Source organism: Paraburkholderia silvatlantica, from assembly GCF_003096715.1.
Classification (GTDB): Bacteria; Pseudomonadota; Gammaproteobacteria; order Burkholderiales; family Burkholderiaceae; genus Paraburkholderia; species Paraburkholderia silvatlantica.
This window is the reverse complement of sequence record NZ_QEOL01000030.1, coordinates 1-54624: the sequence shown is the minus strand read 5'-3', so window position 1 is coordinate 54624 and position 54624 is coordinate 1. Positions and strand designations below refer to the sequence as shown.

General features: G+C 64.0%; 64 protein-coding genes (1 of these 64 only partly in view). 28 read left to right on the top strand and 36 right to left on the bottom strand.

The window, feature by feature from the left end; genetic code table 11:
* The 18 genes from C7411_RS31275 to nifA all read right to left on the bottom strand — a co-directional run.
* Positions 1–308, bottom strand: partial view of a hypothetical protein gene (locus C7411_RS31275; protein WP_221207226.1) — the 5' portion only. It extends 67 nt beyond the left edge of the window; the window shows 308 of its 375 coding nt (coding positions 1–308); the start codon lies at positions 306–308; its stop codon lies off the left edge, out of view.
* A complete protein-coding gene (locus C7411_RS31270) occupies positions 305–1924 on the bottom strand; it encodes a flavin monoamine oxidase family protein (RefSeq protein WP_110387931.1) in 1620 nt (539 codons plus the stop codon). Before C7411_RS31270 ends, C7411_RS31275 begins: the two co-directional genes overlap by 4 nt.
* A gap of 12 nt (positions 1925–1936) precedes the next feature.
* Entirely contained in the window at positions 1937–2233 is a 297-nt protein-coding gene (locus C7411_RS31265; protein WP_110387930.1) for a 2Fe-2S iron-sulfur cluster-binding protein, read from the bottom strand.
* A 45-nt stretch (positions 2234–2278) separates the two neighbouring features.
* A complete protein-coding gene (locus C7411_RS31260; protein WP_110387929.1) occupies positions 2279–3127 on the bottom strand; it encodes an SIR2 family NAD-dependent protein deacylase in 849 nt (282 codons plus the stop codon).
* A 12-nt stretch (positions 3128–3139) separates the two neighbouring features.
* A complete protein-coding gene (locus tag C7411_RS31255) occupies positions 3140–4303 on the bottom strand; it encodes a DegT/DnrJ/EryC1/StrS family aminotransferase (protein ID WP_110387928.1) in 1164 nt (387 codons plus the stop codon).
* The gene (locus C7411_RS31250) at positions 4290–4571 is read right to left on the bottom strand and encodes a hypothetical protein (RefSeq protein ID WP_110387927.1); all 282 of its coding nucleotides are present in this window, start codon (positions 4569–4571) and stop codon (positions 4290–4292) included. The genes C7411_RS31255 and C7411_RS31250 overlap by 14 nt, the downstream gene beginning before the upstream one ends.
* 1 nt (position 4572) lies before the next feature.
* A complete protein-coding gene (nifT, locus tag C7411_RS31245; RefSeq protein WP_042270809.1) occupies positions 4573–4791 on the bottom strand; it encodes a putative nitrogen fixation protein NifT in 219 nt (72 codons plus the stop codon).
* Positions 4792–4818: 27 nt separating this feature from the next.
* A complete protein-coding gene (locus C7411_RS31240; RefSeq protein WP_110387926.1) occupies positions 4819–5967 on the bottom strand; it encodes a cysteine desulfurase family protein in 1149 nt (382 codons plus the stop codon).
* A 22-nt stretch (positions 5968–5989) separates the two neighbouring features.
* Positions 5990–6370: a DUF3024 domain-containing protein gene (locus C7411_RS31235; RefSeq protein ID WP_373682715.1), complete on the bottom strand. Its 381-nt coding sequence runs from the start codon at positions 6368–6370 to the stop codon at positions 5990–5992.
* A gap of 20 nt (positions 6371–6390) precedes the next feature.
* Positions 6391–6666: a nitrogen fixation protein NifZ gene (locus C7411_RS31230; RefSeq protein ID WP_110387924.1), complete on the bottom strand. Its 276-nt coding sequence runs from the start codon at positions 6664–6666 to the stop codon at positions 6391–6393.
* A complete protein-coding gene (locus tag C7411_RS31225) occupies positions 6663–7073 on the bottom strand; it encodes a nitrogen fixation protein NifZ (protein ID WP_110387923.1) in 411 nt (136 codons plus the stop codon). The genes C7411_RS31230 and C7411_RS31225 overlap by 4 nt, the downstream gene beginning before the upstream one ends.
* Complete coding sequence (locus C7411_RS31220) at positions 7066–7902, bottom strand: 4Fe4S-binding leucine-rich repeat protein (protein ID WP_110387922.1); 837 nt, start codon at positions 7900–7902, stop codon at positions 7066–7068. Before C7411_RS31220 ends, C7411_RS31225 begins: the two co-directional genes overlap by 8 nt.
* Positions 7899–8498, bottom strand: coding sequence for a hypothetical protein (locus C7411_RS31215; protein WP_110387921.1), 600 nt, complete (start codon positions 8496–8498; stop codon positions 7899–7901). Before C7411_RS31215 ends, C7411_RS31220 begins: the two co-directional genes overlap by 4 nt.
* A 15-nt stretch (positions 8499–8513) precedes the next feature.
* Positions 8514–8909, bottom strand: coding sequence for a HesB/IscA family protein (locus C7411_RS31210; protein ID WP_110387920.1), 396 nt, complete (start codon positions 8907–8909; stop codon positions 8514–8516).
* A gap of 68 nt (positions 8910–8977) precedes the next feature.
* A complete protein-coding gene (locus tag C7411_RS31205) occupies positions 8978–9172 on the bottom strand; it encodes a 4Fe-4S binding protein (protein WP_084069398.1) in 195 nt (64 codons plus the stop codon).
* Between the two features lie 62 nt (positions 9173–9234).
* Positions 9235–10836 carry a nitrogenase cofactor biosynthesis protein NifB gene (nifB, locus tag C7411_RS31200; protein WP_110387919.1) on the bottom strand — a complete coding sequence of 534 codons (1602 nt, stop codon included), beginning with the start codon at positions 10834–10836 and terminating at the stop codon, positions 9235–9237.
* Positions 10837–10912: 76 nt separating this feature from the next.
* Positions 10913–11170, bottom strand: coding sequence for a hypothetical protein (locus C7411_RS37175; protein WP_133253728.1), 258 nt, complete (start codon positions 11168–11170; stop codon positions 10913–10915).
* Between the two features lie 36 nt (positions 11171–11206).
* Positions 11207–12919 (bottom strand): nif-specific transcriptional activator NifA, encoded by a 1713-nt coding sequence (gene nifA / locus C7411_RS31195; protein WP_110387918.1) that lies wholly within the window; start codon positions 12917–12919, stop codon positions 11207–11209.
* Positions 12920–13202: 283 nt separating this feature from the next.
* Here nifA and C7411_RS31190 point away from each other — a divergent pair, with 283 nt between their 5' ends.
* The 24 genes from C7411_RS31190 to ureG all read left to right on the top strand — a co-directional run bounded on the left by C7411_RS31190 (position 13203) and on the right by ureG (position 33838).
* Positions 13203–14441: an IscS subfamily cysteine desulfurase gene (locus C7411_RS31190; protein WP_110387980.1), complete on the top strand. Its 1239-nt coding sequence runs from the start codon at positions 13203–13205 to the stop codon at positions 14439–14441.
* A gap of 46 nt (positions 14442–14487) precedes the next feature.
* Positions 14488–14931 (top strand): Fe-S cluster assembly scaffold IscU, encoded by a 444-nt coding sequence (iscU, locus tag C7411_RS31185; RefSeq protein ID WP_042270700.1) that lies wholly within the window; start codon positions 14488–14490, stop codon positions 14929–14931.
* Between the two features lie 29 nt (positions 14932–14960).
* The gene (erpA, locus tag C7411_RS31180; RefSeq protein WP_042270698.1) at positions 14961–15335 is read left to right on the top strand and encodes an iron-sulfur cluster insertion protein ErpA; all 375 of its coding nucleotides are present in this window, start codon (positions 14961–14963) and stop codon (positions 15333–15335) included.
* 11 nt (positions 15336–15346) lie between these two features.
* Positions 15347–15670: an iron-sulfur cluster assembly protein IscA gene (gene iscA / locus C7411_RS31175; protein WP_110387917.1), complete on the top strand. Its 324-nt coding sequence runs from the start codon at positions 15347–15349 to the stop codon at positions 15668–15670.
* Positions 15671–15693: 23 nt separating this feature from the next.
* Positions 15694–17568 (top strand): Fe-S protein assembly chaperone HscA, encoded by a 1875-nt coding sequence (hscA, locus tag C7411_RS31170; RefSeq protein WP_110387916.1) that lies wholly within the window; start codon positions 15694–15696, stop codon positions 17566–17568.
* Between the two features lie 15 nt (positions 17569–17583).
* Positions 17584–17919 (top strand): ISC system 2Fe-2S type ferredoxin, encoded by a 336-nt coding sequence (fdx, locus tag C7411_RS31165; protein WP_042270694.1) that lies wholly within the window; start codon positions 17584–17586, stop codon positions 17917–17919.
* A gap of 306 nt (positions 17920–18225) precedes the next feature.
* On the top strand, positions 18226–19362 hold the full coding sequence (gene nifV, locus C7411_RS31160) for a homocitrate synthase (protein WP_110387915.1): 1137 nt from the start codon (positions 18226–18228) through the stop codon (positions 19360–19362).
* A gap of 17 nt (positions 19363–19379) precedes the next feature.
* On the top strand, positions 19380–20165 hold the full coding sequence (gene cysE / locus C7411_RS31155) for a serine O-acetyltransferase (RefSeq protein ID WP_110387979.1): 786 nt from the start codon (positions 19380–19382) through the stop codon (positions 20163–20165).
* 5 nt (positions 20166–20170) lie between these two features.
* Positions 20171–20509 (top strand): nitrogenase stabilizing/protective protein NifW, encoded by a 339-nt coding sequence (nifW, locus tag C7411_RS31150; RefSeq protein ID WP_042270691.1) that lies wholly within the window; start codon positions 20171–20173, stop codon positions 20507–20509.
* Positions 20510–20521: 12 nt separating this feature from the next.
* On the top strand, positions 20522–21370 hold the full coding sequence (locus tag C7411_RS31145; protein ID WP_042270689.1) for an electron transfer flavoprotein subunit beta/FixA family protein: 849 nt from the start codon (positions 20522–20524) through the stop codon (positions 21368–21370).
* On the top strand, positions 21367–22485 hold the full coding sequence (locus C7411_RS31140) for an electron transfer flavoprotein subunit alpha/FixB family protein (protein ID WP_110387914.1): 1119 nt from the start codon (positions 21367–21369) through the stop codon (positions 22483–22485). The genes C7411_RS31145 and C7411_RS31140 overlap by 4 nt, the downstream gene beginning before the upstream one ends.
* A 10-nt stretch (positions 22486–22495) precedes the next feature.
* Entirely contained in the window at positions 22496–23806 is a 1311-nt protein-coding gene (locus C7411_RS31135) for an FAD-dependent monooxygenase (RefSeq protein WP_110387913.1), read from the top strand.
* Entirely contained in the window at positions 23803–24102 is a 300-nt protein-coding gene (locus C7411_RS31130; RefSeq protein WP_042270682.1) for a ferredoxin family protein, read from the top strand. The genes C7411_RS31135 and C7411_RS31130 overlap by 4 nt, the downstream gene beginning before the upstream one ends.
* Before the next feature lie 10 nt (positions 24103–24112).
* Positions 24113–24439 carry a (2Fe-2S) ferredoxin domain-containing protein gene (locus C7411_RS31125; protein ID WP_042270679.1) on the top strand — a complete coding sequence of 109 codons (327 nt, stop codon included), beginning with the start codon at positions 24113–24115 and terminating at the stop codon, positions 24437–24439.
* Complete coding sequence (locus C7411_RS31120) at positions 24436–24921, top strand: hypothetical protein (RefSeq protein WP_110387978.1); 486 nt, start codon at positions 24436–24438, stop codon at positions 24919–24921. Before C7411_RS31125 ends, C7411_RS31120 begins: the two co-directional genes overlap by 4 nt.
* Positions 24922–24968: 47 nt before the next feature.
* Complete coding sequence (locus C7411_RS31115) at positions 24969–25730, top strand: IclR family transcriptional regulator (RefSeq protein WP_110387912.1); 762 nt, start codon at positions 24969–24971, stop codon at positions 25728–25730.
* 365 nt (positions 25731–26095) lie between these two features.
* On the top strand, positions 26096–27664 hold the full coding sequence (locus C7411_RS31110) for a glycoside hydrolase family 68 protein (RefSeq protein WP_165822928.1): 1569 nt from the start codon (positions 26096–26098) through the stop codon (positions 27662–27664).
* A gap of 599 nt (positions 27665–28263) precedes the next feature.
* A complete protein-coding gene (locus C7411_RS31105) occupies positions 28264–29169 on the top strand; it encodes an urease accessory protein UreD (RefSeq protein WP_110387977.1) in 906 nt (301 codons plus the stop codon).
* Positions 29170–29410: 241 nt separating this feature from the next.
* Positions 29411–29713: an urease subunit gamma gene (ureA, locus tag C7411_RS31100; protein ID WP_017773123.1), complete on the top strand. Its 303-nt coding sequence runs from the start codon at positions 29411–29413 to the stop codon at positions 29711–29713.
* Between the two features lie 17 nt (positions 29714–29730).
* Positions 29731–30036: an urease subunit beta gene (locus C7411_RS31095; protein ID WP_042268725.1), complete on the top strand. Its 306-nt coding sequence runs from the start codon at positions 29731–29733 to the stop codon at positions 30034–30036.
* Positions 30037–30077: 41 nt separating this feature from the next.
* Entirely contained in the window at positions 30078–31796 is a 1719-nt protein-coding gene (gene ureC / locus C7411_RS31090; RefSeq protein WP_110387910.1) for an urease subunit alpha, read from the top strand.
* Between the two features lie 9 nt (positions 31797–31805).
* Positions 31806–32495 carry an urease accessory protein UreE gene (gene ureE, locus C7411_RS31085; protein WP_110387909.1) on the top strand — a complete coding sequence of 230 codons (690 nt, stop codon included), beginning with the start codon at positions 31806–31808 and terminating at the stop codon, positions 32493–32495.
* Entirely contained in the window at positions 32482–33162 is a 681-nt protein-coding gene (locus C7411_RS31080) for an urease accessory protein UreF (RefSeq protein WP_110387908.1), read from the top strand. Before ureE ends, C7411_RS31080 begins: the two co-directional genes overlap by 14 nt.
* Before the next feature lie 16 nt (positions 33163–33178).
* Positions 33179–33838, top strand: coding sequence for an urease accessory protein UreG (gene ureG / locus C7411_RS31075; RefSeq protein WP_110387907.1), 660 nt, complete (start codon positions 33179–33181; stop codon positions 33836–33838).
* Positions 33839–33845: 7 nt separating this feature from the next.
* On the opposite strand, the gene C7411_RS31070 is transcribed toward ureG, so the two are convergent.
* The 17 genes from C7411_RS31070 to C7411_RS30990 form a co-directional block, all read right to left on the bottom strand.
* Positions 33846–34406, bottom strand: coding sequence for a CgeB family protein (locus C7411_RS31070; protein WP_110387906.1), 561 nt, complete (start codon positions 34404–34406; stop codon positions 33846–33848).
* A 548-nt stretch (positions 34407–34954) separates the two neighbouring features.
* Complete coding sequence (waaA, locus tag C7411_RS31065; RefSeq protein WP_110387905.1) at positions 34955–36262, bottom strand: lipid IV(A) 3-deoxy-D-manno-octulosonic acid transferase; 1308 nt, start codon at positions 36260–36262, stop codon at positions 34955–34957.
* Positions 36263–36383: 121 nt separating this feature from the next.
* Positions 36384–37268: a Kdo hydroxylase KdoO gene (kdoO, locus tag C7411_RS31060; RefSeq protein WP_110387904.1), complete on the bottom strand. Its 885-nt coding sequence runs from the start codon at positions 37266–37268 to the stop codon at positions 36384–36386.
* A 192-nt stretch (positions 37269–37460) separates the two neighbouring features.
* Positions 37461–38462, bottom strand: a complete 1002-nt coding sequence (gene waaC, locus C7411_RS31055; RefSeq protein ID WP_110387903.1) for a lipopolysaccharide heptosyltransferase I — start codon at positions 38460–38462, stop codon at positions 37461–37463.
* Positions 38463–38647: 185 nt separating this feature from the next.
* A complete protein-coding gene (locus C7411_RS31050) occupies positions 38648–39730 on the bottom strand; it encodes a pilus assembly protein TadG-related protein (RefSeq protein ID WP_243413412.1) in 1083 nt (360 codons plus the stop codon).
* Between the two features lie 47 nt (positions 39731–39777).
* Positions 39778–40155, bottom strand: coding sequence for a TadE family protein (locus C7411_RS31045; protein ID WP_243413411.1), 378 nt, complete (start codon positions 40153–40155; stop codon positions 39778–39780).
* A gap of 183 nt (positions 40156–40338) precedes the next feature.
* A complete protein-coding gene (locus C7411_RS31040) occupies positions 40339–41307 on the bottom strand; it encodes a type II secretion system F family protein (RefSeq protein WP_110387900.1) in 969 nt (322 codons plus the stop codon).
* 45 nt (positions 41308–41352) lie between these two features.
* Positions 41353–42330 (bottom strand): type II secretion system F family protein, encoded by a 978-nt coding sequence (locus C7411_RS31035; RefSeq protein WP_110387899.1) that lies wholly within the window; start codon positions 42328–42330, stop codon positions 41353–41355.
* Positions 42331–42361: 31 nt separating this feature from the next.
* Positions 42362–43753 (bottom strand): TadA family conjugal transfer-associated ATPase, encoded by a 1392-nt coding sequence (locus tag C7411_RS31030; RefSeq protein ID WP_110387898.1) that lies wholly within the window; start codon positions 43751–43753, stop codon positions 42362–42364.
* 12 nt (positions 43754–43765) lie between these two features.
* A complete protein-coding gene (locus tag C7411_RS31025; protein ID WP_110387897.1) occupies positions 43766–44974 on the bottom strand; it encodes a CpaE/TadZ family protein in 1209 nt (402 codons plus the stop codon).
* A gap of 64 nt (positions 44975–45038) precedes the next feature.
* The gene (locus C7411_RS31020) at positions 45039–45335 is read right to left on the bottom strand and encodes a hypothetical protein (RefSeq protein ID WP_110387896.1); all 297 of its coding nucleotides are present in this window, start codon (positions 45333–45335) and stop codon (positions 45039–45041) included.
* Positions 45336–45356: 21 nt separating this feature from the next.
* Positions 45357–47228 carry a type II and III secretion system protein family protein gene (locus C7411_RS31015; RefSeq protein ID WP_110387895.1) on the bottom strand — a complete coding sequence of 624 codons (1872 nt, stop codon included), beginning with the start codon at positions 47226–47228 and terminating at the stop codon, positions 45357–45359.
* A 105-nt stretch (positions 47229–47333) separates the two neighbouring features.
* Positions 47334–48170: a Flp pilus assembly protein CpaB gene (cpaB, locus tag C7411_RS31010; RefSeq protein WP_110387894.1), complete on the bottom strand. Its 837-nt coding sequence runs from the start codon at positions 48168–48170 to the stop codon at positions 47334–47336.
* An 83-nt stretch (positions 48171–48253) separates the two neighbouring features.
* On the bottom strand, positions 48254–48796 hold the full coding sequence (locus C7411_RS31005) for an A24 family peptidase (RefSeq protein ID WP_110387976.1): 543 nt from the start codon (positions 48794–48796) through the stop codon (positions 48254–48256).
* 71 nt (positions 48797–48867) lie between these two features.
* The gene (locus tag C7411_RS31000) at positions 48868–49038 is read right to left on the bottom strand and encodes a Flp family type IVb pilin (RefSeq protein ID WP_110387893.1); all 171 of its coding nucleotides are present in this window, start codon (positions 49036–49038) and stop codon (positions 48868–48870) included.
* Between the two features lie 75 nt (positions 49039–49113).
* On the bottom strand, positions 49114–49284 hold the full coding sequence (locus C7411_RS30995) for a Flp family type IVb pilin (RefSeq protein WP_110387892.1): 171 nt from the start codon (positions 49282–49284) through the stop codon (positions 49114–49116).
* A 99-nt stretch (positions 49285–49383) separates the two neighbouring features.
* The gene (locus tag C7411_RS30990) at positions 49384–49554 is read right to left on the bottom strand and encodes a Flp family type IVb pilin (protein ID WP_110387975.1); all 171 of its coding nucleotides are present in this window, start codon (positions 49552–49554) and stop codon (positions 49384–49386) included.
* Between the two features lie 788 nt (positions 49555–50342).
* Between C7411_RS30990 and C7411_RS30985 the strand changes: the two genes are divergently transcribed.
* From C7411_RS30985 to C7411_RS39070, 4 genes are read left to right on the top strand one after another with little or no spacing between them, the layout of a single operon-like run.
* On the top strand, positions 50343–51548 hold the full coding sequence (locus C7411_RS30985) for a glycosyltransferase family 87 protein (protein ID WP_165822927.1): 1206 nt from the start codon (positions 50343–50345) through the stop codon (positions 51546–51548).
* A 15-nt stretch (positions 51549–51563) separates the two neighbouring features.
* Positions 51564–52835, top strand: a complete 1272-nt coding sequence (locus C7411_RS30980) for a glycosyltransferase family 87 protein (RefSeq protein ID WP_110387890.1) — start codon at positions 51564–51566, stop codon at positions 52833–52835.
* Positions 52836–52883: 48 nt separating this feature from the next.
* Complete coding sequence (locus C7411_RS30975; protein ID WP_110387974.1) at positions 52884–53942, top strand: glycosyltransferase family 2 protein; 1059 nt, start codon at positions 52884–52886, stop codon at positions 53940–53942.
* Positions 53943–53996: 54 nt separating this feature from the next.
* A complete protein-coding gene (locus tag C7411_RS39070; RefSeq protein ID WP_373682712.1) occupies positions 53997–54308 on the top strand; it encodes a superinfection immunity protein in 312 nt (103 codons plus the stop codon).
* A gap of 10 nt (positions 54309–54318) precedes the next feature.
* Here the strand turns inward: C7411_RS39070 and C7411_RS37685 are convergent, their stop codons facing one another.
* Complete coding sequence (locus C7411_RS37685) at positions 54319–54495, bottom strand: hypothetical protein (protein WP_165822926.1); 177 nt, start codon at positions 54493–54495, stop codon at positions 54319–54321.
* Positions 54496–54624 lie beyond the last annotated feature (129 nt).

The window sequence follows — 54624 nt, the reverse complement described above, 5'->3', positions numbered from 1 at the left end:
GGCACGAGCGACTCGCAGGCAAACCAAAGCGCGTCGTCCATTGCTGTGCCAGCCTGCGACTTCAGTTGCGCACGCATCCATCTCCAGCCGTCCCAGTCAATTTCTGGCATCGCGGCGCGAATCCGGAAACTCAACCCATCAGCCCCGTCGGCCAGCCGCGTCAGTTGCCGATGCACCTCCTGGCGTGTAAGCCGCGAACGCAGCAGCTCGGCGCGTGCCAGTCCTTCGATCAGCGTGACCACTACAATCCCCGACTGCTCGACGATCGCAAGGCGCGCGCTGTCTTCAATCGCACTGACACCGCTCATGCCGACTCCTGCATGAAACCCGTATGTGTCGCTGCATCGACAAGACGCTCGTTCAACGTCAGTGCGAACTCGCGCCAGGCGGCCGCCAGATCCAGTGCGATCACGCGCCGCAGTTCGGCGTCGGGCTGATGCTCTTCCGGAAAATTCGACAATGCGCACGACGTTGCGTTGAATTCCAGCGCCCCGTCCAGCAGTTCGCGGTTCCAGCCCTGGAACGCAGCGAGCAGCTTCGGCGTCAATCCATGCCGGCCGAGATGCGCCGGTCCGGCATCGCCCGAGTTGAGCACCGGCATCAGAGCGTCGATCGCTGCCAGCGCTTCGCTGTAGATCTGCTCGACCGTAGCCAGTAGGGCATGCTGGGTCAGTTGCCCGGTAGACTGGCTCGACATCAGGCGCGTGACGTGCTGCCGGTAATGCGCCGGTGCCGATTTGCGGCAACCGGACACCGTGGCGACGAAACTTGCCACGGCTTCTTGCATCGTGACCGGCATGCCTGCCGTCGCGCGCTGACCGCCAGGCGGAACCAGCGCCCGCGCGATGCGCGCCGCAGCGTCCAGCGCGCCCTCCATGTGGCCCGCTCCGTGGCCCGCCGTCTCGCTGCCCCCGAGGTACAACCGGCCGCCCAGCCAGCCGCCACGCAGCGCCGGGTCGGCCTGCGGCCAGGCAGGCAGGCTTTCCCGATCCGCATCGCTGCAGGTCCAGGCTTCGCCGGCCCAGTCGAATCGATACGCCTGACCGCCCTGCGCCTCTACCCCGTACAATTGGGCCAGCTGGCTTTCGATCAGCAGCGGCAGGCCGCGCTCGAAATTCCTGCGCTGCGATGCGGTGAGCGCAAGAAAGCCGCCTAGCGCACCCGCATCGGTGGCCCCATCGCTCGCATCAAACACCTCGCCCAGCGTCGCCTGAAGATGCCGCACGAACGCGCTGCCCGAGTGGCCTGCGCTCCGCCAGAACGGCCGGTCATACGTCGTCAGCGACTTCGCGGCCGCCGCCATCCAGGTGGGCGTCGCCGCGAGCAGATCGGCCAGCGGCGTCGGCAATGGTGGATCGAACGCGACACGCTCGTGAACAAGGCGCGGCGGCAGCGCGAGCACGACCCGCCGGGTGCGCAACGTGGAAGCGCGATCGCCGTGCATCACCTGCAATTCAAACCACGCGCCGCGATCGCGGACCATGCGAAGCGCGTGGCCCGTCAGGATGTGCTCCCGCGGCACTGCGGCCGCCAACGCCTCGACCAGACGCACGGCGCCGCCCACGATGCGGCGGGCGCCTGCATGGATACCGCCGGGCTCGTCACGCCGCTCAGGCTCGCGGTTCGGGTCCGTCAGCCAGAGCGCATCTCCAGGGTCGTATTGCGGCACGCTCTCCAGCCCCAGCTCCGCAAGCAACGCCGCAATTCGCGGCTCGATGTCGGGCCAGAACCAGGTCGGGCCGAGGTCCAGCGTCTGGCCCGTTACCTCGCAACGCCGCGTCAACACCCGGCCGCCCATGCGCTCGCGCGCCTCGACGAGCACGAACGGCAAGCCCTGGCCATGCAGCGTGCGCGCCAGCGCGAGGCCGCACAGCCCTGCGCCGACGATAACGACCTCGAGCACCGGGACTTCGTTGGCGGCCATGATGCCTCCGAGTCAGACGAAACCGAGCAGCTCGACGGTAACGGGCTCCTCGCCGAGGACTGCCTGGCACGCCAGGCGCGACTTCGAGCCCACCCCGACGATGGTGTCGAGCTTCTCGTTTTCCAAACGCTGAATCTTCGAAAGGGTCTTGCGCCCTTCCTGGACGAACAGATGACACGACCCGCAGTCGGCCTTGCCGTCGCATTTGTGGGCGATGGCCTCTCCTGCTTCGAGCAGAGCTTTCAGCAGGCTGGTGCCTGCCGCTACGTCATAGGTTTTGCCCGAGGGCAGTACGGTGAGTGTCGTCATGATGGTTCTTGCGCAGTGTCGTAGTGGGTCAAATCGGGAACTGGCTCAGGCGGCCAGGGCGGGTTGCAGCGCGCTCACGAGTTCGTCGGCGAAGGCCGCAAGCGGCGTGGCAATGCGGGTGATCCGCTGTTCGTCCAGAAAACGCGCCTCCATGCGGGTGGGCTCGTCGGGCAGCACTGCCCAGTGGGTGTCGGAGGAGCGTTTCATGATCTGGCGCGCGAAGCTGCGCGCGAGCTGGTCATCGAAGCGGCAGCCGAGAAAAAGGAAGCTGCGTCCCGTTCGCCACGCCTGCACGGCAGCCGGAATCGGTGTCTGGATATCAATTTCGGTCAGCACTTCTACATAATCGCTGTCCGACACAAGATAGTTGGCGGCAGGGGCGCGGGCGCCAATCGGTCTGTAGAGCAGCGCCCCTGCCGCAGGTATATCGGCGAGTGGCGCGCCGCTCGCGTCGTAAGCGCCGAACCATTGTCCGAAGTGCTCGGACTGCGACAGCCCCTGCACCTGCACCCAGCCATGCGGACGCGCATCAGCCAGCGCCGTCGCGAACGTGTCGTCGTACCAGCAGTCGACGTACAGTCCCGCGCCACTCGCGGCCAGGGCCCGGTGCAGTGCAGACGGTGTGGGTGCCGACGCGAACGCCTCGTTCATGATGCTCACCACCGACTTGCGGTGCTTGAAGTTCTCGATAAACTGCGCGGCCTGCGTGAGCCGGTTGCGGATCTTGTGCGGCACGGAAACCCGAGCCGTCATGATCTGCGCAAGCGCATCCGGTGTCGCCGGCACACGTGCATCCGGACAAAGCGCGAGCATACCCGGGCCGAGGTACGGGATCACGCTGCCTGCCCCGATCTGGCTGGCGATGGTGTCGACGGAAACAGGACAAAGGCTCATGGGTCGTATACCTCAGAGATAGATGGCGGCGCCCGCGCCGACATTCGTCGCCGTGTCTTTCAACGTCTTGACGATGTACTTCACCTGGTCGGCATCGAGCTGGCTGTGCAGCGGCAGCGCGAGCGCGCGGTCGCCAATGCGCTCGGTGTCGGGCAGCACACCGCGCTTGCGTCCGATCGCGTCGCCTGCGCTCATGTAATGGAACTGCTCGTGCAGCGGTTGGCTGTAAGCAGCCGTCTCGATACCGCACGACTTCATATCGTCGATCATCTGCGCACGAGCGCTCTGCGTGAAACGCTTGCCAAGATGCACGACGTAGAGCATCCAGTGCACCTCCTCGACGTCTTCAGCCAGATACGGCGGCTTGATGCCCTCGAAGCTCTGCATCTGCTCGTGATACCAGGCCTCCACCTGCTTGCGCCGAGCAAGACGCTCGTCGAGCCCCGCCAGTTGCGCGAGCCCGAGCGCCGCGGTCAGCTCGCTCATGCCCGCCTGCAACGGCACCCGGGATCCGACCGAAACCGATTCGCGGTCCGCAACCCGCCGTTGACGCAGGTAGCGCAACTCGTGCGCGAGGCCTTCGTCATCCGTGACAAGCATCCCACCTTCGCCAGCACATAAAGCCGAAGGCGTCGAGAAGTCGAATAGCGACACATCGCCGAACGTGCCGACACTATGCCCCCTGTAGCGCGAACCGAGCGCCTCGGTGCTGTCCTCGATCAGCCGCAGGCCGTGTTCCCCGGCCAGCTCGCGCAGCGGCCCCCAGGCGGCCGGATGCCCGTTAGTGTTGCCAGCGAGGATCGCGCGCGTGCGCGCACTGATCTTCTGACGGACCTTCTCGACGTTCAGGCACCCGCTCCAGTAGTCGATGTCGGCGAATACCGGCGTGGCGCCCGCCAGCGTGATCGCCTGTGCGACCTGATGCCATGTATGCGATGCGCAGATCACCTCGTCGGTCTCACCGATACCCAGCCCGCGCAGCGCGATCCACGCCCCGAGGGTGCCGCTCGCGACCGCGATCGCGTGCGCCCGCCCACTCCAGCCGGCGAACGCGGTCTCGAACGATTCGAGCATCGGCCCGCTGCTCCAGCGCGACGATTGCAGCACGGCATTCACGAGTTCGATCTCGCGCGCCCCACACTCTGGCTCGCTCAACGCAATTTCATCGGTCTCCATCATTGGCCCCGCCTTCCGTGAAGATCAGCATTTCAGCCTCATCCGCCTGCCCTGTGACCGACACGCACATCCCGTCCAGCCTCGCGTAATAGACACGGCGCTCGCCAAACTGCAATGCGGGCGTCTCGTCTTGCATCTCGGATGCACTGATGCGCATGGTCCGCACGCCGGGAAAACGCTCCCGCCAACGTGCCGCCGCGTCCAGCAATGTGGGAGCCGTGCGAATCGCGTCGGCGATGGCTCGTACCTGTTCCTCGCTCAGACTCATGTCACTCCTCCGCGGCGGCAATCCGCCGCGCCTCCACGGTGATGGGCAGCGCGGTGTCGTCCGCCATCTCGGGCAATTCAAGCTGCCAGCCATTTCCAAGGGTCACGAGACCGCCCCACATACGGGGCGACGCCATCGCAACGATAGGTTCCTCCAGGTCCTTCTTCGGTACATAAGCGCTCAGCACGCCCTTGCTATCCTTACGGATCATGACTTTCACGACGGACACTCCAGGGTTCGTGGGGGGTTATGCTGCGTGAGCGGCGCAAGTTCCGAGCAGCGGCGCAAGCAACGGCGGCAGTGCGGCCATCAGGTAGTCGATGTCGCGCGCTGTGGTGGTTTCGCCGAGCGACAGCCGCACGGCTGCCAGCGCCTCGTCGCGCGGCACGCCCATCGCGGCGAGCACGTGCGAAGGCTCGCTGCCGCCCGAAGAGCAAGCCGCGCCGGACGACGCCGACACGCCCAGTTGTTCCATGCGCTGCAAGACCACGTCTGCGGGCAGAAGGCCAAATCTCAGATAGCTGGTGCCCGCGACACGCGGCGCGCATGCGGAGAACACATGCATGTCCGGCAACGCGCGTTGCAGTTCGCGTTCGAGGGTGTCGCGCAACTCTGCAACCCGGCTAGCCTCAGTTTCGATGTCGCCAAGCCGGTCAAGCGCTGCCGCAAACCCCACAATCGCAGGCAGGTTTTCCGTGCCGCCGCGCCGTCGCCGCTCCTGGCTGCCCTGCATTTGCGGCACCAGCGTGCTCCCCTGGCGCAGCAACAACGCGCCGATGCCCTTGGGCCCTCGAAGCTTGTGTGCGGAGAGCGAAACTGCGTCGGCACCGAACCGTGCGAAATCGAACGGCACCTTGCCGATGAACTGGGTCGCATCGACATGCAACCGGGCGCCGGCAGCATGCGCGAGTGCACGCACTTCGTCGACCGGCATGCGCACGCCCGTCTCGTTGTTCACTGCCATCAGCGACACGAGTGCGACGTCCGTGCCGATCAGCCGGGCCGCACTGTCCAGATCGAGTGTGCCGTCCGGGTTCACGCCGATGAAGTCCACTGGAACGCCTTGCGTCTCAAGCGCCCTCGCGAGTGCGAGATGGCCCGCATGCTCGACCGCGCTGAACACAATCCGCCTGCGTTCGCAGCCAGCGGCCGCATGCAGGCCGAGCACGGCCAGATGATTCGCTTCGGTAGCGCCGCTCGTGAAAATCACCTCGGCGGGCTTGCAGCCAAGTCGGCGAGACACCGTTGCGCGCGCGGCCGCGAGCGCCCGCTTCGCCTGCTGTCCACGCGGATGCTGCGAGGAAGCATTGCCCCAGACATCGGTCAGCACCGACAGCATGGCCTGCACAACACCCGGTGCGGGCGGCGTCGTTGCGTTGTGGTCGAGATAGATCATTGCAGACTCCAGGATTCGCCCTTCAAGGCCAGAACACGCGCGCGGCATCCACGCACAGGAGATCCAGCAGCATCGGCAGGTCCAGACTCGCGCACTGCTCCACCCAGCGACCCGCCACATGGTCGCGTGCATGCAGACGCCACATGTCATTCATGTCCCGCGCGAGCCACGCGATATCGATGACCCCACCGCGCGGCTCGACGTTGCGCGAGCAACACGGGCTCTCGACGCGATAACCATCCGGCTCGCGCACCACACGCGGCTGCACATAGCGATAGCGCAGCCGGCTGCGCAGCGCGCGCTCGATCTGGTGCAGCATGAAATCGGCTACCGGCGTCCCTGTGGCGCATCCTCCACCCGGCACGGACGCCTCTTTCCGGTTGCCCGGTTCACCGATGCTCACGGTCCGGTCCGGCCACATCGTCACGCACCCACCCCGTCTTCCGGCAGCAGACCGGCCGGCGCAGGCGCGATCTCGTCCTCGGTGCAACCGACCACCTGCCGGCCGAATTCCACCAGGTACACCGGCTCGCCGGTCTCCACCACCTGCCCCACATTGACGATTTCGCCCAACGCGCCTGCCGTCACGAGGCACTCGCCATCCTTGCGGCCGGGATAGCTGCCGTCGTTGGACAGATCGTCCAGCGCAACGACGCGCAACCCCCACGAATAAGCTGGCTGGAGCGGCTCGATGTTCATTGCGCACGACCCTCCGTTTCTTTGCCTGCCGATGTGCTGCTGGCGGCATCGCCTTCGTTCGCGGCTTCACCGGTGCCGATCGCACGCAGCCTGACGGCACGCTCGCCAAGCCGCGCCAGCACGTCGTCGGGCAGGTTGTCGAGCGTGCACAGTTCCTTCGCCCGCATGCCGACCCGGTGACCGGTCACGACGAAATCAACCGCATAGATATAGAACTGCTGAAGGAAGGTGTTGATACTGGTGACGTAACCGATATCGCCCTTGTTCACCAGCACCTCGCCGATATCCTTGCCGTTATACGTGCCGTCGTTGCGGATCACCGAGCGCGCGATCACCCGCTCGCCGAAGCTGAAGCGAGGGGGAAACGCAATCTCGATCGCGTCGTCATCGCGGTTGATGTCACCCATGTCCGGCTCCTTCGAACGGTCGGGCCGTGTCGTCCGGCGACGATACGGGTCTGGACGGCCACAGCCGCTCGCGCGCCATCGCACGAACTTCCGCGTCGGCATCGTCGAGCAAAGTTCTCAACACCCGTGGATCCGCGCGGCATGCCACCTCCCACCGCACGCGCCAGTCCGGGTCGTCGATCAACTGCACCAGCAACGACGCCGGCAGGCGCGCTGCAGCGACGCGGCGCACCTCGGCTTCCCCGTCGCCCGCTAGGCGCAACAAGGCGGGCATGTCGATGCGCTCGGCCACGCGGACTCTCACCACCCAGTCCGGATCACTCGCCATCAGCGGCAGCAGCGCGGCCGGCAAACGCCGGGCAACCCACTCGCGCACGCCGTAGTCCGGGTCCGTACGCAGGGTCGCGAGCGTGGCCGGGGCGAGCCGTTGCGCGACGCGAATCCGCACTTCGCGGTGCCGGTCATCTGCGAGTCTCACGAGGTGCGCTTGTGGTAATCGCAGCGCCAATTGCAGGCGCACGGTCTCGTCCGGATCGTCAATCATCGCGGGAAGCCTGAATACGTCCGCATGGCGCGCCGCGATCGCCCGCACTTCGAAGTACGGATGTTCAAGATGTGCATTGCCCAACTCCGGATGCCAGCGGAAGAAGCGGTCGATGCGGCGCGCGTATGCGTCCTGCACGCACGCATGGCCTGGCTCGCACCCGGCGGCGCCCGGCAGCGCGCGTAGCGCCGCATGCGCACACACAGAGCAGTCGACCTGACCACCCTGCCAGTGGAGAGAAGGAATGTCGCCCGCGGGCGCGCGAACGTGGTTCAGGGTGCTCATAACGGCAACCCCGCCCAGCCGCGCGCAGGATGCGCAGACGAGGAGAACGCGTCGTCCGCCTCGTCGTCGCCCTCGTGTCGGGCCAGCACGTGAGCGAGCAACGCACCGCCCAGCACGTCGTCGGGATCGAGCCAGCGCAGTTCGGCCAACCGGGCGCGGGCCGCCTGTCGCTCGCCGAGTCGCAGTTGCAGGTAGGCGAGACCCTTGAGCGTGAAGAGATAAAAGCGCACGGCCGCGTCGTAACGTACGGCATCCCCTGTCGGCGGGATGGCGCCAAAACCTGCCCCGAGCGCGCGACGCGCAACCGCCAGTGCTTCCTCTCCCGCACTGCACGCCTGCGCGAGCCGATGTCCGTAAAAATGAAAGCGGTACAGCGCGATCAGTGGCGCCGGGTGCCCAGGCGCGTCAGCACGCGCGCGCTCAAGCAGCGCCACCGCCTCGTCCGGGCGATCACGCAACTGGCCCGCGGCGTCGATCAGCGCGGCAGCCTGGGCTGGCAGACCACCGCCCAGGGTGCACCGGGCAAACGTCGCCAACGCGTCCGCAATATCGCCGGCACCACCATCGGGCGTCACACCCTGCTCGCGAACATCCATGCTGTCGCTCCGGCTTCAGGAAACAAGCGGCCGTCCGCCGCGACCTATCGCGCCGACGTCGATGCGTGCCACACCCGGCTCACTCGCCCCGGCACTGCTGCACGCGCACGGTGCCTGGTTCGGATTCGCAAACGTCAGCCCCGATTGTGTCGGCGTGTCAACGAAGTCGATCGTGACACCCTCGAGCAACAGGCGGCTCTCGGCCGGCAGGAACAGGCGCAGGCCGTTGACCTCCACCGCCTGCTCGCCTGGCTGCGGTTGCGCCTGTGCACTGAACTCGGCGTTGTAGCCCGAACAACCGCCCGGGCTCACGAGGAGGCGGACGCCGGCGCCAGCCGGCAACCCCGAGAAACGTACGATACGGCGCATGAACTTCTCGGCTGCGGGAGTAAGAATGAGATTGGGCAGCATGATGCGGTTTTTCTCCAGTTGGGTGAACGCGCCTTCCTGCGCTGCGCGGTATGCGCAGCGAGGCCCGCTCAGGCCTGGACGATGCAGCCGTCCACCGGGCACACGGCCACGCATTGCGGCGCGTCGAAGTGTCCTTCGCATTCCGTACATTTTTTTGGGTCGATCACGAAGATGCCACCCTTCTCGCTGATGGCAACGTTCGGACACTCCGGCTCGCACGCCGAGCAGCCGGTACAGGTCGAGGCAATGATTTTCAGGGCCATGGGGACACTCCTTGTAATGATGATCTTGTGACTCGCGCCGGGCGCGACGCCCGGCTTACCGCTCAGGCAGCCGCCCCCGCGGCAGCGCCTGTGAACGCGCCCTGCCGGATCGCTGCGTCACCGCGGTCCTCGTGCACGATCGAGCCACTCGCAATGCGGCCGCGATAGTCGTTGAACCACGCGAGTGCCGCCTTCTCGATGAACTCGCCGACGTATTGGTCCACCGGCTCAATGCCGGCCTGAGAAAGCTCATCGCGCGGACACGCGCCGATCTTCGCAACGAGCACCGCATGACAGTCGTTGATCGCGCGCACAACCGACGGCAACTGCTCGTCGTCGCCGTAGCCGCCCTGGCAGTACAGATCCACGCGGCGATGACCGACAAAAAGCGCCTGCCCCGCGCTCACCTCGAAAATCTGGAACTCGGTGACATGGCCGAAGTGCTCGTTGACACGCCCGCCGCCCTTCGTTGCGACCGCCACCAGTACCTTCAGGTCGTCGGCCACGTCGATCGCCCGGGCAGCGGCGAGCGCTTCCTGCTTCGCCGCATGCTGCGCTTCGCGTTCGGCCTCCACGCGATCCTGATATTCGCGGCGCCGGTCGAGGTCGTAGACCACTTCCATCTGCTCGATCCTGTCGAGCGTGAACTCTTCGCTGCGATCCTCACCGAGCAGGCCGACCGCGTCGGCACGACACTGGCGGCAGTGACGCATCAGGTTTGCGCCGCCCATGCAGGCATCCTGCACGGCCTTGAGTTCCTGCGCGCTTGGGCCACGCTGGCCGTTTAGCCCGAAGTACGTTCCGTGCTCTGCCTCGGAAATGAGCGGCATGATGTTGTGCAGGAAAGCGCCGCGCTTCTTTACTTCGCGATTGACCTCGATCAGATGTTCGTCGTTGATACCAGGAATCAGCACCGAATTGATCTTGGTGAGCACGCCTCGGGCAGTGAGCATCTCGAGTCCCTTCATCTGCCGCTCGTGCAGGATTCGGGCGGCCTCGTAGCCGGTCACGCGTTTGTGTTCCCAAAAGATCCACGGATAGATCTTCTCGCCGACCGCGGGATCGACCATGTTGATCGTGATCGTCACGTGGTCGATGTTGTATTTGCAGATCTCGTCGACCAGATCGGGCAACGCAAGCCCATTGGTCGACAGACATAGCTTGATGTCGGGCGCCTGCTCCTGGAGCATGCGGAACGTGTCGAAAGTTTTTTTCGGGTTCGCCAGTGAGTCGCCCGGACCCGCAACGCCCAGAACGGTCATTTGCGGAATCTCGCTTGCCACTGCGACTACCTTTTTCACGGCCTGCTCAGGGGTAAGCTTCTGTGAAACCACACCCGGACGCGACTCGTTCGAGCAGTCGTACTTACGATTGCAGTAGTTGCACTGAATATTGCAGGCGGGCGCGACGGCCACATGCATACGCGCGTAGTGGTGATGCGCCTCTTCCGAATAGCACGGGTGGTTCTTGACCTTCTCCCACACGTCAGGCGGCATGTCGTCGGGACCACCCGACGAGCCACAGCTCGCCTTGCCGTCGCCGCCGTGAGTACCGCAGCCGCCACCGGCTGCGGGTCCTTCGATCGTCGCGCCAAGGGGCTTGATCTGCCCGATGCCGACATAGGCGGCAGCGGGCAGCAGGCTTGCGTTCGCGCTATCTTGCATGGAACTCTCCTCGCAACCGACAGTGGCCACGTGCAAGGCTTAAAGCCAGATCCATGCCAAACGGAAAGTGTCCGCCTCAACAGCGGTTTGACGGCCTTCCTGTATATTTTGTCGGCGATGCACAGGGTTCAAATCCAACAAGAACCGCTTCGTCTGTCGCTGTTCCGACAAAGCTCACATCGAGCATCGCTGCGGTGGTCAGCGTGCCGTCGCCAGCAAGCTTCGCAGGTTGCGACAACTCGCGCGCACGCTGCGCGGAACCTGTCGTCGAAAAGGAATCGGTGCACCGGGTGAAGCATGTCAGATTACCGGTGCCTTCGATCTCATCGCGCAAGAGCGCCCGGCATCCATGCCTCGGGCGGTAAGCCGGCTAGAAGCGGCGAACCTCGATGCCGTACTTGTGCAGTGCGTAGCCGATCTGCCGAGGCGTGATCCGCAGCAGCCGCGCCGCCTTCGCCTGGACCCAGCCGCAGCGCTCCATCGCCCAGATGAGCCGCTCGCGCTCGCCTTCTGGCTTGTGCTCCCCGTCGTCGGCCAGCGGATTGCCGTCTGAGGCGCCATCCGAAAGTTCGTCATCGGCCGGCTCGCCGGGCATCGAGAACGGCGTGACACTTTCATCGGAAGCCGGGTGGTTGTGCCCGCCATGCGATGCAGGAATCTCGCGGATCGGAATGTCGGAAAGACGTACGGGATGAACCGCGTCCTCACGTTCGAGGTGATGCAGCACGCGAGTCAGACACCGGTCCTCCTGGCACAGAAAGGCAAGGCGGTCGATGACCTCGTGATGTGTCATCGTCGCGGTACGCTCAACGCAGTTTTCCAGTTCCCGAACGTTGCCGGGCCAGTAACAACCGGTCAGCACGCGCATCGCATCGGGACTGAAGCGCAGCGCGCGGCCATTGTCGCGATTGAACCGATCCAGGAAATACTGCGCCATTGCCGGAATGTCCTCGCGCCGCTCACGCAACGGCGGCAACTGGATGCTGACCACGTTGATCCGGTAATACAGGTCGGCCCGGAACTCTCCCTCCTTCACCATCCGCTCGAGGTTTCGATTGGTCGCGAGAATCAGTCGTACGTCGACCTTCACGGGCGTTGCGCCGCCCACCCGCTCGAATTCCCGCTCCTGCAACACGCGCAGCAGCTTCGCCTGAAACGACGGCGAAATGTCCCCGATCTCGTCAAGGAACAGCGTGCCGCCGTGCGCCAGTTCGAACCGGCCTTTGCGCTGCCCCTGGGCGCCTGTGAAGGCACCCTTTTCATGTCCGAAGAGTTCGCTCTCGAGCAGCGATTCTGTTAGCGCCGCGCAATTCACCGAGACGAACGCGTGCTCGCTGCGCGGCGAGTGCCGATGAATCGATCGGGCAATCACTTCCTTGCCTGTGCCGCTTTCGCCTCGCAGCAGCACCGTGGTTCGCGCCGGGGCCACCTGGTGAACCTGAGCGAAGATCTCCTGCATGGGCTCGGACACCCCCACTACCTGATCAAGCGCCTGAAACGGCTTGATCGTCTTCTGCATGCGACGCGCCTCTTCCTGCATCCGGTCGTGCGCGGCGCTCACGCTGCGATGAAGCTGCAGCGCCTGGCCCATCAACGTCGACACGATCTTCATCAGGTGCAGGTCGCCAGCAAACCTGCGCATGCCGCCCGGATTGTCGCAAAACACGGCAAGAACCCCGAGCGTGTTCCGTTCCTGCCGGATTGGCGTTGCGAGCAGCGCGACGTGAGCGTTGGCGTCGCCCCCGGCGCTGCCGGTCCGGTCGAGAAATGCGGGTTCGTCGCGCACATCCGGCACGATCACGGGCATGCCGCTCCTGTAGACGCGCCCGACGATCCCCTCTCCCGGCAGAAACTGGACCCGCCGGTGCTCGTCGCCCGACAGGCCGGCGCTGCAAAGTCCATGCAGTTGCCCGTCGGACTGCGCCAGTACGACAAACGCACGCGTCCAGTCGAGAGCGTGCAACAGATATTGCAACGACATCCGGAACGTCTGTGCGACATCCAGCGACGAAACGAGTGTCTTGCTGACTTCGTAGACCGCGTCGAGCTCACGACGGGCCTCGCTCGCACCTGACTTCTGCATGAATCCCTCCGCTCGTGCGATGGCCCGATCGCGGCACCACTGCGCAACAACAGCATGAAAGACGATAAAGCAAGAATCAGCCCACGCCGGACAAACATTCGTCTGAGTTTGCGCTCGTGGCGACAAAGCCTACAAACGCAACAAGTCCGCTCCGCCGTGCAGCACAGGTTACGTACAAAAAAAACAACTGTCGCCCGAAAGGAACGATACAGCCGAAAAAAAAGCCATGGCACAGATGTTGCAAATTGTCGGCCGTCTCTCATGCGTCGCCGAGGAGCCCGCCATGCCGGATGTCGCACGCGATCAGGAACGCCGTATCCAGCCCGTCTACCTGGACTACGCCGCCACCACGCCGGTGGACCCGCGCGTCGCGCGGCGCATGCTGCCCTATATGACCCAGATCTTCGGTAACGCGGCAAGCCGCTCGCACGCTTACGGCTGGGCCGCTGAGGAAGCCGTGGAACTGGCGCGCGAGCAGGTGGCGAGCCTCGTGAACGCCGACCCTCGCGAAATCGTCTGGACTTCAGGCGCCACCGAATCGAACAATCTCGCGCTCAAGGGTGCCGCGCGCTTCTACCGCTCGCGCGGCAACCGCCTGGTGACGGTCGCGACCGAGCACAAGGCCGTGCTCGACACGATGCGCGAACTCGAGCGTGATGGCTTCGAGGTCGTCGTGCTGCCGGTACAACCGGACGGCCTTGTCGATCCGGCCGTGTTCGAGGCTGCGCTGACGCCAGGCACCGTGCTCGCATCGGTGATGCTCGTGAACAACGAAACCGGTGTCGTGCAGGACATCGCGGCGCTCGGGGCGCTGTGCCGCGAGCGCGGCGTGCTGTTACACGTCGATGCCGCCCAGGCGGCCGGCAAGGTGCCGATCGACCTCGACGCGCTGCCGGTCGACCTGATGTCGTTCTCGGCACACAAGCTCTACGGACCGAAGGGCATCGGCGCTCTCTACGTACGGCGCCGGCCTCGCGTGCGGATCGAGGCGCAGATGCATGGGGGCGGTCACGAGCGCGGCATGCGCCCGGGCACGCTGCCGACACACCAGATCGTCGGCATGGGTGAGGCGTTCTGGCTTGCGCGCGAGTGCATGCATGCGGACAACAAACGGATCCGCTCGCTGCGCGAGCGCCTATGGACCGGACTCCAGACCATCGAGGCCGTCACCCTGAACGGCGACCTCGCCCGGGGCGCGCCACACTACCTGAATGTGAGCTTCCAGTATGTCGAAGGCGAATCGCTGCTGATGGGCATGAAGGACGTCGCCGTGTCGTCTGGTTCCGCCTGCACGTCTGCCAGCCTTGAACCAAGCTACGTGCTGCGCGCGATGGGCCGCGACGATGCGCTCGCACACGGGTCGCTGCGTTTCTCCCTCGGTCGTTTCACAACCGGGGAGGAAATCGACCTCACGATTGCCCAGGTGACCCAGGTAGTCAACCGGCTGCGCAACATGAGCCCGCTGTGGGACATGGCGCAGGCCGGCATCCATCTTCATTCCATCCAGTGGGCCGAGCACTAACACCCCGGCCTTTTCATTTCACTCTGGTAGTCCAGCGGAGCATGTCATGGCTTACAGCGACAAGGTTCTCGACCACTACGAAAATCCCCGCAATGTCGGCTCATTCGGGAAAGACGACGATGCGGTCGGCACCGGGATGGTCGGGGCTCCGGCGTGCGGTGACGTCATGAAGCTCCAGATCCGCGTGAACCGGGACGGTGTAATCGAGGACGCGAAGTTCAAGACGTACGGTTGCGGTTCGGCCATCGCATCGAGTTCGCTCGTGACCGAATGGGTCAAGGGCAAGACGCTCGATGAAGCGATGTCGATCAGGAATACCCAGATTGCAGAGGAACTCGCGTTACCGCCCGTGAAGATCCATTGCTCGATCCTCGCAGAGGACGCCATCAAGGCCGCGGTCGCGGACTTCCGATCGCGCCAGCGCGCAGCGGATTCGCACGACGCCGACCTCACCACGGAACAGCCGGCCTGCGCGTCCGGCGCAAACTGAACGCGCTCACCCGAACGAGGATAAGCACGATGGAATCGCTTCAACATACGGGCGTCGCCGCCCAGAATCCGGCGCCGGCATTTCTGGAGTTCACCCCAGGGGCCGCCGCCAAGGTCGCATCGCTGATCGAGGAAGAAGGCAACCCGCTGCTCAAGCTCAGGCTCTATGTCTCGGGCGGCGGGTGCTCCGGCTTCCAGTACGGTTTCTCGTTCGACGACCAGATTGCCGAAGACGACATGCAAATCGTCACCGACGGCGTCACGCTGCTGGTCGATGCGATGAGCCAGCAGTACCTGCTCGGCGCGCGAGTCGACTACGAAGACGGCCTCGAAGGCTCGCGCTTCGTCATCCAGAACCCCAACGCCCAGAGTACCTGCGGCTGCGGCAGCTCGTTTTCCGTGTGAGGCGGCAGATCATGACCATCTTACTCACCCCCGCTGCGGCTCGGCACGTCGAGAAGTCCCTGCAAAAGCGCGGCAGCGGCGTCGGACTCCGCGTCGCCGTCAAGACAAGCGGGTGCTCTGGCTTCGCCTATGCGCTCGAGTTCGTCGATGCGCCCGCCGCGGAGGACCAATGCTTCGAAGCCCATGGCGTGATGATCGTTGTGGATCCGCGCAGTCTGCCTATGCTCGACGGCACCGAACTCGACTTTGTACGCGAAGGACTCAACGAGGGATTCAAATTTCACAACCCGAACGCGACCGCCAGCTGTGGATGCGGGGAAAGTTTCGCTGTCTGAACCACCAACCGGACATCCTGATCATGGCCCTGCTACAGATCGCGGAACCCGGCCGCGCCGCCGCCCCCCACCAGCACCGGCTCGCGGCCGGAATCGACCTTGGCACGACCAACTCGCTCGTGGCCACCGTACAGAGCGCTGCGGCCCGGGTGCTGGTGGATGCCGTGGGCGAAACCCTGTTGCCGTCCGTCGTGCGTTACCTTGCGTCGGGCGAAGTACAAGCGGGGCGCGACGCGCAGATACACCAGGCCGACGATCCTGCAAACACGATCGTATCGGTAAAACGCTTCATGGGGCGACGCCTTGCAGATCTGCCCAATGCCGACACCCTGCCGTACCGGTTTATCGATCATCCCGGCATGGTGAGCCTTGAGACCGCTGCGGGTGAGCGCTCCCCAGTGGAAGTGTCGGCAGAAATCCTGCGCACCCTGCGTGTTCGGGCCGAAGCCTCACTCGGTGGGGAACTCGCGGGCGTGGTCATTACCGTACCGGCATACTTCGACGATGCGCAACGCCAGGCGACAAAGGACGCCGCAAGGCTATCCGGACTGACAGTGCTGCGGTTGATGAACGAGCCAACCGCGGCGGCGGTGGCCTACGGCCTGGACCGCGCGGCCGAGGGCACTTTCGCGGTCTACGACCTGGGAGGTGGCACCTTCGACATTTCGGTCCTGCGCCTCTCGAAGGGTGTGTTTGAAGTCCTCGCAACGGGCGGCGATTCAGCTCTCGGGGGCGACGACTTTGATCAGGCGATCGCGCAATGGCTATGTGAGGCACACGGTGTCGCCAGTCTCGCATCGCTCGCGCCGCATGAACAACGCAGCCTGCTGATGGCCGCACGCGCTGCGAAAGAGGCGCTTTCGCAATCGGAAACGGTCGGTGTCGCAATGACACTGGCGGATGGCACGGTCTGGCAACGCACCCTGTCCCGCGCGGCATTCGCTGCACTCTGCCAACCGCTGATCGATCGCACGATTGCCGCGACCCGTCGTGCGCTACGCGATGCGAAACTGCGGACGACCGATATTGCCGGTGTGGTCCTCGTCGGCGGATCGACCCGCATGCCGCTCGCACGCGAAGCGGTGCGCGAATTCTTCGGGCGAGATCCACTCGCCGACATCGATCCCGACCAGGTCGTCGCGCTTGGCGCGGCCAAACAGGCCGACGTGCTGGTCGGCAACGGCAACGGCGAAGGATGGCTGCTGCTCGACGTGTGCCCGCTATCGCTCGGCCTCGAAACCATGGGCGGCCTCGTCGAGAAGATCATTGCGCGCAACTCCACGTTACCCGTGGCGCGAGCACAGGAATTCACGACGTTCAAGGACGGACAGACCGCGATGTCGATTCATGTCGTGCAGGGTGAACGTGAAGCCGTGTCGGGCTGCCGCTCCCTCGCGCGGTTCGAATTGCGCGGCATTCCGCCCGCGGTCGCCGGTGCCGCACGTATTCGCGTCACGTTCCAGATCGATGCCGACGGGCTGCTTGCCGTTACCGCCCGCGAGCAGACGACGGGGATTCAAGCGCAGGTCGAAGTCAAACCGTCGTACGGTCTCACCGACGCGCAGGTGGCTGACATGCTGAAAGAGGCGATTGAAACTTCGCTCGATGACATGCAACTGCGTACATTGCGCGAAGCGCAGGTCGACGCACGGCGTCTGCTGGATGCGACCGGAGCCGCACTCGCGAGCGATGCTGCACTGCTATCGGCCGAAGAACTGGCCACCGTCCGGCAGGCCACCTTCCGTGTTGCCGATGCACTCGAAACCGGGGCACCCCTCGAGCCGCTCAAAATGGCGGCCGCCGACCTGTCCCGGGCCACTGAGGAATTTGCTGCGCGCCGCATGAACGCATCGATCCGAAACGCGCTAGCTGGCCGTGAACTCGACAGCCTTGCCTGAAGGACGAACAACACCATGCCTCGTGTACAGGTACTTCCCCACCCCGAACTGTGCCCCGATGGACAGGTCGTCGAAGCCAGGCGCGGCACGTCGCTGTGCGAAAACCTGCTGCGCTCGGGTATCGCGCTCGAACATGCCTGTGAAATGGTGGCGGCCTGCGCGACCTGCCACGTGTACATACGCGAAGGCGGCACATCGCTCGCGCCGCCGGAGGACGACGAAAGCGACCAGCTCGACCATGCATGGGGACTCCAGGCGCAGTCGCGCCTTGCCTGCTGTGTGAAATTGCGAGACATCGATCTGGTCATCGAACTGCCAAGACATACGCGCAACCTCGCGCGCGAGCACTGACGTTTCCGGCTCGCGAGCATTCATCCTGCAGCGGTCATCCGGTATCCACCGATATCGGGCTCCCCTGGCCTCTCCCTCTCTGTCCATGACCGTCAGTTACGCGCGGCAGACCCAGCGCTGCCCGTAACAGCCGAACACTACCGCGCATGTTCGAAACAGGACATTTACGACACGGACAACGGGCAGCCCACCCCTTCGGAAACGACACGCGCCGCCGGAAATCATACGGTTAAAGCTGGTTTTCGCCGTGATATTGCCTGGCACAGCCCTTGCAATCCAAGTCTGCAACAACCAGAGAGGTCACCGATGTCCAACCCGATCATCAATGACACCACGCTGCGCGACGGCGAGCAGACAGCCGGCGTCGCATTCACGATTGCAGAGAAGTGCGCAATCGCCACAGCGCTATCACGCGCGGGAGTACCCGAACTCGAAATCGGCATCCCTGCCATGGGCGAAGATGAAATCGCCTGCATCAAGGCAATTGTCGACCTGAACCTTCATGCGGGCATGATGGTCTGGGGACGGCTCACCGACAACGACCTTGCCGCCGCCCTGCGCTGCAATCCGGACATCGTCCATCTGTCGATTCCGGTTTCGGACATTCACCTTCAGCACAAGCTGCGGCAACCGCGCAGCTGGGTGCTCGGGCAGGTCACGCGCGTGATCACCGACGCGGCGAAAAGCGGCCGCAAGGTCTCGCTCGGGATGGAAGACGCCTCCCGTGCCGATCCGGCATTCCTGGCTGTGGTCGCACAGCATGCCCAGCAATGTGGCGCGCAACGGATTCGCTTTGCCGACACGCTGGGCGTGCTGGACCCGTTCTCCACCTACGAAGCTATCGCACGGCTGCGCGGTGTGGTCGATCTCGAGATCGAGATACATGCGCACGACGATCTCGGACTGGCCACGGCCAACACACTTGCCGCCCTGCGCGCGGGTGCCACGCACGCCAATACGACCGTCAACGGCCTCGGTGAGCGGGCTGGCAATGCCGCCCTCGAAGAAGTCGTCATGGGCACGCGTCACCTGCTCGGCCGCGACACCGGAGTCGACACCACGGCGCTGCTGGGCATCTCACGCCTGGTTGAACAGGCATCTGGCCGCACCGTCTCACTCAACAAGAGCATCGTTGGTGGAGGTGTTTTCACACACGAATCGGGCATTCACGCCGACGGTATCGCCAAGCACCCGACGACCTACGAAGGATTCGATCCCGCCGAACTCGGCCGGCAGCGCTCAGTAGTACTCGGCAAGCACTCCGGTTCCCAGAGTGTGCGCCAGGCCTACGATGCGCTCGGCCTGCGCATCGCCGAGCGGCTCGTCCCAATGCTGCTCAACCGCATCCGCCATTTCGCGATCCAGTACAAGCAAGCGCCGAGCGAGAGCGATCTGTACCGATTCCTGGCCGAAGCAAACGGCGCGCTGGAGAAAGTGTCATGAGCGATCTTCGAAGCGCCATGCCTGACGCGGCATCGTCCGCACCGCAGTCTGCACTGGACGCATCGAAGCGTTCGTGGTGGACGCTGCTGCGGGGGGATCTTCGCTGCGTGCACGAACGTGATCCCGCTGCACGAAGCCAACTGGAAGTATGGACGATCTATCCGGGCATACACGCGATCACGGCGTACCGTATCGGCCACGCGCTGTGGCGTCGCGGCTGGCGCTATGCGCCGCGCTGGCTTTCGTATGTCGCGCGCATGTTCACTCACATCGACATTCATCCGGGTGCGGTGATCGGCGAGCGTTTCTTCATCGATCACGGCGCGGGCGTCGTAATCGGTGAAACCGCAGAAATCGGCAACGATGTCACGCTCTATCACGGGGTCACGCTCGGCGGCACGAGCTGGCATCCGGGCAAGCGGCATCCGACGCTCGGGGACCACGTCGTCGTCGGCGCGGGAGCGAAGATACTTGGTCCCATTGTGGTCGGGCACCACGCCCGCATCGCAGCCAACTCCGTCGTCATCGACCCGGTGCCCGAGGGTGTCACCGTGGTCGGCATACCAGGGCGCATCGTCGCACGAGCCGCGAGGCCTGCTCCCTATGGTTTCGACCTGAACCACCATCTGATACCCGACCCGGTCGGCAAGGCGCTCGCCTGTCTGCTCGAGCGCGTGGCACATCTTGAGCAGACAGCGCATACCGGCCCGGGCGCGGCAGCCAGCCAGTGCGGATGCTGCGACGAGTCCTGTGCGCAGACCACGCGCTTTCCGTCATCGTCCGCTTCGTACATTGGGGAGTAGCCAACATGCAAGGATTCATCAAGCAGTTGGAGAGCCTCTCGTCCGCCGAGGATTTTCTCCAGTTTTTCCGCATTAGCTTCGACCAGAAAGTGGTGAACGTGAGCCGCCTGCACATTCTCAAGCGCTTCTTCCAGTACATCCGTCAACAGGATGCGCTGCCGCAGGACAACGAGGCGGCGGTGTTTGCGCTCTATCACGGCCTGCTGTTAAAGGCGTACAACGATTTCGTCATCTCCACGCCGGCCGAGGAAAAAGTGTTCAAGGTCTTTCAGGACGTGAACGGAAGGCAGCACGTCTCCCTCGACAACCTGCGCGCGTCGTTACCGGCCCGCGACGCCGCCTGATCTGGAGCCGCCATGCACATCGTCGTCTGCATCAAGCAGGTTCCGGATTCAGCGCAAATCCGCGTTCATCCTGTCACCAACACCATCATGCGCCAGGGCGTGCCGGCAATCGTCAACCCGTACGACCTGTTCTCGCTGGAGGAAGCGCTGCGGCTGAAGGACTGCTTCGGCGGCAAGGTCACGATGCTCTGCATGGGACCGCCGCAGGCCGAAGATGCGCTGCGCAAGTGCATCAGTTACGGCGCTGACGACGCGGTGCTCGTCACCGACCGCGCGTTCGCCGGCGCCGACACACTCGCGACCTCCTACGCGCTTGCCGCCGCGATCCGGCAGATCGCAAAAGAGCAGGCCGTGGACATCGTGTTCACCGGCAAGCAGACCATCGACGGCGACACTGCGCAGGTCGGTCCCGGCATCGCGAAACGCATGGGGCTGCAACTGCTCACCTACGTGTCGCGGATCGTCGAGCCTGATTTTGATGCGCGCACGATCGTCGTCGAGCGCCGCGCTGAAGGCGGTGTGCAGGTGCTGAAAACCGCACTGCCGTGCCTTGTAACGATGCTCGAGAACACCAACGAGCTGCGTTTCGCATCACTGCCCTCAATGATCCATGCAGCGGGTTTTCCGGTGCGCAAATGGAACCGCGAACAGGCCGGCATCGAGGACATCAGCAAGATCGGGCTGAAAGGCTCGCCGACCGTGGTCAGCAAGGTATTCGGCCCGACGCCTCGCAGCGAGAAAGCCGAAATGCTCGAACTCGATACCTCAAGCCTGCGCGACGTGTCGCTGAATCTGCTGCAAAAGATCTTTACCCGCCATCCGACGCTGGAAGCAGATCTGTTGATGAAGGAAACCCCATGAACTCGCCCGCCGTCCCCAACAACAAACAACCGGCTGCACCCGCCAAGCGCGCCGGCGGCCGCAACCTCGAACTGCCCGAACACCTGAAATCCTACAAAGGTGTCTGGGTCTTCCTGGAGCACGATCGCGGCCACGTGCACAGCGTATCGTGGGAACTGCTCGGTGAGGCGCGCAAGCTCGCCGACAAGCTTGGCGGCAACGTGGCGGTCGCCGTGCTGGGCGGCCCCGACGAGCCGCTTGAGCGGTTCGCTGCCGAGGCGTTCGGCTTCGGTGCCGACAAGGCCTACGTGATGCACGACCCGGCACTGTTCGGCTATCGCAACGAGCCGTTCACGAAGGGGCTCACCGATCTCGTGAACAGGTATCAGCCCGAGATCCTGCTGCTCGGCGCAACCTCGATGGGGCGCGACCTCGCGGGCTCGGTCGCCACGACGCTCGCCACCGGCCTCACTGCAGACTGCACAGAGCTGAACATCGACCCGGCATCACGCGCGCTCGCAGCCACGCGGCCGACCTTCGGAGGCTCGCTGCTGTGCACGATCATGACGCTCGCCTATCGACCGCAGATGGCCACGGTACGTCCACGTGTGATGGCAATGCCGATCGCGCAGGCCGATCGCAGCGGCGAAATCGTGCAGGAGACGCTCGGCATGGTCGAAACGGATATCGTCACGAAGCTGCTCGACTTCATCGCGGACGCTAACAGCAACCGGATCAACCTGCCCTACGCCGATGTAATCGTCAGCGGCGGCAAGGGCTTGAAGAATCCGGAGAACTTTCGTCTGGTGTTCGAGCTAGCTCGCGTGCTGGGCGGCGAAGTTGGCGCTACGCGTCCATGCGTGCAGGCGGGCTGGGTCGATGCCGAGCGCCAGGTCGGCCAGACTGGCAAGACCGTTCGGCCGAAGCTCTACATTGCGGCCGGCATATCCGGCGCAATCCAGCACCGCGTCGGCATGGAAAGCTCGGACGTGATCGTCGCGATCAACACTGATGCGAACGCGCCGATCTTCGATTTTGCGCACTACGGCATCGTCGGCAATGCGCTACAGGTGCTGCCGGCGCTCACGCAGGCGTTCGCGGATCACCTGGCGCTGCGCGGCAAACAGGCCGCGTGAGGAGAACATGATGAAGAAACCCTCGCAGTTCGATGCAATCGTCGTCGGCGCCGGGCCGTCCGGTAACGCCGCAGCTTACGTGATGGCCAGGGCTGGCCTGAAAGTGCTCCAGATTGAACGCGGCGAGTATCCAGGCAGCAAGAACGTGCAAGGTGCGATCCTTTACGCGAAAGCGCTTGAAGAAATCATTCCCGACTTTCGGGACGATGCTCCGCTCGAGCGCCACATCATCGAGCAGCGCATGTGGATGCTCGATGACACGTCGTTCGTGGGCACACACATTCGTAGCGATGACTACAACAAGCCGCCATACAACCGCTACACGATCATCCGTGCCCAGTTCGACAAGTGGTTCTCGGCCAAGGTACGTGAAGCCGGCGCACTACTGATCTGCGAGACGACGGTCAACCATCTGATCATGGACGGCGACCAGGTGGTCGGCGTGCAATGCGATCGCGAGCAGGGCGACGTCTACGCAGACGTGGTGATCCTCGCAGACGGCGTGAACTCCACGCTTGCACGCAAGGCCGGATTCCACGGCGAAATCCAGGCCCACAACGTCGCGCTGGCCGTGAAGGAGATTCTCTTCATGCCCGAAGAGACGATCCGCCAGCGTTTCAATATTGGAGAAGAAGAAGGCGTCGTGATCGAAATGGTCGGCCGGATCACCGACGGGATGATGGGAACGGGATTCCTCTACACGAACAAGGAGTCGCTGACCATCGGCGTCGGCTGCATGCTGAGCGACTTCAAGAGGAATCCGAACCGGACGAGTCCCTACGTACTGCTCGAACAGATGAAACGCCACCCTTGCATCGCACCGCTGATTGCCGGCGGGGAAATGAAAGAGTATTGCGCGCATCTGATACCCGAGGGCGGCTTCCATGCCATCCCGCAGGTATACGGCAACGGCTGGATGATCGTGGGCGACTCGGGCGGCTTCGTCAACGCCGCACATCGCGAGGGCTCCAATCTCGCGATGACGACCGGGCGACTCGCCGCCGAAACGGTGATCGACGCGAAAGCGGCCGGACGAGGCTACCGTGCAAACGCACTTTCGCCGTACAAGGCCGCGCTGGATGACAGCTTCGTGATGAAGGATCTGCACAAGTACCGCGACATGCCTGGCATTCTGCACCGCAATCCGCAGTTCTTCACAACCTACCCGGACCTCGTGGCGAACGCCGCCCGGACAATGATCACCGTCGACGGCGTCGACAAAACGACCAAGAAGCAGGAGGTCATCGCGAGCTTTCGCAAAGGTCGCTCGCTCACCGGCCTCATGGGCGACGCATACAAACTTTGGAGGGCATTTCGATGAGCACCGTCGCTGTCAACGTCGAGGAAAAACTGTTCCAGAACCGCTACCGTGTGGACGCGGGGCGGCCGCATATCCGCATCAGGAACGCGGATGTCTGTACCAGCGAGTGCGGCGCGAAAAGCTGCACCTTTGTGTGCCCGGCATCGTGCTACAAGGCTGAAGGCAACGGCTCTGTCACGCTGATCACGGATGGGTGCCTCGAATGCGGCAGTTGCCGCATCCTGTGCGCGGAGCACAACAACATCGAATGGGAATACCCGCGCGGCGGGCACGGCATCCTGTTCAAATTTGGCTAAGGGAACGGCAATGAGCAAACCGCAACGACATGTCTTCGTTTGCACCCAGAACCGGCCTGCACAGCATCCACGCGGCTCCTGTGGAGGTGGCAAGGGCTCGGTCGCCCTTATTCAGGCTTTCTGGGCCGAGCAGCAAAAGCGCAACGCGTACGAAACGGTCGCGATCACGTATTCCGGTTGCCTCGGCCCCTGCGACCAGGGGGCCAACGTGGTCGTCTATCCGGAAGCGGTGCTCTATCGCAGCGTGACACCCGACGACGTGGCGGAGATCTTCACGTCGCATCTCGAAGGCGGCACGCCAGTCGCACGTCTCATCGCACCGGAGGCTGTGTGGTGAACCTGTTCACTGGTGTCGAGTCCACTGAACTGTTCGGTGGCGAAGTCCCGCCTGCCGTGCAACGTCTCGTTGACGAGGCGCGCGGCATGGCACCCGAGCGAGCGGGCGCCGCGCTATGGACGGCAGTGCTCACGTTTCCGAATTGCCTGCCTCCGTACTATCTGCTCTACAAGTTCCACGCGAGCCGGGGCGAACTGGAACCAGCGAACGAGGTCGCCCGAAAAGGCCTCGCCGTCGCTGCGGCGCAGGCGTCAATCGATCGTGACTGGCGCGCGGTTCAGCCCGCAGACGCCGATTTCTCCATGCCTGGGCCAGCCCGCTTCTGGCTCTTTACGCTCAAGGCGCTGGCGTTCATCAGCGTGCGACGCGACGAGCGCGAGGAGGCCCGCCAACTGGTCGAGAAGCTCCGGGTACTCGATCCGGCCGACCGGCTCGGGTTCGGCGTCGTGGAGGGATTGCTCACACAATCCGGGTCCCGGTAACCGCGTAGCTTTCCGCTCGTCGTGCCCCCCAACGCAACCCGGCCACCATGCAAGCCATCAGCCATCCGCCAACGTCCGGCGTCGCCGCTGTCGATCGGGCGCTATGCGTGCTGTCCGCACTGGCAAACGGTAACGGCAGCCTGTCGCTCAAAGAGATCGCGAACAACACAGGCCTGCATAAGAGCACGATACTGCGTCTGATCGCCTCTCTCATCCACGCGCACGCCGTAGCGCAGCAACCCGATGGGCGTTACGTCCTGGGGCCTGCGGTTGCAAGGTTCCATGCAGCTTATATGCGGTCGTTTTCCCTTTCACACTGGACCGTCGCCGCGCTGCACGAACTGGTCAGAACAACCGGGGAGAGCGCCGCGTTTTACGTCCGCCAGGGTGAATTCAGGCTATGTCTTCATCGAATCGCCTCGCCGCACGCGGTCAGGGACAGCATTGAAACGGGAGACCTGCTCCCCCTGGACCGGGGCGCGGCAGGCCGGGTATTGCAGGCCTACATGCACACTGGCGACCCCGCGCTCGGAGAGCAGATCCGGAATGAACAGGTGCTTCTGCTCGCCGGGGACCGCTCACCCGAACTCGCGGGCATCGCAGCACCGGTATTTGGTCCCCTTGAAGACGTGCTGGGCGCAATTACCCTGATCGTTCCGTTACAGCGGGTACAACGCTCATGGATAGCGCCTGTGCGGGAAAGCGCCCGGGCGCTAAGCCGGCAGTTGGGCGGACAGTTCCCACTGGCGGGGTCGCCGAACACCGACGAAAGCACGGCAGCTCCACTCTCATCGTTCGATCCGGATTAGAACCTGCCGGCGATCCCCGGTCGGGTGCCGGTACCCCTCGGGAGCCCGCGCGGGCAGTGCCTGACGAAGGCATGCAGCTTCGTGTGAACAAGCCGGATTTTCCGCAACTGCGTCGACGAATCGACTCATCTGTCACGCACGTGCCGCAGTCTTCGCTCCGGGTGCCCTGCTCCATGGCCTTTCTCGCCGCACTGCGTTCAAGTAGTTAATCGTGTTGATAGTTCGGTTGCCTTGAAAACCCCGACAAACCCAATGCCACGCGCGCCCCTCACGAACGGCAATTGACTCGCTGCGAAGATGTGCTATCCCATCAGGACGCATCGCAACAATTGCGGTGTGCAGCTGTCGTCTTCAGGAGAATGGTGATGAAGAATTTCTCTCCGCAATCCTGCCCGTCCCGTTCCGAATACCTGACAGGGACCATTTCGGCTGCCCTGCTCGTGCTCGCACTGGCGCCTCATTGCACACAGGCTGCCGTCTTTCCGCAACCGACACCTCATACGCAACAGGCATACGATCCGGCCGCGGATTTCACATCCCGGTGGACACGCGCGGACGCGCGACAAATCGCCGCCCAGTCGCTGCCCGAACTTGTCGTCGGCCAGAACACGCTTCCGCCTCAACTCACGATGCCGACCATTCCGGCGAATTTCCCCGACACGAACGCCAATGTGTGGGTCTGGGACACGTGGCCGCTTGCCGATGTCCGGGCGGTACAGCTGAGCTACAAGGGCTGGGACGTCATCTTCTGCCTGACTGCGGATCGAAACGGCGGTTATTCTTTTGACGACCGGCACGTGCACGCCCGCATCGGCTTCTTCTACCGCAAGACCGGCATACCGGCGTCGCAACGCCCCGCGAACGGCGGATGGATCTATGGTGGCCACCTGTTCCCTGATGGGGCCAGTATCAAGGTTTTCCCACCGTCGACCCCGATCACGGAGAATGCCGAATGGTCCGGTTCGGCGCGGCTCACCAGCGGCAGCAACGTCAGCCTCTACTATACGGCGATGGCGTTCGACAAGACGTCGCCCAATGGGTCGGACATCACGCCACCGGTGGCCATCATCACGCGCGCCGACGGCCACATCCACGCCGACGCGACACACGTCTGGTTCGACGGATTCACGGACCACGAGGCACTGTTGCAGCCCGACGGAGTCTTTTATCAGAACGGCCAGCAGAACAACTTCTATAACTTCCGCGATCCGTTCGTGTTTGTCGATCCCGCCCACCCGGGCAGCACCTACATGGTGTTCGAAGGCAATACTGCCGGTCCGCGCGGCGCACCCACCTGTACCGCAGCCGACCTCGGTTACGTCAGCGGAGACCCGGCAGCCGAATCGGTAAGCAGCGTCAATGCGTCGGGCGCGGTATTCCAGAAGGCGAACGTTGGCCTCGCGATTGCGACCAATCCCCAGCTTACGCAATGGAAGTTCCTGCCGCCGATCCTCTCCGCCAACTGCGTGAACGACCAGACCGAGCGGCCGCAAATCTACCTTGCCAACGGGAAGTACTACCTGTTCACGATCAGTCATCGCTCGACCTATGCCGTTGGCGTGGACGGACCCGACGGCGTGTACGGGTTTGTCGGCAATGGCATCCGCAGTGACTTCCTCCCACTGAACGGTGGCAGTGGCCTTGCGCTCGGAAATCCCACTGACCTGGACCAGCCGGTCGGCGCACCGTTTGCCCTCGCGCCAACCCAGAACCCCAACACGTTCCAGTCATACTCGCACTATGTGATGCCCGGCGGCCTTGTCGAGTCGTTCATCGACGCGATCGGCACGCGTCGGGGCGGATCACTGGCGCCCACCGTGAGGATCAACATTGGGGCAACGTCGACAGCGATTGATCTGACATACGGCACGGGCGGTCTCGGCGGCTACGGCGACATCTCGGCCAATCAGCCGGCGCTCGGCGCTGGTCATTGATCATGGCCGCACGGACCATCGGGCGCGCAGGACGGCAGCATGCGGGCAGCAGTCTGCACGTGGTGTTGCCGTCGTGCGGCGGCACGGTACAACTCCGCACGGGCTGCGCGGGCAACGCAACGATGATCAGCCGCATTGCGCAACGGATCACGAATTGCGGGCCTGCGTATCTCGCAGTGGCGGACGGTATCGAACGGGCTATCATCGAGGCTTTTTCAAGGCGGGAAGCCGCTCCTGCCTCAGCGGATCCTCGCCGGTTTTCTCGCAATGCATGTGAATTTGACGTGCATGAAGCAGGATGCGCAGTCCGCCTGAACCAGCCTTGAACATGACAAACAACAAACCAGACGCAACGCCTGGAAGCCGCCAGAGCGACCCCGGCCGCGTCGCGATGCTCGAGGACACCGTTTGACAGTGCGACCCGCTTGTGGGCCCTCGCGATCACGGAGTACCAGCGGGGCGGGTTCAAGCCGCATCGCGCGACGGCCGGCATGGCGCGCAATCGGCCTTGGCGCGCGCAGGCTCCCCGGCGCTTGATCAGCGCCGGCAAGCACGCATGCTATCCTCCAAGCCATTCCCCGCTTTTCCGCTCGCCACGCATGTCGCTCCACGTCGATCACGCCGCACTCGCCAATACCACGTTTCGCAGCACCGCTCACCAGGAATGGGCCGCGAAACTCGAGCTCGGCTTCGAGCGCCAGGGCGCGCGCACCGCGCTCACGCATCGCCTGCACGTGGGGCCGTTGCGCGTGCAACGGCCGCTCTACCCCGAAGGCGACGCGATCTGTCACGCGGTGATCGTCCATCCGCCAGCAGGCATCGCAGGCGGCGACCGGCTCGACATCGACGTGAACGTGGGCGACGGTGCTCACGCCGTGCTCACCACACCGGGCGCGACCAAGTGGTACAAGTCGAACGGCCGCGTGGCGCGCCAGCGCATCAACGTGCGCGTGGGCGCGGGCGCGAAGCTCGACTGGCTGCCGCAGAACAACCTCGTGTTCGACCACGCCCACGCCGAACTCGAATTCGCGCTCACGCTCGGCGCGGGGGCCACCGCCATCGGCTGGGACGCCGCGCAACTGGGCCGCCAGGCCGCGGGCGAGCGCTGGTCGGCGGGCATGGTGCGAGCGCTCACGCGCGTGACGCGGGCTGCGTCCGAGGGCGAAGGCGACGATCAACTGCTCTGGCTCGAGCGCGCCCTCATCGACGCCAACGACCCGCTGCGCGATGCGCCGCAAGGCCTTGCGGGCTACCCCGCTTTCGGCGTGCTGTGGGCGATCGGCCCCGCGTGCAACGAGGCGCTCGCGCAGGACCTCGCCGCCATCCTGCCTTTCGACGACGCGCTGCGCTCCGGCGCGACCTGCATCGCGCCAGGCGTGGTGCTCGTGCGCGTGGTCGGGCGTTCGATGGAACCGCTGCAGAATACGCTCACGCAATGCTGGACGGCGCTACGGCCGTTCGTGCATGGTGTGAAGGCCGCGCCGCTGCGCTTGTGGACGACCTGAAGGTACATTGCACGCACCGTATCGGTGCGATACGCACCCTTCTCGCACGATAACGAAACAAAGAAACACCAATGAGATGCGCTAATGCATCGGTATTGGTGCATCCACGCTGTCCCCTTCATTGGCACATACCTTGCTCGGAGCTTGCATCGATTCGTGCGCGCCGCGCGCGAGGCCGCAAGCTGCCCGTAACCTCGCTCCCTTAAGCTGGGTCGACAACTTGCCCCAACCGACCAGAACGATGAAGCTCACGCCACGCGAGAAAGACAAGCTCCTGATCTTCACCGCCGCGCTGCTCGCCGAAAGGCGCCGCGCCCGCGGCCTCAAGCTCAACTACCCGGAGGCGGTCGCCTTCATCAGCGCGGCGCTGATGGAAGCGGCCCGCGACGGCAAGACCGTCGCCGAGGTCATGCATTACGGCACGACGCTCCTCACACGCGACGACGTGATGGAAGGCGTGCCCGAGATGATCCCCGACATCCAGGTCGAAGCGACCTTCCCCGACGGCACCAAGCTCGTCACCGTTCACCATCCGATCCCCTGAGTCGGGAGGAACCAGCCATGATCCCCGGCGAAATGCTGATCGACGACGGCGAAATCGAACTCAACGCGGGCCGCGAGACCGTCACCGTGACGGTAGCGAACACGGGCGACCGCCCCGTGCAGATCGGCTCGCACTTCCACTTCTACGAGGTCAACGCCGCGCTCTCGTTCGACCGCGAAGCCGCACGCGGCTTTCGCCTGAACATTGCCGCGGGCACGGCCGTGCGCTTCGAGCCAGGACAGGAGCGTACCGTGGAGCTCGTGGCGCTCGCGGGAGACCGCGCCGTATACGGATTCAACGGCCGCGTAATGGGCCCGCTCTGAGCGCGGCCGGCGAATTCAGGCGATTTCATCAGGAATCCGACATGACATTGAAGATCGGCCGCCGCGCCTACGCGGAGATGTTCGGCCCCACCACCGGCGACCGCGTGCGTCTCGCCGATACCGAACTCATCATCGAGATCGAGCGCGACTACACCGTCTACGGCGACGAAGTGAAGTTCGGCGGCGGCAAGGTAATCCGCGACGGCATGGGCCAATCGCAGCGAGCGCACGCGCAGGTCGCGGACACCGTCGTCACGAACGCCGTGATCGTCGATCACTGGGGCATCGTGAAGGCCGACATCGGGATCAAGGACGGCCGCATCTGGAAGATCGGCAAGGCCGGCAACCCTGACGTGCAGCCGGGCGTGACGATTCCCATCGGAGCCGCGACCGAGGTGATCGCGGGCGAAGGCCAGATCGTCACGGCGGGCGGCATCGACACACATATCCACTTCATCAGCCCGCAACAGATCGACGAAGCGCTCGCCTCGGGCGTGACGACCATGCTGGGCGGCGGCACGGGCCCGGCCACGGGCACCAACGCCACCACCTGCACGCCGGGCCCGTGGCACATGGAGCGCATGCTGCAGGCCGCGGACGGCTGGCCGATCAACCTCGGCTTTCTCGGCAAGGGCAACGTGAGCCTGCCGAAGCCCGCCGAAGAACAGATCGCCGCGGGCGCGATCGGCCTGAAGCTGCACGAGGACTGGGGCTCGACGCCTGCCGCCATCGACAACTGCCTGAGCGTGGCGGACGCGACCGACACGCAGGTGGCCATTCACACCGACACGCTCAACGAATCGGGCTTCGTGGAAGCGACGGTGGCCGCCTTCAAGGGCCGCACGATCCACACGTACCACACCGAAGGCGCGGGCGGCGGCCATGCGCCCGACATCATCAAGGTGTGCGGCGAAGCGAACGTCCTGCCCTCCTCGACGAACCCCACGCGCCCGTACACGATCAACACGCTCGACGAGCATCTCGACATGCTGATGGTGTGCCATCACCTCGACCCGTCGATTGCCGAGGACATTGCGTTTGCCGAGTCGCGCATCCGCCGCGAGACCATCGCCGCCGAGGACATCCTCCATGATCTCGGCGCACTGTCGATGCTCTCTTCGGATTCCCAGGCGATGGGCCGTGTGGGCGAAGTGATCATCCGCACCTGGCAGACCGCGCACAAGATGAAGGTGCAGCGCGGCGCCCTGCCCGAGGACGGGGGTGCCAACAGCGCGCGCCACGACAACTTCCGCGTGAAGCGCTATGTGGCGAAGTACACGATCAACCCGGCGCTCACGCATGGCATCGCGCACGAAGTGGGTTCGCTCGAGCCGGGCAAGTGGGCCGATCTCGTGTTCTGGGAGCCGGCGTTCTTCGGCATCAAGCCGTCGCTGATTCTCAAGGGCGGCATGATTGCGCTCGCCCAGATGGGCGACCCGAACGCCTCGATTCCCACGCCGCAGCCCGTGCATTACCGCGAGATGTTCGCCACGCGCGGGCGGGCGCTCGCACAAACGTCGCTGACCTTCGTGTCGCAGCTCTCGCTCGACAAGCGCGTGCCCGAGCGTTTCGGCCTGCAAAAGCGCGTGGTGGCGGTACGCAACTGCCGCAGCGTGACGAAGGCCGACATGATTCACAATGCGTGGCAGCCCACCATCAGCGTCGATCCCGAAACGTACCAGGTCGTCGCCGACGGCCAGTTGCTCACCTGCGAGCCCGCCACGGTGCTGCCGATGGCACAGCGTTACTTCCTGTTCTAAAGTTTAGCCATGCGCACGATCGACAAACGACTCACTGCGAAGCTCGCGCCGGTGCTCATGCAGCGCGCGCCCACGCTCACGCTGCCCTACGACGCGCGCTGCAGGAGTCGCCTGGCGGCCACGCTCGACACGGGCGAGGAAGTGGGCGTGGTGCTGCCGCGCGGCACGGTGCTGCGCGACGGCGACATGCTCGTGGCCGACGACGGCGGCCTCGTGCGCGTGATCGCGGCGCCCGAGAGCGTGCTGCGTGTGCGCGCGCCCGACCGCCTCACGCTCACGCGCGCCGCGTACCACCTCGGCAATCGCCATACGCCGGTGGAAGTGGGCGCGGACGAACTCAGGCTCGAAGCGGACCCCGTGCTCGAAGACATGCTCAAGCGGCTGGGCGCGCAGGTTGAGCGCGTGCAGTTGCCGTTCCAGCCGGAATCGGGCGCTTACAGTGGTCAAGGCGGCGGTGGTCACCGCCACGGCCACGACGAAACGTTTGCCGACGACTACGCGCTCGCGCAACGCGTGTACGAGGAGCACCACGGTCACGCGCATGCGCATGACCATTCGCACGACCAATCGCACGAACACGCGCACGGTCATTCGCACAATCACGCTCACGGCGAAGTTCACGCGCACGACCACGACTGCGGACACGACCACGGTCATTGCGACGGCCACGCGCACGACCACAGCCATGAACATCGCTGAACTCACGGCCCTGCTGCATCTCGCGTCGCCGGCGCTGCCCATCGGCGCGTTCAGCTACTCGCAGGGACTCGAAGCCGCAATCGATGCGCAACTCGTCACGAACGCCGACGACGCCGCTCACTGGATAGCAGGCGGCCTCGCGAACGTGCTCGCTTGCGGCGAGCTGCCTTTTGTGGCGCACCAGATGGACCGCTGGCGCACGCACGACGCACGCGCGCTGATCGTTGCGAACGAGGAATTCGTCGCGAGCCGCGAGTCGGCGGAATTGCGGCGCGAAACCGCGCAGATGGGCTGGTCGCTGCGCCAGCTCTGCGCGCAGCTCGAATGGGGCGACGCGCAGCGGCGCGCCACGCTGGAGCGCATGACGCCCGTTGCGCAACCCACGGCCTTCGCATTCGCCGCGTGGTGCCACGAGGCTGCGCCGGGCGCCGCGCTCGCCGCCTACGCGTTCAGCTGGATCGAGAACCAGACGGCCGCCGCGCTCAAGGCGGTGCCACTCGGCCAGCTTGCAGGCCAGCGCATCATCGTCGCATTGCGGCCGGCAATCGAAAAAGCCGTCGCGCGCGCGCTCGCGACGGCCCCCGAGGCGCTCAACACCTTCGCGCCGCAGCTAGGCGTGCTCTCCGCGCGCCACGAATCGCAGTACTCGCGGCTCTTCCGCTCCTGAAACACACACACGAACCATGAATTCGCACGCACCCAGCAAACGAACGAAGAAACTGCCGCCGCTGCGCGTAGGCGTGGGCGGACCCGTTGGCTCCGGCAAGACCACCCTGCTCGAAATGCTCTGCAAGGCCATGCGCGAGCGCTACGACCTCGTCGCCATTACCAACGACATCTACACAAAGGAAGACCAGCGCCTGCTGACCGTTGCTGGCGCCCTGCCCGCCGAGCGCATCATGGGCGTGGAAACGGGCGGCTGCCCGCACACGGCGATCCGCGAAGACGCTTCGATCAACCTCGAAGCCGTCGACCAGATGCTCACGCGCTTTCCCGATGCGGACATCGTCTTCATCGAATCGGGTGGCGACAATCTCGCGGCGACTTTCAGCCCCGAGCTTTCGGACCTCACGATCTACGTGATCGACGTGGCGGGCGGCGAGAAGATTCCGCGCAAGGGCGGTCCCGGCATCACGAAGTCGGACCTGCTCGTCATCAACAAGACCGACCTCGCGCCGCTCGTGGGCGCGAACCTCGACGTCATGGCCTCCGACGCGAAGAAAATGCGCGGCGAGCGGCCCTTCGTGATGTGCAACCTGAAGGCGCTCGAGGGTCTCGGCGAGGTGATCGCGTTCATTGAAAAGCGCGGGCTACTCGTCACGGACAACGCGTCGACGCATTGACGCCCTGTCAACGCACTGCGCCGAACGCCGCGAGCAACGACTGGACACGATGATCGCAGGTATGGTGCTGTAAAACTTCGCGGAAACCATTTGCGCCGATTCGCAGACGCTCGTCCTCGTTGTCGAGAAGCCATCGCAGCTTTTTCTGCATGTCCTCGAGATCCTGATAGACGCACAAATGCTCGTTGTCGGTGAAATAGTTGTGAAGATCCTCGGCGTTATCCGTCAACAGGCATGATCTGCTGGCGAGCACCTCGAAATACCTCATGTTCAGGCCGAGCCTGACCGTCCGGTCTGCATTGAGGACCACGCGTGCCTTGTTGTGAAGCGCATTCAGAGGCGCACCAAGGATTCGATCGCCTTTGTGGATACGGCGCAGCATATCGCGTGGCAGCCGGCTTTTCCTGATCCACGAATGTCCGTATAACGCGATATCCTGAGTCACCTCGAATGCGCTGGCAATGACCTGATCGCGCCACGGACTCCAGGCGCCGAGAAATACCAGGTCGATCTCTTTCGCACTGCCGGCAATCGGATAATGCTGACGAATATTGGCGCCGTGAGGCAAATAGTGAGCCTCACGGCCGTGCGACTGAATCGCTTCGACGACAGCGGGTGCGAACGCAAAGTAGCAGTCAAAGTCGCGCGTGGCCGCTTCCAGCTCGGACCAGTTGTCGTTTTGCTCGACCCACCAGCCTGCCTTCGTGACTGTTGATTCCCGCAGCTGGAAGATTTCGGCTCTTTTGCCATGAATGCAAAACGCGACATCGGGCTTATAGGCTGCGCTTCTTCGCTGGGCCGTGTCGCCAGATGGTCTACCTCGCCCAGGCGGTGCTTGCGGAACAAATCCGTCCCTCTTGGGACAAGGCGAAGCGTACGGGCGAGCTTGTTGATCCTGCGAAAGACATAGCGGTAGGCCCAGTGGACATGATCCTCGATGATGAAGGTCTTCGCCTGCACACCAGCCTTCCCGAAAGCATCGGCGTAGTCGTCAGCCAACGGCGGAAAGCGGGGATGTGCGATGAGGATTCGCGAGATCGTCTTCATCATAGGCGCTTGTCCAGCAATGTCCATGTTGTCGTTGTGCGACTCGCGCATGCGCTGCCGCGCGCGAATTTATACATCCGGGACGAGCGCCTGCACAACGTCCACGGTGCGCGCCGTCGCGCCGCGGTGGCGCGAAGCAAACGCCGCAGCGGCTGCACCCATGGCGACGCGGCGCGGCCTGTCGCTGAAGAGTTCGCGCAAGGCGCGCGCGAGATCGGCGGGGTCCTGAACCTGGAGGGCCGCGCCCGCGGCAGTGGCGTCGGCGGTGGCCTGGGTGAAATTGAACACGTGCGGCCCGATCAGCACCGGCACGCCCACGGCACACGCTTCGATCAGGTTCTGCCCGCCGAGCGGCAGGAGACTGCCGCCAATGAACGCGAGATCGGCGGCAGCGTAGTAAGCGCCCATCTCCCCCATCGAGTCGCCGAGCAGGACGCTTACGTCCTGCGGTAACACGCGCACGCCCGCATGCGCCGAGGCCGCGGCAGCCGCGGCCGGCGCCCAGCGCGAGCGCCGCCCGAGCCTGAAGTTCTTGCGCTCCACGAGCGCGGCCACTTCGTCGAAACGCTGGGGGTGGCGCGGCACGAGGATCAGCAGCGCGTCCGGTACGTTGAGTGCGGCGAAGGCCTGCAGCACGAGTTCCTCTTCGCCTTCACGCGTGCTCGCCGCCACCCACACCGGCCGCTCGCCGATCGCACGCCGCCACTCGCGGCCACGCGCGATCAGCGCCGGCGGGCTCGCCATGTCGAACTTGAGGTTGCCGAGCACCGCCACGTTGCGCGCGCCGAGCGCGGTGAGGCGCTCCGCGTCCGATGGACTTTGCGCGAGTACGCGCGTAAAGCCGCCGAACACCTCGCGCGCGCGCGCGCCGAACTTCGCCGCACGCCTGAACGAGCGCGCCGACATACGCGCGTTGGTCAGCACGAGCGGCATGTCGGCGCGCTTGCATTCGTCGACGAGCGTCGGCCAGACCTCGGTTTCCATCACGAGACCAAGCGATGGACGCCATGCGTGCAGGAAGCGCCGCACCGCGTGCGGCATGTCGTACGGCAGGTAGCAGCGCAGCACGCGATCACCGAAGAGCTGCTCGCCGGCAGCGCGGCCGCCTGGCGTCATGTGCGTGAGCAGAATGCGTGCGTCGGGGCGCGCCGCCATCAACGCGTCGACAAGCGGCTGCGCCGCGCGGGTCTCGCCCACGGAGACGGCATGCACCCAGATGAGCGGCGCGTCGTCCTCGGGCAAGCGCCCTGCCGCATAGCCGAAACGCTCGCCAATATGTTCGCGATAGCCGCGCTCGCGGCGCGAGCGGATGAATAGCCGCAACACCGCGAGCGGTGCAATGAGCCACCAGGCCGTGCGATAGATCGCTCTCAGCATCGGACCTCCGCGACGGCCGGGGTCATGCGAAACGCCAAGGCCGCGCGGCTGAAGGCGTCGGTTGGTGCGTCGATTGGCACATGGATTGGCACGTTGATCGGCAGGCTCATCGCGCGTGGATTCAAACCAGTTCCTTGCCCTTGAGGCGTTCAAGAATGCCGAGCGGCGCCCATTCGGGATGCACCATCCCCTTCACCGGCAGGAAGAAGGTCTGCTCCATCATGAACTGACCGGACATGACGGCATGCGACGTGTGATCGGAGAAGCACACCCATACGCTGCCCGGCGGAAAGCCGATGGTCTCCTGCGGGCTCGACTTCTGATACCCGAGATCGGCCTTCATGCCGTCGTGCAGATTGAGCATCAGATGGTCGTACTCGCTGCGCCGCGACTTCGTGATGTGCAGCAGATCCTGCAGCCATGCCGAGCCCGGAAACTGCGGCTTGATGTTGGGCAGGAAGCGCTTTGCCATGTCCTCGAACGGCTCGCCCACGCGCCACACGCGCGGCACGCCGTTCGGGTTGACGTTGGTGAACACGCGCAGGATGCGCTCGCCGTAGTTCGGACGCGAGGGGAAGGCATCCACGTGCAGGCGCGAATCGTCCTTGCGCCACGAGGTCTGGCGCGTTTCCACCTGGTGCAGGCGCAGACTCGTGGGCGCCACACGCAGCTTGCCGGTGTACTCGGGAAAGAGGCCGTCCACCAGCGTGCGGGCGCACGTCTGGTAGCGCGCGATCAATGCGCGCACCGCCGAGTGCGTGACGCTGTCGCCAAGCACGCCGTGCAGTGCGCCGCCGTTCGGGTCGAGGCTGATGTTCTTGCGCTTGGGGTCGGCGATCGCGGGATCGAGCAGCGCGCGCTCGCCGCCTTCGATCGCAAAGGCCAGGTTCGGAAAATACAGCACCTTGCCCTGCTCGACGGCGGCGAGCAGCGTCTCGCGCGGTTGCGAAAGCTGCTGGCCGTGCCAGTCGGCGGAAGTGATTTCGATGATCTGGGATTCGTTCATTGGGTCGCCCCTGGAAGCGATGGATCGGATTGCCTGCCGGTGTGGGCCCATGCCGGCCAGGCCCTGGCGCCCGCTTGTGCACGTTTGTGCACCCTCGTGAGCGCCGATTCTTATACCCGCAGCCTCCGGGGTGCGCCTTGACGCGCCGCAGCCCCTCAGTTTGTCAGGCGGCCGAGCCGCGGCCGCGCGCCGCTACAGCAGCCCGAAGCCCGCCAGCGCGCCTTTCACCTGCGCAAGCGTTGGCGGCTGGCCTGCCGTGCCCAGATTGACGACGTTCGGCGACCAGTAGCCGCCCGTGCGCCAGGCGGTCGCAAAATTGTACAACTCGACGCTCGGGCGCTTCAGCGCCGCCGCGATGTGCACGAGCCCCGTGTCCACGCCCACCGTGGCCGCTGCGCCGTCGATCAGGCCGACCACGGCAGGCAGCGAGAGCCTGGGCGGCACGATCGCCGCTTCGCCGAATTCGCGCGCGAGGCGCTCGCTGGTGGCACGCTCGGCCTCGCTGCCCCAGGGCAGCACGAGCGACGCGCCGCGCCGCACGAGCGCCTGGCCCAGTTCGATCCAGTGCTGGTCGGGCCACTGCTTGTCGGCGCGCGACGTGGCGTGCACGAACACCACGTAGGGCACCGGCAGATTCAGCCCGACTTCCGCGAGCGCCTGGGCGGCGCGGTAGGTGTCGAGACCGAAGTCGATTTCGTCGGTGGGCGACGGCGGCGCGAGATCGAGCGCGCCCGCAACCAGTTGGCGCGTGCGCTCGACCACGTGGGTGCGCGGCTCGATGCGGATCGAGCGGTCGTAGAAGAAGCGCACGGGCCATTCGTAGCCCGCGCCATCGGTGCGGTTGCCAAGGCCGACGAGCGGTCCGCGCGCCCAGCTCGCGACCCAGGCCGTCTTGATGAGCCCCTGGCAGTCGATCACGAGGTCGTACTTCTCGGCCGCGAGCGCGCGCCGGAAAGCGCCGATCTCGCGCCAGTTGGCGCTCGACAAGAGCCCCTTGCGCCAGCGGCGCAGCGAGAACGGAATCGCACGGCGCACACCCTCCACGAGCTCGACGAGCGACTGGAAGCTCTCTTCGACGAGCCAGTCGATCTGCGCGTCGGGGTACCGCCGCCGGATATCGGCAATGGCGGGCATGTTGTGGACGACGTCGCCAAGCGACGACACGCGCACGATGAGGATCTTTTGCACGCTCAAGGCTCTTTGTGCGGACGAATTAAAAAGGTCCGCAATTTTAGCGCGCCGGGCGAAGTCAAGCGAAATAATGGGGGGAAAGGGTGAGCGTGGGTGCGGAAATCGGCACCCGAAAGACATTGAAGAGGGTCAAAGCGCCGGCACGTACAATGGCGCGGCGCCGGCACTGCGGCAAGCTGTCCTTGTCCTTACTGGACCAGTCTCGGAGGCGTGTAAGCCCCGTAACTCGGCCCAACCCCTCCCGAATTGGCAGTCTCACAGTGGCTCATGTCGTTGGACATCTGCACGAGCACATAGGGCGTGGAACCGTTACTGGCATCGAGAATGTGCAGGCAGGCGAATGCCTGGACCGGCTGAAACCCGCTCGTCGACGGATCGTTCACCACGACCACCGTCGCCCATGCGCATTTCCCGTTGCCCGCAGCGCTACAGTCGGCAGCATTCTTGAAGACCGAGTTTTCCTCGCCTGTCTGGATCCACGTCCCCGGCGAAGCTCCGACCGAGAACGTGGTGCTGTTGCCGCTGGTCAACAGGCCACTGGCATAACTGGCACTGTTGTTACTGGAATTGAACGTCGTCCACTGGCCGGATTGACAGGTGCCGTACTGATAGCTGGATCCGATCTGGAAGATGTACGGCTGCCCCGCAACCTGAGGTGTCGAGAAGCCGGACACGGTGCCGCTGGTGGGCGAGAGCTTGGGCGAGTTGGTCGACGAATTCCAGTAATTGTTGTACAGGCACTGCGACATCGCCAATGGAAACAGCCCGCCTGGTCCTACATTGCCAGGCGAAGACAGGACGGCTGTTGCCACGGCGCTGGCTTTGAGGACGTTGACGCCGAACACGCTGCTCAGAAAGCCTCCCACCGATCCGTTCGCGTTCGAGCCGTCTTTGCGGATCGTCACCTGCACCGCAGCCAGGTCGTTCGCTCCCGGTGTGAACGGCAACGCCTCGAGGCCGTATGGCGTTCCCGTAGCGTTCCAGTAGCCGGTCGCGACCGTACTCGTCTGCACATAGGCACCCTGGACCCGGTTGGTCGAGGTCGACGTCGAGAACGTCGACGCCGTCGCGGAGGCCGTCGTGAAATCCGGCTGGGTAGCGGTGCTGTTGCTGCACTCGGTGCGCGGCTTCAGACAGCCTGCACCCGCCAGCGCGGCCGCGTCAGCCGCGTTCTGGAGTTCGTTTCGAGCGACCATCAGATTGCCGATGTCGATGGCCAGCGCCGCGGTCCCCAGCAGAAAGATCATGAACACTGCGACCGTGATGGCCACCGCCCCTCTCTGCTTGCGTCTTCTCCCCGTGCGCATGATTGCCCCCCTTATTCGTTGTTCATGACGGTCGTGGCGGACAGCGTAATGGCGCCCGTGATGGGCGCCACCATCCGTCCCAGAGCCAATCCGTTGTACTGATAGGAGACGGTCACCGAAAGCGGTTGACCGAAATTGCCGCCCGCACCAGTCGTCACGACCACCGGCGTATTCTGCGCACCGAAGGTCAGCAGGTAGCTCGACGTGTAGTTCGTCACGACCGTCTGGACGTCGCTTGCGGTGGGCTTCGGGCTCTTCAGCACGACTCCGGCGCGGGCGCCTTCCCGGGCGGCATTGGTAATCACGGCCTTGTCGTAAAGGAACAAGCCCATTTCGATGATGCCGAAGAGCAAGATCAGCAACACCGGCAGCACGAGGGCAAACTCCACCGCAGCCACGCCGCGCTGCGCGTGCCTGCTGCGTCCACGCCGCGGGCTCCCTGCGCGCCCTGTTCCCCGTCCCGCACGTAACGGAAGCGACGCCGCGCCGGTCTTTGCTGTTTTCATAACTCCCCCCGATTGAATCACCCGTACAGGGCCTGGTCTGTTTCTGCCAAACGCTCCGGCCGCCTGCTAGCCGCCGTTCATGGTCGGCAGCATCGTCCGATAGATATGCAGCATCGCCGGCCCCATCAGCACCACCATCAGCGCCGGAAAAATGCAGAACATCAGCGGAAACAGCAGCTTGAGCGCGATTTTCGCGGCCTTTTCCTCCGCAAGCATGCGCCGGCGCGTGCGCAGCGTATCCGAGAGCACGCGCAGCGAATCGCCGATGCTCGTGCCGAATCGCTCCGCCTGGATGAGCATCGTGCTGAAGGAGTCGACGTCTTCAACACCCGTGCGCATGGCGAGGTTGCGCAACGCCTTTTCCTTCGTGTAGCCCGAGCGCATTTCGAGGAGCGTGAGATCCAGCTCGTCGGCGACCACCGCGCTGCGCAATCTGATTTCCTCCGCCACGCGCATCAGCGCTGCATCGAGACCGAGGCCCGCCTCGACGCACACCGTCAGCAGATCGATGGCGTCGGGGAAGTCCTCGAAGATCGCGCGCTTGCGCTGCGCGACGAAGCGCGCGAGCACCAGACCCGGCAGGTAGTAGCCAACCACCACGAGCGACACGAGGACCACCGCAAAACGCGTAACCGAACTCGCCGCCCCGCCGCCGCTAATCAGCCACATGGCCGCAAGCGTAGGCAGCAACAGTGCCAGCACGGTGCGAGTGCCGAAGAAGATCGCCACGGCACCCGGGGAGCGCCAGCCCGCATTCATCAGCCGTACGCGCAGCGCCGAGACTTCCCAGCCTTCCTTGGGCGTCGAGAGCCGGGAAAGCGGCTCGGAGATCTGCACGAGCTTTTCGTACCAGGCCTCGCTGGTGGCATCCGGCTGCGCACCTCGAACAGGCGCGCCGCGACCGCCGCCCACCTGTTCGATGCGCCGCCGCATGGTCCTGGGTGCAAGGACATACATGCCGGCCAACGACAGGCCGAACACGCAGGCAAAGAGACAAACCAGCAACAGCAACCGCGTCGAATCGAGCGCTAACATGGCTCCCCCCCTGGAATTTTGTCGATGGTGCGAGACGTGACGTCGTCAGACGCGAATCCGCACGATGCGCCGTCCCCAGATCATGCCGGCCACCAGTAGCGCACTACCGGCTTCAAGCATCATCACGCCTGCGGGGTCGCGCCATAGCACTTCGAGAAAGCCTGGATTCACGAGGGAGATGGCCCCGCCCGTGACCACCGGCAGCAGACCCAGCACCCGCGCCGAGAGAACCCCTTCCGCGGCGAGCACGCGCACCTTGTCGAACAGTTTGAAGCGCGCGCGCACGAGGCTCGCAATGCCGTCCAGCAACTCGGCCAGGTTGCCGCCCGTCTCGCGCTGGATCAGCACGGCAATGACGAGGTAGCGCAGGTCCCCCACCGGCACGCGCTGCGCGAGCGCCGTCAACGCCTCGTTGAGCGACACGCCATAGTTGATCTCGTCGAACGTGGTGCGGAACTCGGCGCCCATCGGGTCGGCGAACTCGGTGCCGACCAGGTCGATCGCGCCCGAGAACGCATGGCCCGAGCGCAACGCGCGCGCAAGCATGTCGCAGGCATCGGGCAACTGCTTCTGGAAGCGCCGCATCCGCTTCGTGCGCCGATAGCGCACGTACATCAGCGGCATCAGCGTCGACGACGCGGCAGCGGACGCCAGCATGGCGAGCGGCACGCGGATGAATATCCCCGCGACGATCACCACGACCGGCATGAGCGCGCACATCGCAATGACGCGTGAAGCCGTCCAGCTGATGCCCGACTGCTGCACCCACGCCTCGAACGAGCGGATGCCCGGCACGAGCAGCAGCATGCGCTGGCCGAACGTCGACCCGTCGAGCTTGCGCGCCTTGAGGATGGACATCGCCTCCTTGCGCCCCACGCCACCCGTCGCCACGGCCTCGATGCGCGATTCGAGGCGGCGCGCGACGGCGCCGTGCCGGCTGTTCCACCATTCCCACGCGCCCTGGCTGGCAAGCACGACCGCCACAAAAAGCAGCAGGATTGCCAGAATGAAGGTTGTACTCATGCCACGCTCCCCCGGATGAACGTCGTGAATATCAGACCGTGTCGTAACGGCGGCCCGGATCGAAAATCTGCTCCGGCAGATTCACGCCGAACGCCGCGAAGCGCTCGCAGAATTTCGGCCGCACCCCCGTCGCACAGAAGTGGCCACGCACGTTGCCATTCGAGTCCATGCCCGTGCGCTTGAACGTAAAGATCTCCTGCATGTTGATGATGTCGCCCTCCATGCCGGTCAGCTCCGAAATGCTCACGATCTTGCGGCGGCCGTCGGTCAGGCGCGCGGCCTGCACGACCACCGAGATCGCGGACGAGATCTGATGGCGCATCGTGCGCGGCGGCAAGGCCAGGCCGCCCAGGCTGATCATGTTCTCGAGGCGCGTGAGCGCATCGCGCGGCGTGTTGGCGTGGATCGTCGCGAGCGAGCCTTCGTGGCCGGTGTTCATCGCGTTGAGCATGTCGAGTGCTTCCGCGCCGCGCACTTCGCCGAGGATGATGCGGTCGGGGCGCATACGCAGCGCGTTGCGCACGAGCGCGCGCTGGGTGATCTCGCCTTTGCCTTCGATGTTCGGCGGGCGAGTCTCCAGGCGCAGCACGTGGTCCTGGCGCAGTTGAAGTTCGGCTGCGTCCTCGATCGTCACGATGCGTTCGTCGTTTGGAATGAAGCCCGAGAGCACGTTGAGCATGGTCGTCTTGCCGCTGCCGGTGCCGCCGGAGACGAGAATATTGACCTTGGCGCGCGCGAGGCCCTCGAGCACCTGGGCCATGGGCGGCGTGAGCGTTTGCAGCTCGATCAGATCGGAGACCAGCAGCGGCTTGACCGCGAAACGCCGGATCGATACGAGCGGACCGTCCACGGCCGAAGGCGGAATGATGGCGTTTACGCGCGAGCCGTCGGGCAGGCGCGCGTCCACCATCGGGCTAGATTCATCGATGCGCCGCCCCACCCGCGAGACGATCTTTTCGATCACCTTCATGAGATGGGCGTCGTCGTAGAAGTTGACATCGGTGAGTTCGAGCTTGCCGCGGCGTTCCACATAAGTCTGGCACCACGTGTTCACGAGAATGTCCGAGACCGTAGGGTCGCGCAGCAACGGCTCGAGCGGACCGAAACCGAACATCTCGTCGTACACGTCGATGGCCAGCTGCTTGCGTTCGAGGTCGTTCGCAAGCGCCTTCTGCTCTTCGAGGATGCGGCCCACAAGCGCGTTGATTTCGCTGCGGATCTGCTCCTGGGGCATGCGTGAGAGACGCTCGAGTTCCACCCGCTCGAGCACCGCATGATGCGTGTCGTATTTCAGCTTCTGGTACGCCTCGGTCTTCACCCGGGACGGCGTCGCCGGGGCCACAGCGGCGCCGCCGCCCGTATCGGTGCGCTCGACGATTGTCGGCTCAAGGCGCTGCGCAAAGATCTGCTCGCGAAGAGACATGACTTTTCTCCTTTACATCAATCCGAGTTTGGCCGGCGTCTGGCGGCCGAGCATGCGCGCGAACAGGGAATCGCCCTTGCCCCGCGCAGTCGCACCGGTCGCGTTGGGGAGCGCGACGCTCGACGCCAACGTGCGCAGGCAACGCGTCACCGCGCTGCAGGGGGCCGCCGCGGCAATCGGCACACCCTGATTGACGGCTTCGGCAACGGCACGCGCGTCGTCGGGAATAACGAGGAACGGCTTCATGCCGAGCACGGTGTCGGCGGCCTCGCGCACGCGCTCGCCGTGACGCGTCTGGCGGTTCAGAAGCAGGCGCATGCGCTCCGGCCCGTAGCCAAGCGACTGCAAAATCTCCTGCAGGCGGCGTCCCGCCTGAAGATGCGGCATGCTCGCCTGCAGGACGATGTGGATCTCGTCGCTGCGATCGAGCGCGAGCATGGAAAGCGGATTGATCGTCTGGCCGAGATCGAGGATCACACAGTCGTAACGGGGCGCGGCGACGCCGAGCACCCATTCGAGCCTGTCCTGTCGCATCTCGCTCGCCTTGATCGGGTCGCCCGCGCCCGCCAGGATGTCGAAGTTCCCTGCGGCGTGCATCACACTCGCCTCGAAGAGCGCCACGTCCATGCGGTCGACTTCTGCGCACAGTTGCGGAAGCGTCGAGGGCGGCGTCTGAGCTGTCACGAGGAACGCCGCGTCCGCGTAGAGCTGGTTCAGGTCGATCAGCAGCACACGCCGGTCCTGCGTCTGCGAGACGATATGCGCGACGTTCGCCGCGATAAAGCTCGTCCCTACGCCGCCCTTGCACGACATGAACGACACGATGCGCGACGCGCGCGTGCTCCCATGCGCGCGCTGGCCAATTGCTCGCTGCAGCGCCTCGCCGATCGTGCGGCCGTCCGGCGGCCCCGTGACCACGTCGCGAAAGCCCGCGCGCATTGCCGCGATGAGTTCCTCGGGCGAAGCCTCCGGAATCAGCAGAATGCACGTGAGCCGTTCGCAGCGACGGCACAGCTCGCTTACGGAAGGCAACTGTGCCTCCTGCAACCCTCGTGCGTCGACGATCAGGACATCGAACGCGTCGAGCGTGTCGCCGCGCTCGACAAGATCGAACGGTGTGCCCACGCTACGCGTCGTGCGGTACGGGCCGCATCCCGCAATTGTGCGCATGATCTGCGCAAGCCGCTCTGCGTCTGTCGAGGTGATGAGTATGTCGATCATGATCGTATGTCCCCGCTGTTGTTTCCTTCTCCGGCCGGTTGCGCGCGTGTGTACTTGACACCGCTCACTGGCTACCGCTGCTCACACCAATCGTGTAGGGATTCGCCGATGTCACCGGATGCTGGAACGACTTGTCATAGTTATCCATCGCCGATGCCGCCGACTTGCCGTCCACGCCCGGCTGCGAGGCGCCGTGTCTGCCTGCGTCCGGATCGATGATTTGCGCCTGCATCGAGTAGCGCACGGCTTGCCCGAAGTGCGCATCCCAGATCGGCGTGCTGGTCATGCAGCCGCCGAGCGCCGCGCCAAGCGGCGCAATCAATAGGAACCGGCGAACGAATACAAAGTTTTCGAGTTTCATTTTGGCCTCCTGATCGCCTGGTCAATGAGCGGGGGTTTCGTTCGACGCGATCCGTGCCGCCTCGCGCTCGATTCGCTGCGCGCGCGCCGCGCTGTCCTCGCCTGGCGGTGGCATAAGGGCCTGCGCATTCACCTGCTGCGTAGGTACCGGCTGCGCGAGCGCTTCAGCGGGCGGCGGACCTTTCGGTGCCGGCGACTCTTCGCGGCGCGAAGAGACCTGCGGTGCGGGCAGCGCGGCCGGCGTCTGCGGTGCAGCGGGCGCGGCCGGCATCGGTGCCGGTGCAGCCGGTGCTGCCGGTGCGGTCTGCGTGCCGACGGGCTCGGGTGCAGGAGGCGCAAACCGTCCCTGGTTGCGATTGGCGCGTCCTTCCATGTTGCCCGTTGCGTACACGTCGGCTTCATGGACCTGCGAGAAGCTGTCCGTGGGCATCTGCAGCTGCGCGACATCCGCCACCGGCTTCACGAGATGCGGCGTGACGATGAAGATCAGTTCCGATCGGTCCTGCTGGAACGAGGTGCTTCTGAGCAATGCGCCCAGCACCGGGACCTCACCGAGGCCCGGCACTGCCTTGAGCGAGCCCGTAATGTTGTTGCTGATGAGCCCGCCGATCGCGAACGACTCGCCGTCGTGCATCTGCACCGTCGTCGAAGCACGCCGCGTCGTGATGAGCGGCAGAATGCTCACGCCACTCACGTTCGACGCGCTCAGCGTGACGCCCGTGGGCGAGAGCTCGGAGACTTCCGGCGCCACCTTCAGGTTGATGCGCCCTCCGTTGAGCACCGTCGGCGTGAACTTGAGCCCCACGCCGAACTCTTCTTCCTGCAGCGTGATCGCCGTGGCGGACGTGCCGCCGCCGCTTTGCGGCACGGGGATGAAGATCTTGCCGCCGGCAAGGAAGGTGGCTTCCTGACCGCTGATGGTGACAAGATTAGGCTCGGCCAGGATCTTCACGAGGTTGTCGGTCTTCTGCGCGTCGATGGCGAACTTGAGCGGGTTGTTGTTCGCCTTCGAGAAACCGAATGCGCTCGACACGCCTGCGAGCAGATTGCTCACCAGCGCCCCCGTCCAGGACCCAAATCCGCCCTGGATATTGACGGCCGAGCCGAGCTGGTCGATCAGCGTCTTGTCGACTTCGGCGACCTTCACTTCGAGCATGACCTGCTGCGGCGAATCCACGCTTAGCATGTTGATCACTCCGCCCGTGTGCGCACCGTTATTGCCCTGGCCGCTCACGCCGAAAACCTGGGCAATTTCCGCGGCCTGCTGGGCGGCCTGCGCGCTCGACACATGGCCGGCGAGCACAATGTTGTCGGCCGCCGTCGAAACGCGGATATCACGCTCTTGCGGCAGGAGCTGCGCAAGCGCCGCCTGAAGACCGCCGGAGTCGGCGCTCACGATCACATCGATCACCTGGCATGCGCCGCTCTTGCCCTGGACGATCATGTTGGTCGTCCCGACCGCCTGGCCAACGATGTAGAGTGTTTGCGGCGAAACCATGGTCGCCTGGGCGATCTCCGGATTGCCGAGCGTACGGTTGCGCACCGGTTCGTCGATCGGCACGAGCATCGACTTGCCAAGCGGCACGACCACGTTGCTTTCGTTGCGGATGGCCCCCACGCAGTTCGGTCCTCGCAGCGGTCCCGCCACGGCTTTGGGCGGCGCGCTGCTGCCTTGCGGCGGTCCCATGCTGATGGTCATCTGCATGGGACCCTTGCCCATGGGAACCGCAGCGCTTGCGGCGGGCTTCTCCTGCGCTGCGTTCGCGCTCGATTGCTGTGCCCAGCCCGGAGTCGAAGTCATCAACCCGGCACAAACCCAGGCAAGCGTTGCGACACGCCACGGACGAACGCCGTTGCGGGCCCCCGTGGACCCCGCATTTACTTTGGTATCCATATCGTTATACCCCGTACTTACCTGCGTTTTAATGGCGGCTTTACCGCTCACTCGCCCTCTTCCCGGATGGTCATCGCCGGGCTCAGGCAGCCGTTCTGCCTTGTTTCAGAAACACTCCTGACTGCCGGTCACGCCCGACAGCACACCGATACAGTTGCGCCTGGCGGGCGCGTGCTCGGCGTACTTCACACGCACCGGGTGCGCCGGTTCCGGCAGCGGCACGGGCGGGGGCAGCAGGCCACCTAGCAGAGTCTGCTTGGTGGCGCCGTCGGTCATGAGTTTGTTGTCGTCCACCTGATTGCGCAGGACGAGTGAGAGCGTGCCCACGCTGCGCGCCAGATCGAGCTTCTCCGCCTGCTCCGGCGTCACCTCCAGGGTCACCGCGTTCACGACCTTGGGTGCGGTATCGTCGCGATTGACCTGCTGCGCCACGGCCAGCACCAGAATTTTCTCGAGCACGATCTTCGAGATGCTCTGCTGCTGGGTATCGGCTTTTTTCTCGGGCTCCTGCGTGTTGACGATCACGTCGACGTAGTTGCCCGGCAACGCGAAGCCCGCGACGCCCACCACATCGTTCACGCGGACCGTGATTGCGCGATGCCCCTCGCCGATCACAGCGGATAGCCCACCCTTGGTGCCCACGGGCGCCAGCTTCGACTCGAGCACCGGTTCGCCACGCGTGAGGCTTGCGCGCACCACCCGCCCGTCGAGATCCTTCGGTACTGCGAATGTGCCGGGCGGGAGGCTGTCCCTTGGCCAGCTGACCGTTCTGATCATCGTTTCATTGATCGGCTGACCGAGATTGATGTCGTCCGATGCGACGGCAACAGGTACCGTGGCCCCCGACGACGTTTGAAGCAACCATTTGGAAGCGAACACCACTGCGGCCAGACCGGCCAGCAGGGCGATCGCGAGCATGACAAACGCGCGGCTGTTTTTCATGACATCCCCCGTAAGCATTTCATAACATTAGTAATCGATGAGCCGAAAAATCGGCCCTTGTCCCGCGGGCACCGGGCAGCGCTTTAGCTCACCATCGTGAACAGCACTACCACGGTCCCCCCGGCAATCGCGACACCATACGGAATCGATCCGACCGATTCACGCACCGTACCTGGCGATGCACCTGCCATGCGCGTGGCGCGGCTCGCTCCCGCAAGCAACGCTGCGACGTTTCCCGTCAGGCGGCCCAGTTGTCCCCGCATCAGGGCTACCCCTAACGACCACACCCCGCCGATGATGAAAGTGTTGACTGCGATATCGACGGTTGCCGCCGCACCGAGCCACGCACCCAGCATCATCAGCAACTTGACGTCGCCGGCCGCCATGCCGCGTAGCAAATAGAACGGCATCAGAAGCGCGAACCCGGTCGCCGCGCCGCCCAGCCAGATCGCGCAGCCCGGAACGGCGCCGCGCAGCGCGAGTTGCACCGCGAGTGCCGAGACAAGACCGGCCACGATCAGCAGGTTCGGAATCCGGCGGCTAACAATGTCCGTGCTGGCCGCAAGGATCGCCAACGCGATCACGCACAGCGGAACCGGCTGCGGCGGCAAGGAAGCAGACAGCATCGCGAATTCCATTTTTCGCTCCCTGGTTACATCTGCTGTGTCATAGCCAAATTTGTTCCAACGCGCGCGGGTTAGATCACACCCGCAATGTCGGAAAACACGTTTTGAAGCGTCGAACCGATCGATGCGATGCTGGCCATGATCAGCACCGTGATCAGGGCCGCGAGCATCCCGTACTCCAGCGCCGTAATGCCGTTTTCGTCACGAGCAAAGTGCTTTGCCTGAGCAATGATCTTTTGCATTTTTTGGTCCCCTGTTAGGTGTGTGATGCAGGGCGAGTGCAGCTTGCGTCGCGTACCACTCGCCCCGCGCATCCGTCAGATCGTGGCAGCGACGTCGGAGAACACGTTCTTCAGCGTCGAGCCGATCGTTGCGATGCTGGCAATGATGAGCACCGTGATGAGACCCGCGAGCATCCCGTATTCGAGTGCCGTGATGCCGTTTTCGTCACGAGCGAAGGTCTTTGCCTGAGCAATGATCTTTTGCATTTTTAATCTCCAACCAGTTATGAATGTGTTTAATCCCGGTCCTTCCAGCGATTGGAGCGAGTGAGGCTTGCGTTGCATACCCACTCGCCCGGGCGTCGGTTAGATCGTGGCAGCAACGTCGGAGAACACGTTCTTCAGTGTCGAGCCGATCGATGCGACGCTGGCGATGATCAGCACCGTGATCAGACCTGCGAGCATGCCGTACTCGAGTGCCGTGATGCCGTTTTCGTCACGAGCGAAGGACTTTGCGTGAGCGATGATCTTTTGCATTTTGTGATCTCCAATCGATGTGTACATGGTTAACCCCCGATTCCGTTTCCATGTGGTTTTGAGGGTGGGTTGGGCCACGTCACCGGGTTCGGCGTTGCAGCCACAGGCGCAGTTCTACGCGTGTCATATCGATGACTTTGTGCGCTTCGCCACACGCGCAACAATTTCCTGTTCCCAACCACACAAAATCGGAAAAATTGACACGCCACATGTGACCAATCCCTCTCAAATCGACGATGTCATCTCGGCCGTCAACATGCTTTATCCACTACTTTCAGAGTTGCCTAATAACGACACATTTCCTCGATCGAAAAACTTTATACGTATTTACCCCTGCTTTTTCCTGTCATTCTCACATCTCAATCAATACGACCGTTCGTCACAAACTTTCATCAGTCGTCAATTACGTTGACATATCAACTACATTTTTAATCGGAATTACGAGTATTAAGCACACGCTTATACCAAACCCATGACGCACGCTCGCTGCAGAATCAGTAGTTACCCGATCACACCAGGCCCTTCGACGCAAGACATGACGCATCTTTTTTTTCAGCGCTTTATTCATTGAAGGTGACTCTATGCGCGAGTGTTAGCACGCGAACATTGCGAATGCACTCTGCATTGCTCCTGACGCGCACGTCTCCCAATAATCAGGCAACACGCAGGGACTGCCATACACCGCACTGCTCGCGTGTTCGGGGGAAAAATAGGCGGCTAAGCCGCCAGCTCAAAATATTCAACGGGGACCGAAAAAAATGCGACCACTTGAGCGGGATGGCTCACGCTTGCAGTCGACGGCGTGCTCCTGGCTTTCGCGCGAGAGACTCATTGCCTACAGCACCGCCATGCTCGTCATCGGTGTCGGCTTCGTAGCGCTCTGGGCTTGGGTGACTCATGGCTTTGCCGCTACAGGCGGCTGGCGTCCAGGCTCCGACCTGCTCGTATTCTGGTCGGCCAGTCATACGGTCCTCCAGGGCCAGGCCTCCACCGTCTTCGACTACTCAGCGTTTTCCCGGATCGTGGCCGCGGTGACGGGCGGCCTGCCCAAGAGCGCATTCATTCCCTGGCTTTATCCGCCCACGTTCCTGTTGTTCGTCACCCCACTCGCGCTGTTGCCGCTTCCGCTTGCTTATTTCGTTTTCCTGGGCGCAAGCGCATCCGCGTTCGTCTGCGCAACCGTTCGCGTTTCCGGCCTCGCACAAAGCCCGCTTGGCGCCGCGACCGCCCGGTATGTCGTGCTCGCCATGCCGTGTGTGATGGTGTGTGCCATCTTCGGGCAAAACGCGCTGATTACTGCAGCACTCGCCGCGTTTGCAATCGCGTCGATCGACCGTCGCCCCGCGATCGCCGGGATTTGTATCGGGCTGCTGGTGATCAAGCCGCAACTCGGCATCCTGTTCCCTCTCGTTCTGATCGCGGCACGGGCATGGAAGGTCTTCGGATACGCAGCTGCGACGGCAGTGCTCTTTTTTATTGCAAGCATGGCGCTCTGCGGGTCCCCATCGATTCGGCTGCTCGCAGGCAACGTCGGTATGGCGCGCGAGCTTATCCTCGAGCACGACGTCCGCTTCTGGCTTGCCTCTCCGTCAGTGTTCGCGTCGCTGCGACTCATTGGCGCCTCGCTGCTCACAGCGGGACTGATGCACGCCGCGATTGCCGCCATCGCGGCGTGCGGCGCATGGAAAATCTGGTGCACAACGCACGACACCGCCCTGCGTGCAGCTGCGCTCGGGACGACGACGCTCATCGTCACGCCCTATGTCTGGCATTACGAACTAACCTGGGTCGGCTTGTCATGTGCGGGGCTGCTCGCGACCGGATTGCGTCGCGGGTGGCTTCCCGGCGAGCAGCTCGTGCTGCTTCTCGTCTGGCTCCTGCCAGTATTCGAGTTCGCCAACCAGATTTTCAGGCTGCCACAGACCGGACCGGTGATCCTGTTGCTCATGCTGCTCGCGGTGCTCCGCCGCACGCGTATCGATTCCGCTCTTTAGGCGAGAGACCATGCCATGAACCAGACGACCTTCAGCGATTCCATGAGTACGGCCGGTGCCGCGCACACTCAGCCCCTGGGCATGAAACAGCCCCGCTCGCACTGGTTGAGCGGCCAACGCCTGTGGATCTACCCGCTTGCCGCGCTTGTCTACTATTTCTGTGTTGCGCTGGCCTACGTGTATCACCTGGTATGGCTCAAGGATCCGCAGCTGAGCGTGCTTGCCGTGGACTGCCTGCCGTTCTGGAGCGCGTCGCATCTCGCCCTGCAGGGGCACGCGGTCAATGCGTATAACTTTGACATCCTGAAGCCCGTCGAGGAATTCGCGGCTGGACGGCCCGTCGGCATCCTTCCGTGGCTCTACCCGCCAACGTTCCTCCTGTTCGTCTATCCGCTGGCACTGTTGCCCTTCACGCTTTCTGCACCCATCTTCCTGTTCGGCACACTCGCCATCTTCGTCAAAGTGGTGAAGACGATCGCGCCTCACCCGCGCACCGCGCTCCTCGCAATCGCCTTCCCGGGTTCCGCGCTGGTGCTGACGGCCGGCCAGAACGGGCTGCTCACGGCATCACTGGTGGGACTCGGACTGGTCCTTCTGCGCGCACGCCCGATACTCGCCGGGTTGTGCTTTGCGCTCGTCGCCATGAAGCCGCAGCTTTGCGTGCTCATTCCGCTCGCGCTACTCGCTTCGCGCTCGTGGCGCGCACTGGGCGCCATGAGCGTGGGCGTGGCGATTTCGCTGCTGGCTTCGGTCCTGGCGTTCGGCAGCGAAACGCTGGTCGCATTCATTCATAACATGGGCCTCGCCAACAGTTTCGTCGAGACGGGACGGGCCCACCTTTTTCGTGTGCCGACTGTGTTCGGGGCACTCAAGCTGCTCCATGCGCCAACCGCGCTCGCCAGTACTGCGCAGGCCGTATCCGCCCTGTGCGCGGCCGCCGCCGTCGGCTATGCGTGGGGCCGGCCCAGCGCCTTCGGTCTGCGCGCCGCCGTGCTCGTATGCGCCAGCATGCTCGTGAGCCCATACCTCTATGACTATGACCTGACGTGGAACGGAATCCTGATCGCATGGGTCGTCTATCACGCGAGGGAGCACGGCTTTCAGCGCGGACAGCGCGAATGGCTCGCGGTACTCTGGCTCGCCCCCATCGCCGGTCTCACACTCGTTTCTCATCTGCACGTCCCGTTCACTCCGCTCGTCTCGATTGCCACGCTCTGGATGCTGATTGCACAGATCGCGCGCGAGCGAAGCGCGCAGGCAATATTCGACACCGCCGCCTCGTCGTAAAAGGGAGACAACATCATGAACATGTTTATCGGCGACGAGGCGCGCTGCATCAAAACCGCGCTCGAGACCCCGCTCATCTCTGTCGTCGCTCCGTTCTATAACGAGGAAGACGGCGTCGAACTGTTCTTCGAACAGATCATTGCGACGATGGAGTCCATCGAATCCGTGCGCTTCGAGATCGTCTGCATCAACGACGGCAGCAGGGACGCCACGCTTGAAAAGCTGGTTCTCGTCAGCCAACACGACAGGCGCGTCAAAGTCATCGACCTCACGCGCAATTTCGGCAAGGAGGCTGCACTCACTGCGGGCCTCCATGAAGCGACCGGCGACGCTGTCGTCGTCATCGATGCAGACCTGCAGGATCCGCCTTCATTGATTCCCGAAATGATCCAGCGTTGGCGCGAAGGCGCGGAAGCCGTACTCGCCCGGCGTGCCAGTCGCGCCTGCGATTCCTTTCTCAAGCGCACGACCGCGGCGTTGTTCTATCGCATCCACAACACGCTTTCGGAGCTGAAAATCCCCGAAAACGTTGGCGATTTCAGACTCATGGATCGCCAGGTGGTCAACGCGCTGCGCGATCTTCCAGAGCGGCATCGGTTCATGAAGGGGCTGTTCGCCTGGGTCGGGTTCAACACCGTCATGATCGACTATGAGCGCACGCCACGCAGTGCAGGCAAAACCAAATTCTCTGGCTGGCGCCTGTGGAATTTCGCCCTTGAAGGCATTACAAGCTTCAGCACCGTGCCGTTGCGCGGCTGGACGTATATCGGTGGGGTGCTGGCCACGCTCGCGCTTTGCTACGGCACGTTCATGGTTGGCCGCACATTGCTGCTCGGCAATCCCGTTCCGGGCTACGCGTCCCTGTTCTCCGTCGTGTTGTTCTTGAGCGGCATCCAGTTGGTAGGCATCGGTGTCGTTGGTGAATACATAGGGCGCATCTACGACGAGTCAAAGAAGCGACCGGTCTACCTCGTGCGCCGGCGCTACGAGTCGCGTGCCAGCATCAGCGTCCTGCCGGTCGAACGTGTGGAGGTCCGTACCCATGGTGCGCCGCTGGGACTGGGTCGCTGGGGTGGCGCGTCGCAGGTTCGGGCGGCGGGCCGATGACGATGTTTCGATCATCAGGAGGCGCGTCATATGATTTGACGCTTCCGCTGACTTATGGGGGATAACATGTCTGACTATCAATCCAGCTCCAGTGCCGAGGACTCACCCAGTGATCCGGGTGGGCTTCTCGTCATCTTCGTGTTGCTGTACTTCGTTCCTTCGATCGTCGCCTTCCGTCGTATGCATCATAAGCGACTCGCGATCACCGGGCTTAACAGGCTGCTCGGATGGTCAGTGCTCGGCTGGATAGTCGCTTTACTGTGGGCACTGACTGGGGTTCGGAAAGAGGCGCCTTGCAATGAGCACACGCGCACACATAACACTGAGAGTCAGCGAGAAGGCGAGGACGGGTTCTCGCTCATATAGTCAGTTGCGGTCAATTTTGCTGTCCCCCGGAGTCAATGCCGAGGGGCACGTGAGTCGTGTTGGCAACGGTGATCAACTGCGACAGCCCGGAATAGCCTGATCCGGTATTCGCACGGATGGTGCGGCTGGGCGAACTATGCTGCACGAATGCTGCCCAATCCACAGAATGCGCGTTCGGATCGAGCATTGGCTCAGCATAATTCCTGAGCCTTCCTTTAACTCATCTCGTTATACACAAGTGGCGCAGTAGCAGACGTTTGTCCTAAAGCGCATTGAGCAATGAACATGCGTGATTGGGGTTGTTAACTGCCAGAAT

What these genes read in the sequence shown, in the direction of transcription:
- C7411_RS31270 (WP_110387931.1), bottom strand. Translation starts at nt 1,924, where the DNA reads ATGGCCGCCAACGAAGTCCCGGTGCTCGAGGTCGTTATCGTCGGCGCA.
- C7411_RS31265 (WP_110387930.1), bottom strand. Translation starts at nt 2,233, where the DNA reads ATGACGACACTCACCGTACTGCCCTCGGGCAAAACCTATGACGTAGCG.
- C7411_RS31260 (WP_110387929.1), bottom strand. Translation starts at nt 3,127, where the DNA reads ATGAGCCTTTGTCCTGTTTCCGTCGACACCATCGCCAGCCAGATCGGG.
- C7411_RS31255 (WP_110387928.1), bottom strand. Translation starts at nt 4,303, where the DNA reads ATGGAGACCGATGAAATTGCGTTGAGCGAGCCAGAGTGTGGGGCGCGC.
- C7411_RS31250 (WP_110387927.1), bottom strand. Translation starts at nt 4,571, where the DNA reads ATGAGTCTGAGCGAGGAACAGGTACGAGCCATCGCCGACGCGATTCGC.
- C7411_RS31240 (WP_110387926.1), bottom strand. Translation starts at nt 5,967, where the DNA reads ATGATCTATCTCGACCACAACGCAACGACGCCGCCCGCACCGGGTGTT.
- C7411_RS31230 (WP_110387924.1), bottom strand. Translation starts at nt 6,666, where the DNA reads ATGAACATCGAGCCGCTCCAGCCAGCTTATTCGTGGGGGTTGCGCGTC.
- C7411_RS31225 (WP_110387923.1), bottom strand. Translation starts at nt 7,073, where the DNA reads ATGGGTGACATCAACCGCGATGACGACGCGATCGAGATTGCGTTTCCC.
- C7411_RS31220 (WP_110387922.1), bottom strand. Translation starts at nt 7,902, where the DNA reads ATGAGCACCCTGAACCACGTTCGCGCGCCCGCGGGCGACATTCCTTCT.
- C7411_RS31215 (WP_110387921.1), bottom strand. Translation starts at nt 8,498, where the DNA reads ATGGATGTTCGCGAGCAGGGTGTGACGCCCGATGGTGGTGCCGGCGAT.
- C7411_RS31210 (WP_110387920.1), bottom strand. Translation starts at nt 8,909, where the DNA reads ATGCTGCCCAATCTCATTCTTACTCCCGCAGCCGAGAAGTTCATGCGC.
- C7411_RS31205 (WP_084069398.1), bottom strand. Translation starts at nt 9,172, where the DNA reads ATGGCCCTGAAAATCATTGCCTCGACCTGTACCGGCTGCTCGGCGTGC.
- nifB (WP_110387919.1), bottom strand. Translation starts at nt 10,836, where the DNA reads ATGCAAGATAGCGCGAACGCAAGCCTGCTGCCCGCTGCCGCCTATGTC.
- nifA (WP_110387918.1), bottom strand. Translation starts at nt 12,919, where the DNA reads ATGCAGAAGTCAGGTGCGAGCGAGGCCCGTCGTGAGCTCGACGCGGTC.
- C7411_RS31190 (WP_110387980.1), top strand. Translation starts at nt 13,203, where the DNA reads ATGCCGGATGTCGCACGCGATCAGGAACGCCGTATCCAGCCCGTCTAC.
- iscU (WP_042270700.1), top strand. Translation starts at nt 14,488, where the DNA reads ATGGCTTACAGCGACAAGGTTCTCGACCACTACGAAAATCCCCGCAAT.
- erpA (WP_042270698.1), top strand. Translation starts at nt 14,961, where the DNA reads ATGGAATCGCTTCAACATACGGGCGTCGCCGCCCAGAATCCGGCGCCG.
- iscA (WP_110387917.1), top strand. Translation starts at nt 15,347, where the DNA reads ATGACCATCTTACTCACCCCCGCTGCGGCTCGGCACGTCGAGAAGTCC.
- hscA (WP_110387916.1), top strand. Translation starts at nt 15,694, where the DNA reads ATGGCCCTGCTACAGATCGCGGAACCCGGCCGCGCCGCCGCCCCCCAC.
- fdx (WP_042270694.1), top strand. Translation starts at nt 17,584, where the DNA reads ATGCCTCGTGTACAGGTACTTCCCCACCCCGAACTGTGCCCCGATGGA.
- nifV (WP_110387915.1), top strand. Translation starts at nt 18,226, where the DNA reads ATGTCCAACCCGATCATCAATGACACCACGCTGCGCGACGGCGAGCAG.
- cysE (WP_110387979.1), top strand. Translation starts at nt 19,380, where the DNA reads ATGCCTGACGCGGCATCGTCCGCACCGCAGTCTGCACTGGACGCATCG.
- nifW (WP_042270691.1), top strand. Translation starts at nt 20,171, where the DNA reads ATGCAAGGATTCATCAAGCAGTTGGAGAGCCTCTCGTCCGCCGAGGAT.
- C7411_RS31145 (WP_042270689.1), top strand. Translation starts at nt 20,522, where the DNA reads ATGCACATCGTCGTCTGCATCAAGCAGGTTCCGGATTCAGCGCAAATC.
- C7411_RS31140 (WP_110387914.1), top strand. Translation starts at nt 21,367, where the DNA reads ATGAACTCGCCCGCCGTCCCCAACAACAAACAACCGGCTGCACCCGCC.
- C7411_RS31135 (WP_110387913.1), top strand. Translation starts at nt 22,496, where the DNA reads ATGAAGAAACCCTCGCAGTTCGATGCAATCGTCGTCGGCGCCGGGCCG.
- C7411_RS31130 (WP_042270682.1), top strand. Translation starts at nt 23,803, where the DNA reads ATGAGCACCGTCGCTGTCAACGTCGAGGAAAAACTGTTCCAGAACCGC.
- C7411_RS31125 (WP_042270679.1), top strand. Translation starts at nt 24,113, where the DNA reads ATGAGCAAACCGCAACGACATGTCTTCGTTTGCACCCAGAACCGGCCT.
- C7411_RS31115 (WP_110387912.1), top strand. Translation starts at nt 24,969, where the DNA reads ATGCAAGCCATCAGCCATCCGCCAACGTCCGGCGTCGCCGCTGTCGAT.
- C7411_RS31110 (WP_165822928.1), top strand. Translation starts at nt 26,096, where the DNA reads ATGAAGAATTTCTCTCCGCAATCCTGCCCGTCCCGTTCCGAATACCTG.
- C7411_RS31105 (WP_110387977.1), top strand. Translation starts at nt 28,264, where the DNA reads ATGTCGCTCCACGTCGATCACGCCGCACTCGCCAATACCACGTTTCGC.
- ureA (WP_017773123.1), top strand. Translation starts at nt 29,411, where the DNA reads ATGAAGCTCACGCCACGCGAGAAAGACAAGCTCCTGATCTTCACCGCC.
- C7411_RS31095 (WP_042268725.1), top strand. Translation starts at nt 29,731, where the DNA reads ATGATCCCCGGCGAAATGCTGATCGACGACGGCGAAATCGAACTCAAC.
- ureC (WP_110387910.1), top strand. Translation starts at nt 30,078, where the DNA reads ATGACATTGAAGATCGGCCGCCGCGCCTACGCGGAGATGTTCGGCCCC.
- ureE (WP_110387909.1), top strand. Translation starts at nt 31,806, where the DNA reads ATGCGCACGATCGACAAACGACTCACTGCGAAGCTCGCGCCGGTGCTC.
- C7411_RS31080 (WP_110387908.1), top strand. Translation starts at nt 32,482, where the DNA reads ATGAACATCGCTGAACTCACGGCCCTGCTGCATCTCGCGTCGCCGGCG.
- ureG (WP_110387907.1), top strand. Translation starts at nt 33,179, where the DNA reads ATGAATTCGCACGCACCCAGCAAACGAACGAAGAAACTGCCGCCGCTG.
- waaA (WP_110387905.1), bottom strand. Translation starts at nt 36,262, where the DNA reads ATGCTGAGAGCGATCTATCGCACGGCCTGGTGGCTCATTGCACCGCTC.
- kdoO (WP_110387904.1), bottom strand. Translation starts at nt 37,268, where the DNA reads ATGAACGAATCCCAGATCATCGAAATCACTTCCGCCGACTGGCACGGC.
- C7411_RS31040 (WP_110387900.1), bottom strand. Translation starts at nt 41,307, where the DNA reads ATGTTAGCGCTCGATTCGACGCGGTTGCTGTTGCTGGTTTGTCTCTTT.
- C7411_RS31035 (WP_110387899.1), bottom strand. Translation starts at nt 42,330, where the DNA reads ATGAGTACAACCTTCATTCTGGCAATCCTGCTGCTTTTTGTGGCGGTC.
- C7411_RS31030 (WP_110387898.1), bottom strand. Translation starts at nt 43,753, where the DNA reads ATGTCTCTTCGCGAGCAGATCTTTGCGCAGCGCCTTGAGCCGACAATC.
- C7411_RS31025 (WP_110387897.1), bottom strand. Translation starts at nt 44,974, where the DNA reads ATGATCGACATACTCATCACCTCGACAGACGCAGAGCGGCTTGCGCAG.
- C7411_RS31020 (WP_110387896.1), bottom strand. Translation starts at nt 45,335, where the DNA reads ATGAAACTCGAAAACTTTGTATTCGTTCGCCGGTTCCTATTGATTGCG.
- C7411_RS31015 (WP_110387895.1), bottom strand. Translation starts at nt 47,228, where the DNA reads ATGGATACCAAAGTAAATGCGGGGTCCACGGGGGCCCGCAACGGCGTT.
- cpaB (WP_110387894.1), bottom strand. Translation starts at nt 48,170, where the DNA reads ATGAAAAACAGCCGCGCGTTTGTCATGCTCGCGATCGCCCTGCTGGCC.
- C7411_RS31005 (WP_110387976.1), bottom strand. Translation starts at nt 48,796, where the DNA reads ATGCTGTCTGCTTCCTTGCCGCCGCAGCCGGTTCCGCTGTGCGTGATC.
- C7411_RS31000 (WP_110387893.1), bottom strand. Translation starts at nt 49,038, where the DNA reads ATGCAAAAGATCATTGCTCAGGCAAAGCACTTTGCTCGTGACGAAAAC.
- C7411_RS30995 (WP_110387892.1), bottom strand. Translation starts at nt 49,284, where the DNA reads ATGCAAAAGATCATTGCTCAGGCAAAGACCTTCGCTCGTGACGAAAAC.
- C7411_RS30990 (WP_110387975.1), bottom strand. Translation starts at nt 49,554, where the DNA reads ATGCAAAAGATCATCGCTCACGCAAAGTCCTTCGCTCGTGACGAAAAC.
- C7411_RS30980 (WP_110387890.1), top strand. Translation starts at nt 51,564, where the DNA reads ATGAACCAGACGACCTTCAGCGATTCCATGAGTACGGCCGGTGCCGCG.
- C7411_RS39070 (WP_373682712.1), top strand. Translation starts at nt 53,997, where the DNA reads ATGGGGGATAACATGTCTGACTATCAATCCAGCTCCAGTGCCGAGGAC.
- C7411_RS37685 (WP_165822926.1), bottom strand. Translation starts at nt 54,495, where the DNA reads ATGCTCGATCCGAACGCGCATTCTGTGGATTGGGCAGCATTCGTGCAG.